The 57,671-nt window shown below is 71.0% G+C and carries 47 protein-coding genes and 2 pseudogenes (2 of these 49 cut by a window edge); 25 read left to right on the top strand and 24 right to left on the bottom strand.

Translation table 11 applies throughout. The annotated features are described in order from the left end of the window. The 5 genes and pseudogenes from GUI43_RS03750 to GUI43_RS03730 form a co-directional block, all read left to right on the top strand. Positions 1-215: the 3' portion of an Asp23/Gls24 family envelope stress response protein gene (locus GUI43_RS03750; protein ID WP_112584058.1), read on the top strand. It extends 205 nt beyond the left edge of the window; the window shows 215 of its 420 coding nt (coding positions 206-420); its start codon lies off the left edge, out of view; it ends in the stop codon at positions 213-215. Positions 216-361: 146 nt separating this feature from the next. Then, a complete protein-coding gene (locus tag GUI43_RS03745; RefSeq protein ID WP_112697987.1) occupies positions 362-769 on the top strand; it encodes an Asp23/Gls24 family envelope stress response protein in 408 nt (135 codons plus the stop codon). Between the two features lie 110 nt (positions 770-879). After that, positions 880-2,568 carry a coenzyme B12-dependent isobutyryl-CoA mutase large subunit gene (gene icmA / locus GUI43_RS03740; RefSeq protein WP_112697986.1) on the top strand — a complete coding sequence of 563 codons (1,689 nt, stop codon included), beginning with the start codon at positions 880-882 and terminating at the stop codon, positions 2,566-2,568. A 174-nt stretch (positions 2,569-2,742) separates the two neighbouring features. Then, positions 2,743-3,666: a tetratricopeptide repeat protein gene (locus GUI43_RS03735; RefSeq protein WP_112697985.1), complete on the top strand. Its 924-nt coding sequence runs from the start codon at positions 2,743-2,745 to the stop codon at positions 3,664-3,666. Positions 3,667-3,732: 66 nt separating this feature from the next. After that, positions 3,733-4,701 (top strand): annotated as a pseudogene (locus GUI43_RS03730) (arginase family protein); the annotation flags it as partial. A gap of 688 nt (positions 4,702-5,389) precedes the next feature. Here GUI43_RS03730 and GUI43_RS03725 read toward each other — a convergent pair. Next, on the bottom strand, positions 5,390-7,354 hold the full coding sequence (locus GUI43_RS03725; RefSeq protein WP_112584049.1) for a penicillin-binding transpeptidase domain-containing protein: 1,965 nt from the start codon (positions 7,352-7,354) through the stop codon (positions 5,390-5,392). A 289-nt stretch (positions 7,355-7,643) separates the two neighbouring features. Here GUI43_RS03725 and GUI43_RS03720 point away from each other — a divergent pair, with 289 nt between their 5' ends. After that, positions 7,644-12,725: an NAD-glutamate dehydrogenase gene (locus GUI43_RS03720; protein ID WP_112584050.1), complete on the top strand. Its 5,082-nt coding sequence runs from the start codon at positions 7,644-7,646 to the stop codon at positions 12,723-12,725. 72 nt (positions 12,726-12,797) lie between these two features. Here GUI43_RS03720 and GUI43_RS03715 read toward each other — a convergent pair whose 3' ends face one another. Then, positions 12,798-13,511, bottom strand: coding sequence for a class F sortase (locus GUI43_RS03715; protein ID WP_502322458.1), 714 nt, complete (start codon positions 13,509-13,511; stop codon positions 12,798-12,800). Then, positions 13,495-14,622, bottom strand: coding sequence for a hypothetical protein (locus GUI43_RS03710; RefSeq protein WP_112698031.1), 1,128 nt, complete (start codon positions 14,620-14,622; stop codon positions 13,495-13,497). Before GUI43_RS03710 ends, GUI43_RS03715 begins: the two co-directional genes overlap by 17 nt. Positions 14,623-15,221: 599 nt before the next feature. Here GUI43_RS03710 and GUI43_RS03705 point away from each other — a divergent pair. Beyond that, on the top strand, positions 15,222-16,997 hold the full coding sequence (locus GUI43_RS03705) for a glycoside hydrolase family 6 protein (RefSeq protein WP_112697982.1): 1,776 nt from the start codon (positions 15,222-15,224) through the stop codon (positions 16,995-16,997). A 124-nt stretch (positions 16,998-17,121) separates the two neighbouring features. Here the strand turns inward: GUI43_RS03705 and GUI43_RS03700 are convergent, their stop codons facing one another. The 5 genes from GUI43_RS03700 to GUI43_RS03680 form a co-directional block, all read right to left on the bottom strand. Beyond that, a complete protein-coding gene (locus tag GUI43_RS03700) occupies positions 17,122-17,508 on the bottom strand; it encodes a hypothetical protein (RefSeq protein WP_091405768.1) in 387 nt (128 codons plus the stop codon). A gap of 119 nt (positions 17,509-17,627) precedes the next feature. Then, positions 17,628-17,936, bottom strand: a complete 309-nt coding sequence (locus GUI43_RS03695; protein ID WP_112584060.1) for a hypothetical protein — start codon at positions 17,934-17,936, stop codon at positions 17,628-17,630. A 16-nt stretch (positions 17,937-17,952) separates the two neighbouring features. After that, positions 17,953-19,611: a sodium:solute symporter family protein gene (locus GUI43_RS03690; RefSeq protein WP_112697981.1), complete on the bottom strand. Its 1,659-nt coding sequence runs from the start codon at positions 19,609-19,611 to the stop codon at positions 17,953-17,955. Between the two features lie 198 nt (positions 19,612-19,809). After that, on the bottom strand, positions 19,810-20,853 hold the full coding sequence (locus GUI43_RS03685) for a hypothetical protein (protein ID WP_112697980.1): 1,044 nt from the start codon (positions 20,851-20,853) through the stop codon (positions 19,810-19,812). An 11-nt stretch (positions 20,854-20,864) separates the two neighbouring features. Then, entirely contained in the window at positions 20,865-21,458 is a 594-nt protein-coding gene (locus GUI43_RS03680; RefSeq protein ID WP_112698030.1) for a hypothetical protein, read from the bottom strand. 298 nt (positions 21,459-21,756) lie between these two features. Here GUI43_RS03680 and GUI43_RS03675 point away from each other — a divergent pair, with 298 nt between their 5' ends. The 7 genes from GUI43_RS03675 to GUI43_RS03645 all read left to right on the top strand — a co-directional run bounded on the left by GUI43_RS03675 (position 21,757) and on the right by GUI43_RS03645 (position 30,335). Further along, a complete protein-coding gene (locus tag GUI43_RS03675) occupies positions 21,757-24,213 on the top strand; it encodes a sensor histidine kinase (protein ID WP_112697979.1) in 2,457 nt (818 codons plus the stop codon). After that, the gene (locus tag GUI43_RS03670) at positions 24,213-24,635 is read left to right on the top strand and encodes a roadblock/LC7 domain-containing protein (protein WP_112584065.1); all 423 of its coding nucleotides are present in this window, start codon (positions 24,213-24,215) and stop codon (positions 24,633-24,635) included. The genes GUI43_RS03675 and GUI43_RS03670 overlap by 1 nt, the downstream gene beginning before the upstream one ends. Then, a complete protein-coding gene (locus tag GUI43_RS03665) occupies positions 24,625-25,014 on the top strand; it encodes a DUF742 domain-containing protein (RefSeq protein ID WP_112698029.1) in 390 nt (129 codons plus the stop codon). Before GUI43_RS03670 ends, GUI43_RS03665 begins: the two co-directional genes overlap by 11 nt. Next, positions 24,995-25,597, top strand: a complete 603-nt coding sequence (locus tag GUI43_RS03660; protein ID WP_091405745.1) for a GTP-binding protein — start codon at positions 24,995-24,997, stop codon at positions 25,595-25,597. The genes GUI43_RS03665 and GUI43_RS03660 overlap by 20 nt, the downstream gene beginning before the upstream one ends. An 87-nt stretch (positions 25,598-25,684) precedes the next feature. Continuing rightward, the gene (locus tag GUI43_RS03655; protein WP_211326637.1) at positions 25,685-26,722 is read left to right on the top strand and encodes a lactonase family protein; all 1,038 of its coding nucleotides are present in this window, start codon (positions 25,685-25,687) and stop codon (positions 26,720-26,722) included. Between the two features lie 157 nt (positions 26,723-26,879). Further along, on the top strand, positions 26,880-28,637 hold the full coding sequence (locus tag GUI43_RS03650; RefSeq protein WP_112584166.1) for a substrate-binding domain-containing protein: 1,758 nt from the start codon (positions 26,880-26,882) through the stop codon (positions 28,635-28,637). Between the two features lie 216 nt (positions 28,638-28,853). Next, positions 28,854-30,335 carry a sugar transferase gene (locus GUI43_RS03645; RefSeq protein ID WP_112601390.1) on the top strand — a complete coding sequence of 494 codons (1,482 nt, stop codon included), beginning with the start codon at positions 28,854-28,856 and terminating at the stop codon, positions 30,333-30,335. Positions 30,336-30,342: 7 nt separating this feature from the next. Here the strand turns inward: GUI43_RS03645 and GUI43_RS03640 are convergent, their stop codons facing one another. Then, entirely contained in the window at positions 30,343-31,473 is a 1,131-nt protein-coding gene (locus GUI43_RS03640) for a PP2C family protein-serine/threonine phosphatase (protein ID WP_112697977.1), read from the bottom strand. A gap of 97 nt (positions 31,474-31,570) precedes the next feature. Here GUI43_RS03640 and GUI43_RS03635 point away from each other — a divergent pair, with 97 nt between their 5' ends. After that, complete coding sequence (locus tag GUI43_RS03635) at positions 31,571-32,197, top strand: MarR family winged helix-turn-helix transcriptional regulator (protein WP_112584069.1); 627 nt, start codon at positions 31,571-31,573, stop codon at positions 32,195-32,197. A 28-nt stretch (positions 32,198-32,225) separates the two neighbouring features. Here GUI43_RS03635 and GUI43_RS03630 read toward each other — a convergent pair whose 3' ends face one another. Beyond that, on the bottom strand, positions 32,226-33,836 hold the full coding sequence (locus tag GUI43_RS03630) for a PP2C family protein-serine/threonine phosphatase (RefSeq protein WP_249037641.1): 1,611 nt from the start codon (positions 33,834-33,836) through the stop codon (positions 32,226-32,228). Positions 33,837-33,962: 126 nt separating this feature from the next. Beyond that, positions 33,963-35,201: an ROK family transcriptional regulator gene (locus GUI43_RS03625; RefSeq protein ID WP_181518417.1), complete on the bottom strand. Its 1,239-nt coding sequence runs from the start codon at positions 35,199-35,201 to the stop codon at positions 33,963-33,965. Between the two features lie 78 nt (positions 35,202-35,279). Here GUI43_RS03625 and xylA point away from each other — a divergent pair, with 78 nt between their 5' ends. From xylA to GUI43_RS03610, 3 genes are all read left to right on the top strand, one after another. Continuing rightward, positions 35,280-36,467, top strand: a complete 1,188-nt coding sequence (gene xylA, locus GUI43_RS03620) for a xylose isomerase (RefSeq protein ID WP_091405721.1) — start codon at positions 35,280-35,282, stop codon at positions 36,465-36,467. 9 nt (positions 36,468-36,476) lie between these two features. Further along, the gene (xylB, locus tag GUI43_RS03615; RefSeq protein WP_112697976.1) at positions 36,477-37,904 is read left to right on the top strand and encodes a xylulokinase; all 1,428 of its coding nucleotides are present in this window, start codon (positions 36,477-36,479) and stop codon (positions 37,902-37,904) included. Between the two features lie 93 nt (positions 37,905-37,997). Next, complete coding sequence (locus tag GUI43_RS03610; protein WP_112698027.1) at positions 37,998-39,431, top strand: MFS transporter; 1,434 nt, start codon at positions 37,998-38,000, stop codon at positions 39,429-39,431. A gap of 245 nt (positions 39,432-39,676) precedes the next feature. Here GUI43_RS03610 and GUI43_RS03605 read toward each other — a convergent pair whose 3' ends face one another. The 5 genes from GUI43_RS03605 to GUI43_RS03585 all read right to left on the bottom strand — a co-directional run bounded on the left by GUI43_RS03605 (position 39,677) and on the right by GUI43_RS03585 (position 45,931). Continuing rightward, positions 39,677-41,350 carry a glycoside hydrolase family 13 protein gene (locus GUI43_RS03605; protein ID WP_112697975.1) on the bottom strand — a complete coding sequence of 558 codons (1,674 nt, stop codon included), beginning with the start codon at positions 41,348-41,350 and terminating at the stop codon, positions 39,677-39,679. A 30-nt stretch (positions 41,351-41,380) separates the two neighbouring features. After that, positions 41,381-42,427 (bottom strand): LacI family DNA-binding transcriptional regulator, encoded by a 1,047-nt coding sequence (locus GUI43_RS03600; RefSeq protein ID WP_112584074.1) that lies wholly within the window; start codon positions 42,425-42,427, stop codon positions 41,381-41,383. A gap of 69 nt (positions 42,428-42,496) precedes the next feature. Continuing rightward, the gene (locus GUI43_RS03595; RefSeq protein ID WP_112584075.1) at positions 42,497-43,465 is read right to left on the bottom strand and encodes a carbohydrate ABC transporter permease; all 969 of its coding nucleotides are present in this window, start codon (positions 43,463-43,465) and stop codon (positions 42,497-42,499) included. Position 43,466: 1 nt separating this feature from the next. Further along, a complete protein-coding gene (locus GUI43_RS03590; RefSeq protein WP_112584076.1) occupies positions 43,467-44,513 on the bottom strand; it encodes a carbohydrate ABC transporter permease in 1,047 nt (348 codons plus the stop codon). A gap of 71 nt (positions 44,514-44,584) precedes the next feature. After that, the gene (locus tag GUI43_RS03585; RefSeq protein WP_112584077.1) at positions 44,585-45,931 is read right to left on the bottom strand and encodes an ABC transporter substrate-binding protein; all 1,347 of its coding nucleotides are present in this window, start codon (positions 45,929-45,931) and stop codon (positions 44,585-44,587) included. 250 nt (positions 45,932-46,181) lie between these two features. Between GUI43_RS03585 and GUI43_RS03580 the strand changes: the two genes are divergently transcribed. Next, entirely contained in the window at positions 46,182-46,955 is a 774-nt protein-coding gene (locus GUI43_RS03580; protein ID WP_112601394.1) for a M23 family metallopeptidase, read from the top strand. Positions 46,956-47,006: 51 nt separating this feature from the next. Here the strand turns inward: GUI43_RS03580 and GUI43_RS03575 are convergent, their stop codons facing one another. The 5 genes and pseudogenes from GUI43_RS03575 to GUI43_RS03560 all read right to left on the bottom strand — a co-directional run. Then, positions 47,007-47,501 (bottom strand): TspO/MBR family protein, encoded by a 495-nt coding sequence (locus tag GUI43_RS03575; protein ID WP_112601395.1) that lies wholly within the window; start codon positions 47,499-47,501, stop codon positions 47,007-47,009. Positions 47,502-47,673: 172 nt separating this feature from the next. Further along, positions 47,674-47,817, bottom strand: a complete 144-nt coding sequence (locus GUI43_RS33720) for a GPGG-motif small membrane protein (protein WP_007464364.1) — start codon at positions 47,815-47,817, stop codon at positions 47,674-47,676. Then, positions 47,808-48,584, bottom strand: coding sequence for a metallophosphoesterase family protein (locus GUI43_RS03570; protein WP_091405690.1), 777 nt, complete (start codon positions 48,582-48,584; stop codon positions 47,808-47,810). Before GUI43_RS03570 ends, GUI43_RS33720 begins: the two co-directional genes overlap by 10 nt. Positions 48,585-48,594: 10 nt before the next feature. After that, positions 48,595-48,870 carry a hypothetical protein gene (locus GUI43_RS03565; protein WP_091405686.1) on the bottom strand — a complete coding sequence of 92 codons (276 nt, stop codon included), beginning with the start codon at positions 48,868-48,870 and terminating at the stop codon, positions 48,595-48,597. After that, positions 48,867-49,454: pseudogene (locus tag GUI43_RS03560) on the bottom strand (nucleotidyltransferase family protein); the annotation flags it as partial. The gene GUI43_RS03565 and the pseudogene GUI43_RS03560, both read right to left, overlap by 4 nt. Positions 49,455-49,633: 179 nt before the next feature. Here GUI43_RS03560 and GUI43_RS03555 point away from each other — a divergent pair. Then, the gene (locus GUI43_RS03555; protein WP_112584081.1) at positions 49,634-50,302 is read left to right on the top strand and encodes a dTMP kinase; all 669 of its coding nucleotides are present in this window, start codon (positions 49,634-49,636) and stop codon (positions 50,300-50,302) included. Here the strand turns inward: GUI43_RS03555 and GUI43_RS03550 are convergent. Then, positions 50,287-50,979: an SDR family NAD(P)-dependent oxidoreductase gene (locus GUI43_RS03550; RefSeq protein WP_112601396.1), complete on the bottom strand. Its 693-nt coding sequence runs from the start codon at positions 50,977-50,979 to the stop codon at positions 50,287-50,289. The genes GUI43_RS03555 and GUI43_RS03550 overlap by 16 nt on opposite strands. 156 nt (positions 50,980-51,135) lie before the next feature. On the opposite strand from GUI43_RS03550, the gene GUI43_RS34880 reads away from it, so the two are divergent. From GUI43_RS34880 to GUI43_RS03530, 4 genes are all read left to right on the top strand, one after another. Further along, positions 51,136-52,152: an NAD-dependent epimerase/dehydratase family protein gene (locus GUI43_RS34880; protein ID WP_112697974.1), complete on the top strand. Its 1,017-nt coding sequence runs from the start codon at positions 51,136-51,138 to the stop codon at positions 52,150-52,152. Between the two features lie 75 nt (positions 52,153-52,227). Beyond that, the gene (locus tag GUI43_RS03540; RefSeq protein ID WP_091405675.1) at positions 52,228-53,142 is read left to right on the top strand and encodes a MurR/RpiR family transcriptional regulator; all 915 of its coding nucleotides are present in this window, start codon (positions 52,228-52,230) and stop codon (positions 53,140-53,142) included. Continuing rightward, positions 53,139-54,080: an N-acetylmuramic acid 6-phosphate etherase gene (gene murQ / locus GUI43_RS03535; RefSeq protein WP_112584084.1), complete on the top strand. Its 942-nt coding sequence runs from the start codon at positions 53,139-53,141 to the stop codon at positions 54,078-54,080. The genes GUI43_RS03540 and murQ overlap by 4 nt, the downstream gene beginning before the upstream one ends. Positions 54,081-54,457: 377 nt before the next feature. Further along, positions 54,458-55,447, top strand: coding sequence for a sigma-70 family RNA polymerase sigma factor (locus tag GUI43_RS03530; protein ID WP_091405669.1), 990 nt, complete (start codon positions 54,458-54,460; stop codon positions 55,445-55,447). A 72-nt stretch (positions 55,448-55,519) separates the two neighbouring features. Here the strand turns inward: GUI43_RS03530 and GUI43_RS03525 are convergent, their stop codons facing one another. Next, positions 55,520-56,497, bottom strand: a complete 978-nt coding sequence (locus GUI43_RS03525; RefSeq protein WP_112584085.1) for a C40 family peptidase — start codon at positions 56,495-56,497, stop codon at positions 55,520-55,522. Between the two features lie 501 nt (positions 56,498-56,998). Between GUI43_RS03525 and GUI43_RS03520 the strand changes: the two genes are divergently transcribed. Next, complete coding sequence (locus GUI43_RS03520; RefSeq protein WP_112584086.1) at positions 56,999-57,520, top strand: DUF6232 family protein; 522 nt, start codon at positions 56,999-57,001, stop codon at positions 57,518-57,520. Positions 57,521-57,571: 51 nt separating this feature from the next. Here the strand turns inward: GUI43_RS03520 and GUI43_RS03515 are convergent, their stop codons facing one another. Then, positions 57,572-57,671, bottom strand: the 3' end of a protein-coding gene (locus GUI43_RS03515; protein WP_091405661.1) for a DUF3817 domain-containing protein. 230 nt of this gene lie beyond the right edge of the window; only the last 100 of its 330 coding nucleotides appear in the window; the start codon falls outside the window, past its right edge — the gene reads right to left on this strand; the stop codon is at positions 57,572-57,574.

Raw genomic sequence — 57,671 nt, 5'->3', positions numbered from 1 at the left:
CTCGGCGGGGCGTGTCGGCCGACGTGAAGGGCAGCTCGGCCGTCATCAACGTGGTCCTGGTGATCGACGCCGGGCACGTCGTGGCCGACGTGACCGAGGCGGTGCGGGCCGCGGTGATCGAAGCGGTGGAGAAGTACGGCCTGACGGTCACCCAGGTCAACGTCACTGTGGACGACATCGAGCTGAACCAGCCGGGGGCGGCAGCCGGAGCCTGAGACGTGGCTGCCCGGCGGTCTGACGGCTGCCGGACCGTCCGCCAGGAACATCCCGGGACGGCATCGTCCCAGTAGGCTCGCACCGCCCCGTCTTCACCGGGGCCGGACGTGCCCAGACGCGGTGGTACGAGGAGCAGGGAGCGACTGTGGACCTGGAAGCAACGCGGGAGCTGACCAGGGCGTCGGTGCCAGCTGGCGGGACGACGCAGGTCGCCGACGAGGTGATCGAGAAGATCGCCGTCGCGGCGGCCCGCGCGGTGCCCGGCGTGGCCGACCTGGGCGGGGACGTCGCCCGGTTCTTCAACGCGGTTCTCGACCGGGTCGGACTGGACCAGGTGGGTGACGCCCGGCGGGGTTGCTCGGCCCACGTCACGGGGGACGCCGCCGTGGTCAACCTGGTGTTGGTGATTGAGGCAGGTTGGCCGGTACCGGAGATCACCAGTCAGGTACGCGCCCAGGTGACGGAGACGATCGAGGCGTTCGGGCTGCGGGTCGACGAGGTCAACATCCGGGTCGACGACGTGGCGATGGTGGACCGACCCCGTAGCGCGTAGCGGGGCGTCCAGATCGCACGTTACTCGCCGGTACGGCCTGACTTAGCGATCGTTCAGGTAGGGGCCTTACACTCGACGTGCAGTCGAGGACCCGAGGAGGAGCCCTGCTCATGGACGCCGACGAGATCGACGCCGGACGGGCGCGCTGGCAGGCCCGGTACGACGCCGCGCGCAAGCGGGACGCGGACTTCACCACGCTCTCCGGCATGCCGGTGGAGCCGGTGTACGGGCCGCCGGAGGGCGCCACCTATCCGGGCTTCGAACGGATTGGTTGGCCGGGCGAGTATCCGTACACCCGGGGTTTGTATCCCACCGGTTACCGCGGTCGGACCTGGACGATCCGGCAGTTCGCCGGCTTCGGCAACGCCCAGCAGACCAACGAGCGCTACAAGATGATCCTCGGCGCCGGCGGCGGCGGCCTCTCGGTGGCGTTCGACATGCCGACGCTGATGGGCCGCGACTCGGACGACCCGCAGGCGCTCGGCGAGGTCGGCCACTGCGGCGTGGCCATCGACACCGCCACCGACATGCAGGCGCTCTTCGACGGCATCGACCTGGCCGGCGTGACCACCTCGATGACCATCTCCGGTCCGGCCGTGCCGGTGTTCTGCATGTACCTGGTCGCCGCCGAGCGGCAGGGCGCCGACCTGTCCAAGCTGGACGGCACCCTGCAGACCGACATCTTCAAGGAGTACATCGCGCAGAAGGAGTGGCTCTTCGACCCGGAGCCGCACCTGCGCCTGATCGGCGACCTGATGGAGTACTGCGCCCGGGAGATCCCGCGCTACAAGCCGCTGTCGGTCTCCGGCTACCACATCCGTGAGGCCGGCTCGACCGCTGCGCAGGAGCTGGCTTACACCCTGGCGGACGGCTTCGGCTACGTCGAGCTGGGCCTCTCGCGTGGGCTGGACGTGAACGTCTTCGCGCCAGGGCTGAGCTTCTTCTTCGACTCGCACCTCGACTTCTTCGAGGAGATCGCCAAGTTCCGCGCCGCCCGCCGGATCTGGGCCCGTTGGCTGCGTGACGTCTACGGCGCGACCAGCGAGAAGGCCCTGTGGCTGCGGTTCCACACCCAGACCGCCGGGGTGTCGCTGACCGCGCAGCAGCCGGTCAACAACGTCGTACGCACCGCCGTCGAGGCTCTCGCGGCGGTGCTCGGCGGCACGAACTCGCTGCACACCAACGCGCTGGACGAGACCCTGGCGCTGCCCACCGACGAGTCGGCCGAGATCGCCCTGCGTACTCAGCAGGTGTTGATGGAGGAGACCGGTGTGGTCAACGTGGCCGACCCGCTCGGCGGCTCCTGGTACGTCGAGGCGCTGACCGACAAGATCGAGGCCGAGGCGGAGGAGATCTTCGCCCGGATCCGGCAGCTCGGCGGAGACGGGCCACACCAGATCGGCCCGATGACCTCGGGCATCCTGCGCGGTATCGAGGACGGCTGGTTCACCGGGCACATCGCCGAGTCGGCCTTCGTCTACCAGCAGGCCCTCGAAAAGGGTGACAAGAAGATCGTCGGGGTCAACTGCCACACCGGCACGGTCGCCAAGGAGCTGGAGATCCTGCGCATCTCGCACGAGGTGGAGCTGGAGCAGCGCCGGGTGCTCGCCGAGCGCAAGAGCGCGCGGAACGAGTCAGCGGTTCGCGCGGCGGTGACCCGGATGATCGAGGCGAGCCGTACCGACGAGAACATGATCCCCGCCATGCTCGACGCGGTCCGCGCCGAGGCGACCCTGGGCGAGATCTGCGACGCCCTGCGCGCCGAGTGGGGCACCTACCGAGAGCCAGCCCGCTTCTAACCCCCCACCACCCCTCCGCGATCTTGCAGTTTGTGCGCCGACATAAGGCATGAATGCGGCGTACCGGCGACAGAATGTGCAAGATCGCGGGGGGTGGCGACGGGGCGTGAGAGTTGCAACGTCGGGGTTGCGGGTGAGCTGAGATCGGGGGCTCACGTGCGAGACTAGGTAACCATGAGCGACCCACGGATCACCTCGTCGATCTTCACCCGCGGCGCGGTCGACCTCAGCACGCTGCGTGGCCCCGCACCAGCAAGTACCCGCCCCGGCACGCCCCCGCAGGGCGGCCCGTCCAACGGCGCCCCCGGCGCGCCCACCGCCGGCGGTGACACCGCCATCGTGGACGTCACCGAGGCGACAATTCAGTCCGACGTGCTCGAACGCTCGATGGCCACGCCCGTCGTCGTGTTCTTCGGTGCGGCCGGCTTCCCGGAGAGCGACGAGTTCGCCCCGGTCCTGGAGCGGCTGAACGCCGAGGGCGGCGGCGCCTGGGTGCTGGCCCGGGTCGACGTGCAGGAAAATCCCCGAATCGCCCAGATGTTCCGGGTGCAGGGCATCCCGATGGTCTACGCGGTCGTCGGCGGCCAGCCGGTCGACGCCTTCTCCGGAGTGGTTCCCGAGGCTCAGCTGCGGCAGTGGCTCCAGGCCGTGCTCAAGGCCGGTGGCGTGACCGTCGCCGAGCCGGAGGACCCCCGCCTCGACGAGGCGGACGACGCGCTGATGAGCGGCGATCTTGACGCCGCCGAGCAGGCGTACCGGAAGATCCTCGCCGACGCCCCGGCGGACGCCGCGGCCACGGCGGGGCTGGCCCAGGTCGGGGTGGCCCGTCGGGTGGCCGGCGCCGACCCGTCCGCCGCGCTGGCCGCCGCCGAGAGCGCCCCCGACGACGTCGCCGCCCAACTGCTGGCCGCCGACATCGAGGTGCTCAGCGGGCTGGCCGAGCAGGCGTACGCCCGGCTCGTCGGTCTGGTCCGGCGCACCGCCGGTGAGGACCGTGAGACGGTTCGCCAGCACCTGGTCTCGCTCTTCTCCATCGCCGGCCCGGACGATCCGGCGGTCGCCTCGGCACGTCGGGCCCTGGCCAGCGCCCTGTTCTGAGTTCGTAGCACGCCAGCGCGGGCCGGCGTTCCGGCCGGCCCGCCCGACCACCGAGGACGGGAGCTCATGATGCGCCGGATCGCCGTCCTCGACGCGCCGACAAATCTCGGTCTACGGCCGCCGACGCCCACGTCGGTCCCGGGTTGCGCCAAGGCGCCCGGGGCGCTGCGCGACCACGACCTGCTGGCCCGGCTCCGCGCCCGCGACGCCGGCTGTGTCACTCCCGCCCGTTACGACCCGGGCGACTGGCGGCCCGGCGACGGGGTGTGCCACGCCCGGGAGATCGCCGACTACTCGTTGGCCCTCGCCGAGCGCATCGGCTCGATCATCGACCGGGGTGAGTTCCCGGTCGTGCTCGGGGGCGACTGCTCCGTGCTCCTCGGCTCGGCCCTGGCCATGCACCGCCTCGGCGAGGCCGTCGGCGGGCGGATCGGGCTGGTCTTCGTCGACGGGCACTCCGACTTCCGGCACCCCGGCAACGCCTCCTACGTCGGCGCCGCCGCCGGTGAGGACCTGGCCCTGGTCACCGGGCGAGGGCAGGCCGACCTGGCCGCGCTGGAGGGCCGTCGGCCCTACTTCCGCGACATCGACGTGGTGGTGCTCGGCATTCGCGCCCAGGACGAATACCGGCTCGACCTCCAGGCCGCCGGGATCACCACCCGACCGGTGCCGGCGCTGCGCGCCGAAGGAGCCGCCCGGACGGCCCAGTGGGCGCACGAGCAACTCGCCGACTGCGCGGGTTACTGGGTGCACATCGACGTGGACGTGCTCGACCCGGCGGTGATGCCCGCCGTGGACGCCCCCGACCCGGGTGGAATCGCCTTCGCCGAGCTGGAGATCCTGCTCGCCGGCCTGGTCGACACCCCGCACTGCCTCGGCGTGGAGCTGACCGTCTTCGACCCCGACTACGACCCGGACGGCTCGTACGCGGCCGAGATCGTCAACACGGTGGTCGCCGGTCTGGCACCGGTGACCGCCCCGGAAGCCGTGCCGCCCCGACTGCTGTCGGCCCGGCCCACGCCCTCCCCGCGGCGCGGCAACGGCCGGGCCGCGACCGCCACCACCGATCGCTCCGACCGCGCCGAGCGGCTCGACCGTGCCGAGCGTCCCAACCGTGCCGAGCGGCTCGACGGGCTGGTCAGGCTTGACGGGCTCGACGGTGCTGAGCGGGTTGCGAGGCTTGAATTCCCCGCTGACACCGACGCCGCTGACATCGACCCCGCCGATGTCGGGCCTGCTGGGCTCGGGCCCGCCGATGTCGGGCCTGCCGACGTTGGTGTCCCCGGCGTCGGTTCGCCGGTGGCCGCGGTGCCGTACGACGTCCCGGCCGAGGGGGAGTCGCCCGGCACGGGCGGACGGGCCCACTCCGAGCCATCGGGCGTCGCGGCCAGTGTCGCGCCCCTGGTCGAGCGCGAACCGGTCGGCCCGCCGGCGTCGGCCGGCCCAGGTCTCCTGCGACGCACCGCCGCCCCGTCGACGCAGAACCCGCCCGAAAGGCACGAAGCCGACACCGCCTGACCCGACCCTCGGCCCCCTAACCTTGATCGACTCGGTTTCAGTGACTCCGGGCTGTCCGAGTGGCTCGGACACCGCAGTTCCAGCGAAACCGAGTGGATCAAGGCCGGGCGCCGCGCGTTGGCCCCGGGGCGTTGGCCGGACGCCCGGTGGTGCCCCGGACAGCCCAGGGCCCCGCGGGCGCCCGGCAGAGCCCCTGGTGGTGGGGTCAGGGGGTTGGGAGGGCTCGGAGGAAGCGCTCGGCGATCGGGACGGCCGAGGCGGTGCTGGCCCCGCCCTTCTCCACGAAGACGGCGAACGCCACGTCGCCCCGCCAGCCGACGAACCAGGCGTGGGTGTGCGCCGGGTTGTCGTCGTACTCGGCGGTGCCGGTCTTGCCGTACACCTCGCCCGGCACATCCTTGAGCGCGCTGCCGGTGCCGGCGGTGACCACCTCGCGCATCATCGTGCGCAGCGCCTTGACGGACTCCGGCTTGAGCTGCTCGCCTGCCGGGGCCGGCTTGGCCGGCGCCGGGTCGATCAGCAGCTTCGGCTGTTCGAAGCGGCCGCGGGCGACGGCGGCGGTGGCGCCGGCCATGGCGAGCGGGCTGACCAGCGTGGTGCCCTGCCCGAACGACGCGGCGGCCTGCTCGGCCAGGCTGCCGCCCGTCGAGACCTTGCCGGTGAAGGCGTCCGTGCCGAGGTCCCACTGACCCTCCAGGCCCAGCGAGCGACCGGCGGCTGCCAGCCCGTCGCCGCCGAGCTTCGGGGCCAGCGCGGCGAACGCCGTGTTGCAGGACTTGGCGAAGTCGGTGCGGAACGGCACCGAGCCGAGCTCGAAGTTGTCGGAGTTCTTGAAGGACCGGCCGTCCACAGTGAAGGTCTTCTTGCAGTCCACCGGCCCGTCCAGCGTCACCGCACCCCGGTCCAGCAGGCCCAGCGTGCTGACCATCTTGAACGTGGAGCCCGGAGGCACCTGGGCGTCGAAGGCCAGATTCTCCCCGGCCGGACCGGGGCCGTTCGCCGCGGCGAGCACGGCGCCGTCGCTGATCCGGATCGCCACCAGGGCGGACCGGCGCGGCTCGGCGCGCAGTGCCCCGTCGGCCGAGTTCTGAACGGCGACGTCCAGCGTCGTCTTCAGCGCCTGCCCGGGCTGCGGCTCCCGGCGGAACAGCTCGGCGCCGGTGGGTTCGAGTTTGCCGCCCTCGGCCGGACGCTCGACCACCACGGTCAGCCCGGGCCCGCCGCGCAGTCGTTCGTCGTAGCGGCCCTGTAGCCCGCCGTGCCCCACCAGATCGCCGACGACGTACCGGTCGGGGTGCGCGGCGAGGTCGTCGGCCTGCGCCTGGTCGACAGTGCCGAGCAGCGCGCGGGCGAACTCGCGGGTGGGCGCCAGGTCGATCTTGTCGGAGATGAACTTGGTGCCGGGCAGGTCGTAGATCCGGGGCTTGATCTGCCGGTACGCCTCCTCGCGGAGCGACACCACCTCGACGAATGCGCCCGGCTCGGCCTTGGCCACCCGGTCGGGCAGGTCGGCCAGGTCGACGCCGGGGACCAGCGCCGGGCGGATGGCCTTGAACGCCGCGTCGAGGTCCTTGACGAGCTTCTTGAGGTCGGTGACCCCATTGGGCTGCACACCCACCCGGACCACCGGGCGCGGGGTCACCAGCGGCTTTCCGGCGTTGTCCAGCACGGCGGCGCGGGCACCGGGGTCGCGCCGCAGCGCCAACCGATCGCCCTTGGTGAGCTGCTCGTGCACCACCTTCGGCTCCCAGATCACCTGCCACTGGTCGTCGTCGCCGTGGGCGAGCCGCACCTCCCGGTCGTACGCCCAACGGGTCTGACCGGGCAGGGCCCACTCCACCTGGACGGTCGTGGTGGCGATGTCCTTCGTGATCTTCGGCTCGCCGCGACGCGTCAGCTTGGGCGGGGTGGACGCCAGCTCACCGGAGAGGTCCTTGATCTCGCGCGCCACGTCGGCCGACGGCAGTTTCGAGCCGAGCGGGTCGATCAGACCGACCGCCTGGAGGTCACCGCTGCGCCAGCCCGCGAGGAAGGCGTCGACGGTGCGCTGCGGCCCGTCGTCACCGGAACAACCGACCAGGACACCCGCCGCGAGCAGCGCCGTGGTGACGGCGGCGGCGAGCCGGCGGGCGGGGTTCGGCCGGTGGGGCCGGGGGTACGACAAGGGCATGAAGCTGGTCCTTCCGATCTCGGACTGCCCTCGCACGGTAGTACGGGAACGCCGTCCCCAACGTCCCCCAGGCGCTCGGCCGCGCTCAAAGACGGGCCGCGCCCGTGTGATGAACATCGCGTGGCGGGGTATCCCGCAGCCGGCCAACCTCGGACCCGCAACGGGTGAAAGGACAAAGTCCCGATCCGGACGTCTGGCCAGTGGTCCGCCGACGAAGGCGCAGAGCGGCAGGGCCTAGGCTGGGCGGCAGAGTGACCCACAACGCGGTGGGTCGAGGGGAGTGGCACCGATGGACCGGCGTCCGGCGATCAAACCGGAACCCGACCTCCGGCAGGATGACTCCGGCCGGGACGATGACAGCTTCGATTCGGCGACCGACGGGGACGGCTACGGCCGACTCGACACGGGAGTCACCGGGCTGACCGGGTCGAGCATCGACACCATCTACGATCTGGGTCTGCCAGCCGAGGCGCTGGCCGACGACGTGGAGGACGCCGAGCTCGACGAACCCGTCCCCAACGCGGAGCGCCTGGTGGCCCAGGCCGTCGCGCTCGCGGGGGACGACCACGACGCGGCGACACTTGTCGGCCGTTTCTGGCGGTTCGCACCGGACGAGGAGCTGGTCGGCTTCACGGCGGAAGAGATGCTCGACGCGGCCCGGGCACACCGGGATCTCGCCCAGCAGCGGGTGCCGGGCGAGTTGAAGCTGCGAATCCACGAACCGCACGCGGACCAGCACCACACGGTCGTCGAGATCGTCACGGACGACATGCCGTTCCTGGTCGACTCGGTGACGGCGCTGCTCAACTCGTACCACCTCGACGTGCACCTGCTGGTGCACCCGCTGGTGGTGGTGCGGCGGGAGCCGCTGGGTCGGCTCACCGAGGTCTCCGCGGATGTGGAACCGGACGACGCGATCGCCGGCGACATCATCGAGAGCTGGATGCGGATCGAGATCGACCCGGTCCGGGACGCGGCCGAACGGGACCGGTTGCGCCGTGAGTTGCAGCGGGTGCTCACCGACGTGCGGGAGGCGGTGGAGGACTGGCCGAAGATGCGTCAGCGTGCCCTCGCGCTCGCCGACGAGCTGGCGTCCGCCCGTACCTCCGACAACCGCCCACCGGTGCCGGAAAAGGACATCACCGACTCGGTGGAGCTGCTGCGGTGGCTCGCCCAGGACCACTTCACCTTCCTCGGTTACCGCGAGTACCGGTTGGTGGACGCCGACGGCGGCGACGCCGCCGACCCGGTCGACGGCAAGGCGTTGGAGGCGGTGCTCGGCACCGGTCTGGGCATTCTGCGCTCCGATTCGCCGGACGCGCGGTCGCTGGCCTCGATGACGCCAGAGGCGCACGAGAAGGTGCTGGAGAAGCGCCTGTTGATCATCACCAAGGCCAACTCGCGTGCCACCGTGCACCGCTCGGCGTACCTGGACTACATCGGCTTCAAGATCTTCAACTCCGACGGTGACGTGATTGGTGAGCGTCGCTTCCTCGGCCTGTTCTCGACCGCCGCCTACCGGACCAGCGTCCGCGAGCTGCCGGTGGTACGCCGCAAGGTGGCCGAGGTGCTGGACCGCTCCGGCCTGAGCCAGCGCAGCCACTCGGGCAAGGATCTGATCCAGATCCTGGAGACCTACCCGCGCGACGAGCTGTTCCAGATCAAGACCGACGACCTGTACCACGCGGTGGTCGGCGTGCTGCGGATGGCCGGCCGCCGGCAGCTGCGGGTCTTCCTGCGGCGGGACGCGTACGGGCGGTTCATCTCCTGCCTGATCTACCTGCCCCGGGACCGGTTCACCACCCAGAACCGGCTGCGCATGCAGGACATCCTGCTGCGTGAGCTGAACGGTGTCGGGGTGGACTACACCACCCGGGTCACCGAGTCGATGCTGGCTCGGGTGCACTTCATCGTCCGTACCGACCCGACGCGGCCACCCGGCGACATCGACGCCGACCTGCTCGCCGAGGAGTTGGCCGACGCCACCCGGCTCTGGGACGACGACTACCGGTTGGTGCTGGAGCGCAAGCTCGGCGACGAGCAGGCCAAGCACCTGTTCACCCGGTACGCCGACGCGTTCCCGGAGGGCTACAAGGACGGGCACACGCCGTACGAGGCGATGAAGGACCTGGCGAAGCTGGAGCTGCTGGAGGAGCCCGGCCAGCTGGAGATGCACCTGTTCCGCAAGCAGTTGGCGCCCCGGCCGGGCACCCGGGTACCGGGAGCCGACCTGGCCGAGGCGATGGACGTCCGGTTCAAGGTCTACCGGTACGGCGAACCGATGATGCTCTCCGCCGTGCTGCCGGTGCTGCACTCGCTCGGCGTACGGGTGGTCGACGAGCACCCGTACGAGGTGGACCGGATCGACGGTCGGGTCTACCTGTACGACTTCGGCCTCATGCTGCCCGAGGGGCATCACGAGCTGGCCGAGGTGCGCCCGCACGTGGAGAACGCCTTCGCGGCTGCCTGGCGCGGCGAGGCCGAGGTGGACCGGTTCAACGAGCTGGTGCTGCGCGGCGGGCTGACCTGGCGGCAGGTGGTGGTGCTGCGGGCGTACGCGAAGTACCTGCGGCAGGCCGGCACGGTCTTCTCGCAGGACTACATGGAGCAGACCTTCATCGCGTACCCGAAGCTCGCCGCGTTGCTGGTGGAGCTCTTCGAGACCCGGTTCGCGCCGGGCGAGTTGAGCACCGAGCAGCGGCAGCAGCGCAGCGGTGAGCTGGTGGAGACGATCCGGGGCGCGCTGGACGACGTGGCGAGCCTCGACCAGGACCGGATCCTGCGCTCGTACCTGACGCTGATCGAGGCGACCCTGCGGACCAGCTTCTACCAGAAGCGCGCCGACGGGCGGCCGAAGGCGTACGTGGCGTTCAAGCTCGACCCGCAGGCCATCCCGGACCTGCCCGCGCCGCGACCGAAGTTCGAGATCTTCGTCTACTCGCCGCGCTTCGAGGGTGTGCACCTGCGGTTCGGGCCGGTGGCCCGGGGCGGGTTGCGGTGGTCCGACCGTCGGGAGGACTTCCGTACCGAGGTGCTGGGCCTGGTCAAGGCGCAGATGGTGAAGAACACCGTGATCGTGCCGGTCGGCGCCAAGGGCGGCTTCGTGTTGAAGCAGAAGCCGGGTGACCGGGACGAGGCGGTCGCCTGCTACCAGGAGTTCGTCGGCGCGATGCTGGACGTCACCGACAACATTGTCAGCGGGCAGATCGTGCCGCCCGAGGACGTGGTCCGGCACGACGGCGACGATCCGTACCTGGTCGTGGCGGCCGACAAGGGCACCGCGACGTTCTCCGACATCGCCAACGAGATCTCCAAGAACCACAACTTCTGGATGGGCGACGCGTTCGCGTCCGGCGGATCCGCCGGCTACGACCACAAGAAGATGGGCATCACCGCCCGGGGCGCCTGGGAGTCGGTCAAGCGGCACTTCCGTGAGTTGGGCCTGGACACCCAGACCCAGGACTTCACAGTGGTCGGCGTCGGCGACATGTCCGGCGACGTGTTCGGCAACGGAATGCTGCTCTCCGAGCACATCCGGCTGGTGGCCGCCTTCGACCACCGGCACATCTTCCTCGACCCGGAGCCGGACGCCGCCACCTCGTACACGGAGCGTCGACGGCTGTTCGACCTGCCCCGTTCCTCCTGGGAGGACTACAACCCGGAGCTGATCTCGGCAGGTGGCGGCATCTTCCCGCGTACCGCGAAGTCCATCCCGATCACGCCGCAGGTCCGGGCGGCGATCGGCCTGGACGACGACGTCACGCAGTTGTCGCCGCAGGACCTGATGAAGGCGATCGTCACCGCCCCGGTTGACCTGTTCTGGAACGGTGGCATCGGCACCTACGTCAAGGCCTCCACCCAGACCAACGCCGAGGTGGGCGACAAGTCCAACGACGCGATCCGGGTGGACGGGCGCAACCTGCGCTGCCGGGTGGCGGGCGAGGGCGGCAACCTCGGCTGGACCCAGCTCGGCCGGATCGAGTACGCGTTGACCGGTGGCCGGATCTACACGGACTTCATCGACAACGCGGCCGGGGTGGACACCTCCGACCACGAGGTGAACATCAAGATCCTGCTCAACACGGCGGTGGCCGACGGCGAGTTGACCACGGCCGAGCGGGACGAGCTGCTGGCCGGGATGACCGACGAGGTCGCGGAGCTGGTGCTGCGGGACAACTACGACCAGGCTCGGGCGATCAACAACGCCCAGGCCCAGGCCGCCTCGCTGCTGCCGGTGCACCGCCGGATGATCAACGAGTTGGAGCGGTCGGGCGGGTTGGACCGGGCGTTGGAGGCGCTGCCTCCGGACGAGGAGTTGGCGGTCCGCAGCGAGTCCGGGCTGACCGCACCGGAGTTCGCCGTGCTGCTCGCGTACGTGAAGATCGTCCTGGAGCGGGAGATCCTCACCGAGGGGTTGGCCGACGAGGAGTGGACGACCGACGTCCTGGTCAACTACTTCCCGACGCCGATGCGCGAGCGGTTCGCCGACCGGATGGGTCGGCACCGGCTGCGCCGGGACATCGTCACCACCGTGCTGGTCAACGAGGCGATCAACCGGGGCGGCATCTCGTTCATCTTCCGGGTGGTCGAGGAGACGGCGGCCAGCGCGGCCGACGTGATCCGGGCGTACGTGGTGGTCAGCGAGGTGTTCGGCCTGCGTGACCTGTGGGACGCGGTCGAGGCGCTGGACAACAAGGTCGCGCCGGAGCTGCAGACCAGCGTCTACCTGGACACCCGCCGGCTGCTCGACCGGGCCGTGCGGTGGCTGGTCTCCAACCGGCGTTCGCCGATCGACGTGCCGGCCGAGATCGCCCGGCTGCGCGACGGGGTCACCCGGCTGCTGCCGGGGCTTGAAGAGCTGTTCTACGGCAACGAGCGCCAGGGCCTCGCCGCGCACATGGACTCGATGACCGAGCGTGGGCTACCCCGCGAGCTTGCGGAGCGGGCCACCCGGCTGATGTACAGCTTCGGTCTGATGGACGTGGTGGAGACCGCGAACGCCAGTGGGCGGGACGTCAGCGAGGTGGCCTCGGTCTACTTCGTGCTGTCGGACCTGTTCCGGGTGGACTCGCTGCTGTCGAAGATCTCCCTGCTGCCGCGGGAGGACCGCTGGCAGACGTTGGCCCGGATGGCGCTGCGTTACGACCTGTACGCCGCGCTGGCCGCGCTCACCGCGGAGGTACTCGACTCCACCCCGGGCGACCTGCCGCCGCACGAGCGGGTGCAGCAGTGGGAGCAGTCGAACGCCACCTCGATCCACCGGGCCCGGCGGGCGATGGGTGAGTTCGACGAGTCGCGGGCGGACCTCGCCGCCCTGTCGGTGCTGCTGCGCCAGATCCGCACCCTGGTACGGACCTCCGCGGCCGCCTGAGTCAGGTCACCGGACGCGGTCCGGCCGGTCGGGGTGACCCGACCGGCCGGACCGCGTTTCGTTCGTCGTAGGTCACGCCGCCAGGGTGGCGAAGACGACGATGTTGTCCGGGTAGCTCTTCGCGGCCTGGTCGAACTGACCACCGCAGGTGACCACCCGCAGGCTGGGCCGGTCACTCGGTCCGTACACCAACTCGGTGGGGAAGGCCGTCTTCGGGTACGACTTCACCGAGTCGACAGTGAAGGTGGCCGGCACTCCGTCGGCGCGGCGCACGGTGACGGTGTCGCCGGGGGTGAGAGCGCCGAGGTCGAAGAAGACGGCCGGACCGAGCACCGCCGAGTCCACGTGCCCGACGATGACCGCGTTACCCGTCTCGCCGGGGCTCGCACCAGGCTCGTACCACCCGGCCTGGTCGGCCTTGTCCAGCGGAGGGACCTGGACGGTGCCGTCCGGGTTGGTGCCCAACGACATGATCGTCGCGTCGACGCCGATCCGGGGGATGTCGATGCTGGTCGGTGCTGAACGGGCCAACCCGGCCGCCCCCTGACCGACCGCCTGTCCGTCGAGCGAGGCATCGTCGGCGGTGCTCGCGGGCCCGGTCGCCTCGGGGCCGGCCTGGGCCAGCGGCTGCGGCGGTCGCGGAGTGGGCGTGGTCTTCAGGGAAGCGCCGATCATGCCGGCACCGATCATGGCCATGGTAACGACGACGGCCGTGCCGGCGGCACGCCACGGTTTCCCGTGGCGGCCGCCGGCCGGTGTCGCCGTCACGTCAGACGAGCGAACCATCGGTCCGCCGACGACGCATCAGCACGATCCCGCCCAGCGCGGCAGCGCCGAGCAGGCCCGCCCCGCCGGTGGCCAGACCCCGGTCGGTACCGGTGCTGACCCCGCCGTCACCGCCGTCGACACCGCCGTGCGGCAGCACGACGAGCTCGCCCTCGCCGCAGGAGCCCTTGAGCTCGTAGCGACCCGGCTTGGCGTCCTTGTCGACCTTGGCTTCGCCGTAGTAGACAAACTCGCGCTCCTCGTGCCGGCCACGCTCGTCCGAGCCACGCTCGTCCCGGTCACGCTCGTCCGAGCCGCGCTCGTCCTTGCCGTAACCGTCACGCTCGTCCGAGCCGCGCTCGTCCTTGCCGTAACCGTCACGCTCGTCCGAGCCGCGCTCGTCCTTGCCGTAGCCGCCGCGCTCGTCCGAGCCGTACTCGGAGCCGTGCTCGTCCTTGGACTCCCAGCCCTTGTCCGAGCCGTACTCGGAGTCGTGCTCGTCCTTGCCGTAGCTGCCGCGCTCGTCCGAGCCGTACTCGGAGCCGTGCTCGTCCTTGGACTCCCAGTCCTTCTTGTCTTCGTCCTTGGAGTCCCAGTCCTTCTTGTCACGGCCCTCTTCGGCGTCCTGGCCGTGCTCCTCGCCCTTCCAGTCCTTGCTGCCCTCGTCGCCATAGGCGTCGGCGGCAGCGCCGCCACCCTGGCCACCCTTGCCGTTCTCGTCCTTGCCCTCGTGGTCCTTGCCGTTGTCGTCCTTGCCGTGCTCGTCCTTGCCGTTCTCGTCCTTGCCCTCGTGGTCCTTGCCGTTGTCGTCCTTGCCGTGCTCGTCCTTGCCCTTGTCGTGGTCGGAGGAGTTCTCCTCCTCGCGCCACTCGCGGTCCTCGCCCCGGTCTTCATGCGCCGGCTTGAGCTTGACCTTGCCGGTGACCTTGGACCACACGTACGCGTGCTCCTGCCGATCCGGGCAGATCTCGAGGAGCTTGACCTCGTCGCCAGCCTTGACGACATGCGGCTTGGCGTAGACCTTGCCGTCGTCGTGGCCGTCGGCGAACGCGATCCCCGGTGCGAACACCAGGAGCGACGCGCCGCCGAGCGCGGCGCCCGCAACGACCTTCCCGAGCATCTTCTTAGCCATGACCTGCGTCACTCCATCCCTGTTGTCCTGAGCTCGGCGACAACCGAGCTAAGACCGACGTTAGACCGTTTCACGACTTATGAAGTGAAAGATTCGCGTTTTACCTTTGATCCAAGTAAGAGGCGAAGGGGTGCTACGCGGCTTTCGCCGCGCCCAGCGTCGTCTCGGGCGTCACGGGACCTTCTGGGTCCCGCACGGTGTTCCGCGCCCCCTGCGCCCGACCTGCCCGACCATCGGGTTGCGGCGGGTCCGGACCACCCGTGTCAGTCGGGCGCGCTCGGAGGTATCGTCCGAAACGGCCCCGCCAACGCATCGAGCCATTGCCATGGAAGCGCTCCCATGCAAGAATCGGCGAACGCGGTTCAAGAGAGCCATACCGTGCAGGCAGGGGAGTCGAGGGCACCCGGGTCACCGGGCGACGTACCCGCCGCCGATCGACCGGCCGACGCATCGGTCGGGCACCACCACCACCATCGCCCGTCCGGGTCGGGCGCCCCCCAAAGAATCCCGTGGCGCCGACGGCCGTCCGTGCAGGACGCCCATCGGGCCGTCCCGCCGGGCCGTACGCGGGCCCGGTCTCGCCCAAGGAGATCAGTGGCATGAATGTGTGGAGAAGGCTATCCGGCCCACGCCGGGCCCTCGCGCTCGCCGGCGCGGGTGCCCTGGTCGCCGGTGGGCTCGTAACGATTCCGGTTACCGCGGCGCAGGCCGCGACGCAGTGCGACATCGCGTACACGAGCAACGAATGGCCCGGTGGTTTCACCGCGAGCGTCACCATCAAGAACGTCGGCGACCCGCTGAACGGCTGGACGCTGGGCTGGACCTTCCCCAACTCCGGCCAGCGGGTGCAGCAGGGCTGGTCGGCCACGTTCACCCAGTCCGGCAGCCAGGTCACGGCCCGGAGCCTGTCCTACAACGGCACCCTGGCCACCGGCGCGTCGACGAGCATCGGCTTCAACGGCGCGTGGAGCGGCAGCAACCCGAAGCCGACCTCGTTCACACTGAACGGTGTCGTCTGCAACGGTGGCACCACCCCGCCGACCACGCCCCCGCCGACCGACCCGCCGCCCACCACGCCTCCGCCCACCGACCCGCCGCCCACCACGCCGCCGCCCGGCACCAAGGTCGACAACCCGTACGTCGGGGTGCGCGGCTACGTGAACCCGGAGTGGAAGGCCAAGGCGGACGCCGAGGCCGGCGGAAGCCGGGTCTCCAACAACCCCACCGCCGTCTGGCTGGACCGGATCGCCGCGATCAACGGTACGCCGGACAGCAGCTCCAACGGGGCCTTCGGGGTGCGGCAGCACCTGGACGAGGCGCTGCGCCAGGGCGCCGGCTACATCCAGTTCGTGATCTACAACCTGCCCGGCCGGGACTGCTCCGCGCTCGCCTCCAACGGTGAGCTGGGCCCGGACGAGCTGCCGAAGTACAAGGCCCAGTACATCGACCCGATCGCCGCGATCCAGGGTGAGTCGAAGTACAGCAGCCTGCGGATCATCAACATCATCGAGATCGACTCGCTGCCGAACCTGGTCACCAACACGTCCGATCAGGCCGGCGGCACTGTCATGTGCGACACGGTCAAGGCCAACGGCGCCTACGTCAACGGTGTTGGCTACGCCCTCGCCAAGCTGGGCGCGATCGGCAACGTCTACAACTACATCGACGCCGGCCACCACGGCTGGCTCGGCTGGGACTCCAACTTCGTCCCGACCTCCAACATCCTGAAGACCGCCGCGGTCGCCTCCGGCAGCACCGTCAACAACGTGCACGGGTTCATCACCAACACCGCGAACTACTCGGCGCTGCAGGAGCCGTACTTCAAGGTCACCGACAACGTCAACGGTCAGTCGGTGCGGCAGTCCAAGTGGGTCGACTGGAACTTCTACGTCGACGAGTTGTCCTTCGCCCAGGCGTTCCGCAACCAGCTGGTCTCGGTCGGCTTCAACTCCAACATCGGCATGCTGATTGACACCTCCCGTAACGGCTGGGGCGGCTCCGCCCGGCCCACCGGTCCGGGCGCGACGACCAGCGTCGACACGTACGTCAACGGCGGCCGCATCGACCGCCGGGCCCACCTCGGCAACTGGTGCAACCAGGCCGGCGCCGGCCTCGGCGAGCGGCCGCGGGCCAACCCGGCGACGGGCATCGACGCCTACGTCTGGGTGAAGCCGCCGGGTGAGTCGGACGGCTCCAGCAAGGAGATCCCGAACAACGAGGGCAAGGGCTTCGACCGCATGTGCGACCCGACGTACGGCGGCAACGCCCGCAACGGCAACAACCCGTCCGGGGCGCTGGCCAACGCACCGATCTCCGGTGCCTGGTTCTCCGCCCAGTTCCAGGAGCTCATGCGCAACGCCTACCCGGCGCTCTGATCGGGTAGCTCACGCACCAACCCGCTGCCGGTGGTTGGTGAGGCACTGTTGGCAGCAGGTTCCCCCCGGGTCCCCGGCTCGACCGTCACAGGTCGGGCCGGGGACCCCCCCTTTCCGGCCCCGATCAGGGCACTGTGCGTTCGATCGCCGCCCGGCCCTGCTCGGCCAGGTCACGGCGGGCCTTCTCCAGGTTCTCCGGTGTCAGATCCTGCCCCCGGGCCATCACCAGGTCCTCCGGCTCCCAGGGCTGTTCGCCCCCGGTGCGGATGTTGTCCCCGCCAGCGCCGGTGCCCGTCCCGGTCGCCCCGGTGCCGGCGGCGTAGGGGTCACCGATCAGCTCGTCGGTGTCCGGTGCGAGGTCGTCCGGTCGACTGCGAGGCTCGGCGAAGCCCGGTGTGTCCCGGTCCGGGCCACCTCCGGTCCGCAACTGCGGCACGGTGGCGTCATCGTCCACCGCCGAGGCCACCTCGGGGCTGTCCTCCAGCGGCGGTTGGCGATCGCGATCGGTCATGGTGCTGCCTCCTGTGTCCGACACGGTGCCTGATTTCCCCCACGTACCCCTTCGTGCCGCGCTCATGCCGCACGGCCCGGCGGTCCGGCCGGGCCGTGCTCACGCCGTGCGTCAGGTGGTCAGGCGTCGGGCTGCTGCTCGTTCGGGGCCGGCGCTTCCGCTGGGCGCCACCACTGCCAGAGCAGCATGAGCAGACCGAACACGAGCATCGTCAGCCCGGCCCACAGGTTGATCCGTACGCCTTCGGCCTTGTCGATCTCGGCCCGGCTGTCGAAGACGCCGATCAGCGTCACGATGACCCCGTACGCGACGAAGAGGCCACCGATCACCCGGCGGATGTCGAACAGCCGGGCCGCGGCGGAGCGCCGCTGCTCCGCCTGCGCCTCGTCGATCAGCGGGTCCTGTGCCGGCTGGCCATCGTTGCTCATCTGCCGACCCCTTTCCTTAGAAGACCGGGATGTAGAAGAGGGCGGCCAGCGCGACCGCGATCAGACCGAGCAGCACCGGGGAGCGGTACCAGGCGGCGTCCCCGGCGAGCACGTCGCCCTTCAGGTCGACACCGCCCATGCCGTACACCAACCCGCGCAGTTCCTCGTCCCGCTTGGGTGAGGTGAGCGGAGTGACGATCGCGGCGACCACCACCGCCGTGACGAACGCCAGACCGGCACCCCAGAAGCTCTCCTCCAGGTCGGAGTTGAAATCGATCACCCCGCCCTTGTAGAGCAGGTAGAGGCTCAGCGACACCAGGGTGCCCAGCAGCAGCGACCAGAAGCCGGCCAGCGCGGTCATCCGCTTCCAGAACATGCCGATGATGAAGGTGGCGAACAGCGGCGCGTTGAAGACGGAGAAGAGCGCCTGGATGTAGTTCATGATGTTGCTGAACCCGGCCGCGATGAACGCGGTGCCGATCCCGATCACCACGGCGGCGACCGTCGCCCACCGGCCGACCCGCAGGTAGTACTCGTCCGACCGGTCGCGGCGGATGTACGCCTGCCAGATGTCGTAGGTGAAGACGGTGTTGAAGCCGCTCACGTTGGCCGCCATGCCGGCCATGAACGAGGCGAGCAGGCCGGTGACCGCCACCCCGAGGACGCCGTTGGGGAGCAGGTCGCGCATCAGCAGCGGGATGGCGTTGTTGTACTGCAGGTCGCCGCTCTCCGCGCCGAGGCCCTTCACAGTGACCAGGGCCACCAGGCCGGGGATGACAGTGACCAGGGGGATGAACAGCTTCGGGTACGCGGCGATGATCGGCGTACGCCGGGCGGCGCTCATGTTCTTCGCCGAGAGGGCACGCTGCACCTCGGCGAAGTTCGTCGTCCAGTAGCCGAACGACAGCACGAAGCCGAGGCCGAAGACGATGCCGATCCAGTGCGCGCCCAGCGGGTTGGCCGTGCTGCCGGTGTCCTGCCACGCGTGCAGGCCGGCCTCGCCGAGTTTGGTGTCGCCGACCGCGTCCATCAGGCCGTTCCACCCGCCGACCTTGACCAGGCCGATCACGGTGACCGGGATGAGGCCGGCCAGGATGACGAAGAACTGCAGCACCTCGTTGTAGATCGCCCCGGACAGGCCGCCGATGGTGATGTACGCCAGCACGATCGCCGCGCCGACCACGATCGCCGTCCAGAGCGGCCAGCCGAGCAGCGCCTGCATGACGAGGGCCAGCGCGTACAGGTTCACGCCGGCGATCAGCACCTGGGCGACGGCGAAGCTGATCGCGTTGAGCAGGTGGGTGGGGCGGTTGAACCGCAGCCGCAGGTATTCGGGCACGCTGCGGACCTTGGAGCCGTAGTAGAAGGGCATCATCACGATGCCCAGGAAGACCATCGCCGGGACCGCGCCGATCCAGTAGTAGTGGACCGTCATCACGCCGTACTGGGCCCCGTTGGCGGCCATTCCGATGATCTCCAACGCGCCCAGGTTCGCCGAGACGAAGGCGAGACCGGTCACCCAGGCCGGCAGGGAGCGGCCGGAGAGGAAGAAGTCGACGCTGGTCCGGATGGCCCGGCGCGCGGCGAAGCCGACCCCGAGGACGGTGACGAAGTACAGCGCCAGGATCAGGTAGTCCAGGCCGTTCATGTTGAGCCGAAGACCGTCGCCGTCCATCCCGTCCACCCCTCGCTCCCGACGTCCGCGCTCGTTGGTGCGCGGGCGCCCTATTACCCCGTCCGCGCAGTTTCACTCCCGGAGGTCGGAACCCGCCGTGTTCGGGCCCTTCGGGCGATCTGGTGTGCTCCGCGGCGATCGGACGCAAGAGGGCGCCCCGGCCGTTTCCGGCCGGGGCGCCAGTGTGCGTCGGGTGACTCAGCGACCGAGTACGCGGTCCAGGAAGTCCCGGTAGTTGCGGACCGCCATCCGCAGTTGCTCGGTGTCGGCCGAGCCGGCGTCCTGCCAACCGCCCAACGTGTTCTTCTGGGCGGCCAGCGCCGAGGAGAGGGCCTGGATGGCCTCCTCCACCAGCGACTGCGCCTCGCTGGCAGCCGCCTGCGGGTCGTCGACGAAACGCAGCTGCACGTCCCGCCAGCGGTCCCGGAAGCCCTGCGCGGTGTCCGTGTCGAGGAGCGTGGCCGGCTCGGCCGCGACCGTCGACCCGGCGGGTCGGGATGTTCCGGCGGACTCCAGCGTGGGGCTGGTGTCGTCGCCGGGGACCGGTTCGCCATCCGCGTCCGGGTCGACCATCTCCGGCGTCGCGCTGCCGTAGCCGGCCGCGCCAGCTGCCGCGGCATCCCGGTCGCCGGTCAGATCGCCGCGCCGCTCCGGGTCACCGTTCGTGCTCCCCGGCGGGACGACGGTCCGCGCGGAGGTGTCCGCGTCGGCGCGGTCGTCCAGGTCGGTGGGGTCGTCGACGTCCGCGCTGTCGTCGACGTACGCGTCGCGGCGGTGCAGCTCCGCGGTGGGGTCGGCGCGCAGACCCTCCCGCTCACCGTCCTCGGCACCGTCGCCCGGCTGGGCGGTCCGCTCGGCCCTCGGGTCCGGCTGATCCTGTGGGTGCGGGCTGGCCAGCGCGGAGGCGGCCACCGCGTCGGCCACCGTGGTGGCGCCGAATGTCGTCGGCAGCGGCCCCGGCTCGTGGAAACCGCCCTCATCGGTGGACCGGTCGTCGCGCCGGTGGCGCGGGTCGGAGTCGTCGGTCAGCTCGTCGTCGGCCGGGTCGTACGCGGCGTCCCGATCGGTGTCGTCGGCCCGCTCATGGACGGCGGCCTGGTCGTCGAAGGTGCCCCGGTCGTCGAGGGCGTCCTCCGGGACGTCGGAGCGACCGGCCCGGTCGCCGGCCGGGGGTACCGGCACGGGCGCGGACCGGACGGCCTCCGGGTGGTCGTTGCTCACCTGCTGCTCTTCCTGGCGCATCGGTGGCCTCCTCAGCGGCTCGTGGAGTCGTGGTCCGGGTGGTGGCGCTGTTCGGGCGTGTGGTGGCCGACCGGCTCCTCGCCCAGCAGGTCGGCGAAGAGTGCGCGGTAGTGCACGACCGCCTGCCGCAGCTCCTCGGTGCTGGCCTCGCCCCGGGAGTTGCGCAGGTGGATCTCGTGCGCGTCCCGGTAGTTGGTCAGCGTGCGGGCGTGCTCGACGGAAAGGTGGGCGATCTGGTCGGAGAAGTCACCGGTCGGATAGCCCTGCTCCTCGATGAGGCGGGTGACCAGAACGTCCGCGTCGCCCACGGTCTCGCCCGGGAAGTCGATGAAGCGGACCTGGAGTTCCTCCCAGGCGGCGGCGTACCGGGCCCGGGATTCCGGGGTGAGTGGGGTGAGCGTGAGCTCGGCATGCCGGCGTTCCCGGTCGCGCAGTTCGCGCTCCGCGGCGGACCGACTGTCCTGTTCCGCCACCACCCGGTCGTACTCCGGTCCGAACCGGTTGCGCAGGGCCCGGCGGTTGTTGAGCGAGCGGGCGGCCACGGCCAGCACCGCGACGATCACCAGCACGACGAGCACGATGACGACTATCTGCGTGGGCGACATGGGCTCCTCCTTCGTCATCTGCTATTCCCTCCGCGCAGTGATCGCCAATCCCGATCCGAGGTACTTTCCTGACGAGGGGCCCAACTACTCACCGGCCAGAACCTGATTCATCCCAGAAGAGGCGCTTGGGCGGTGAAGACACGGTGAAGACACGGGCGGTAGTGAAACAGCCTCCGATTACGTATCCTGCCCAAGGCGCCCGCGCCGGTGCCCGGCGACGCGGCCGGGCGCGCAGCCGGCAGGCGCGGTGCCCGGCGGTGCCGGCACCCCTCCTGCCACCCTGTACGGGCGAGGTCTGATGAAAACCCGCGACTGGCCGATCCGCTCGAAGCTGACCGCGTTGGTCGTCGCGCCGGTGACCGCGCTCCTGGCGCTGTGGATCTTCGCGACCACGCTGACCTTCGGTCCCGCCCTGAACCTGCTCTCCGCCCGCACCCTGTTGTACGACCTGGGTCGCCCCGGCGAGACAGTGGTCACCGAGCTGCAACGGGAACGCCGACTCTCGGCGGTGCAGCTCGCCGGCAGTACCGAGCTGCCCGCACTCGCCGAGCAGCGCGGGCGCACCGATCGGGCGGTCGCCGAGCTGCGCCGCCGGGTGGACGGCGAACCGCTGCGCGACGCCGCGGACGACCTGCTGGAAACCCGGGTCGACCAGCTGGTCAACGCACTGGCGGCGCTACCCGACGGGCGGAAGTTCATCGACGAGCGCAAGGTGGACCGGGCCGGCGCGATCGGCCTCTACAGCGGCATGGTCTCCGCGGCCTTCCAGGCGTTCGCCGGCATGGCGACCCTGACCGACCCCGACATCAACCGGCAGGCCTTGGCGCTCACCGCGCTGGGTCGCTCCCGGGAACTGCTCGGCCAGAGCGACGCGCTGCTGGCCGGCGCACTGACCGCCGGACGGTTCGCCGAGGGGGAGCACACCCAGCTCGTACAGGCCATCGGCAACCAACGGTGGCTCACCGAGAGCGCCGTGGCCGACCTGCCCGAGAGCAGCCGGGTCGCGTACCAACGGTTGACCGAGAGTGAGGCGTTCACCCGGCTGCGCAGCATGCAGGACGCGCTGGTCGTACCCAACCGGTCCGGCCGGCCGACTGTCGACGCGGCGTCCTGGCAGGCCAGCCAGGACGCGGTGCAGCAGCAGTTGCGGGACTTCGAACTGTCCGAGGCCGACGCTCTCACCGACCGTTCGGTGCCGATGGCGGTCCGCATCCTGGTGCGGCTGGCCGCCGCCGGCGTACTCGGGCTCGTCGCGGTGGTCGTCTCGGTGCTGGTGGCGCTGCGGGTCGGCCGCACCCTGGTCCGTCGGCTCAGCGGCGTCCGCACCGCCGCGCTGGAGCTGGCCGAGCACCGGCTGCCCGACGTGGTGGCCCGGCTGCGCCGGGGCGAGCAGGTCGACGTCGCCCGGGAGGCGCCGCCGCTGGAGTACGGCCACGACGAGATCGGCGAGGTCGGGCGCGCCTTCACCGAGGTGCAGCGCACCGCCGTCCAGGCCGCGGTGGACGAGGTCACCCTGCGTCGCGGGCTCAACGAGGTCTTCCTCAACATCGCCCGACGGAGCCAGAGCCTGGTGCACCGCCAGCTGCATCTGCTGGACCGGATGGAGCGGCGTACCGAGGACCCGGACGAGCTGGCCGAGCTGTTCCAGGTCGACCACCTGGCCACCCGGCTGCGCCGGCACGCCGAGGATCTGGTCATCCTCGCCGGCTCCGCGCCTGGCCGGGGTTGGCGGAACCCGGTCGCGATGGTCGACCTGATCCGCGGCGCGATCTCCGAGGTCGAGGCGTACGAACGGGTGGACGTCAAGGCCGTGCAGCCGGCCGGCGTGCTGGGGCGGGCGGTCGGCGACATCATCCACCTGCTCGCCGAGCTGGTCGAGAATGCCACCGCCTTCTCCCCGCCGGACACCCGGGTCACCGTCACCGGGGCGCAGGTGGCCAACGGGTACGCCCTGGAGATCACCGATCAGGGGCTGGGCATGTCCGACGCGGCACTGGAGACCGCCAACACCCGGCTGGCCAGCTCGCCCGAGTTCGACCCGGCGCAGAGCGCCCGACTCGGTCTGTTCGTGGTGGCCCGGCTGGCGGCCCGGCACGGCGTACGGGTGCGGTTGCGCCCATCCGGGGAGGGTGGCGTGACAGCCGTGGTGCTGGTCCCCGGCGACCTGGTCACCACCGAGCCGCCGGCCGGCCCCGACCCCGCCACGCTCGGCACCGCATCGGCCGACCCGAGCCGGCGGCTGGCTCGGACGGCGCGCCGGGGCGCCGTGACCCGTCCCCGTACCCGCCCGCCGACGGCCCCGTCCGCCAGCACCGCCCCGCCCGCCCCACCCACCGGAGCGCCGACCTCGGCCATCCCGCCCGCCAATGGGCGCGACGAGGGCTCGGCGACCCCTGACGAGCCAGACGACGAGCTGGATGGCCTGCCCCGCCGGGTGCGACGTCGTACCCCCGCCGTCCAGCCTCGGTCCACCGTCACCGACACGCCGTCGCCCCGCTCGCCCGAGGAGGTCCGCCAGGTGATGGCGGCGCTCCAGGCCGGCACGGCGCGCGGACGCGCCACCGCCATCACCCCGACGGCGCCAACCGGTCCGACGGCGCCAACCGGTCCGACGGCGCCAACCGGTCCGACGGCGCCAACCGGTCCGGCGGCGCCAACCGGTCCGGCGGCGCCAACCGGTCCGACGGTCCCGGCGGCACCCACCGACCCGCCGACGACCCCCGAACCCCCGACCGTGACTGAGAGGGACGCCTAGTGCGGCATTCGACGAAGCAGAGCGCCGGCCTGGACTGGTTGCTCGACGAACTGGTGCAACGGGTACCAGCCGCCCGCGAGGCGGTGGTGCTCTCCGCCGACGGCCTGCTGCTCGGCTGCTCGGCCGAGCTGGAGCGCTCCGACGCCGAACACCTCTGTGCGCTCGCCGCCGGCTTCTCCAGCCTCGCCCGAGGCGCCAGCCGGCACGTGGACGGTGGCCCGGTCCGGCAGACAGTGGTGGAGATGGAGGCGGCGTACCTCTTCGTCACGGCCGCCGGGCAGGGTGCCTGCCTGGCCGTGGTGAGCGACGCCGACGCGGACATCGGGCTGGTCGCGTACGAGATGGCGATGCTGGTGATCCGGGTGGGAGAGAGCCTCGCCGCGCCGGCCCGATCGGCAGCGGGTGCCGGAGATGCGGACTGAGCCGCCAGGGCCGCAGCACGAGTGGCTGGACGGTGACGCCGGCCCGGTGATGCGCCCGTACACGCTCACCGGAGGCCGGGTACGCTCCGCCGTCGACGATTTCAACCTGGTCGCGTTCGTGTTGGCCGGTTCGGACGTCGACGCGACAAGCCATTCGCATCTGCTGCCTGAGCATCGACGGCTGGTCACGTTGGCCCACCGGCCGGTGTCGGTGGCCGAACTGGCAGCCGAACTGGACCTCGCGGTCGGCGTGGTCCGGGTACTGCTCGGTGATCTCCTCGCCGAGGGCCTGGTCGCGGTGCACGAGCCGCCGGCCGCCGGCATCCTTCCCGACGACGACATCCTCAAGGCGGTGGTCAGTGGACTCCGTGCGCTATGACCAGGTGGGCACCAGCACCACCATCCCGCTGGCACTGAAGATCCTCATCGCGGGAGGCTTCGGGGCTGGCAAGACGACCTTGGTGAGTGCCCTGAGCGAGGTCCGTCCGTTGCAGACCGAAGAGGTGCTCACCGGTGCCGGGATCGGCACCGACGACATCTCCGGCGTGGAGGGCAAGTCCACCACCACCGTGGCGATGGACTTCGGCCGAATCACCATCAACGACGACCTTCAGGTCTACCTGTTCGGCACGCCGGGCCAGGACCGGTTCTGGTTCCTCTGGGACGAGCTGGCCTTCGGCGCGCTCGGCGCGGTGGTGCTCGCCGACACCCGGCGGTTGGCCGACTGCTTCCCCTCCATCGACTACTTCGAACAGCGGGGAATCCCGTTCGTGGTGGGCGTGAACTGTTTCGACGACTCCCGCCGGTTCAACCTGGAGACCGTACGCCGAGCGCTCGACCTGGACCCGGACGTGCCGATGGTGCTCTGCGACGCCCGGGACCGGCAGTCCGGAAAGATGGTTTTGATCTCTCTGGTGGAGCACGTCGCGCGACAGCGCGGCGAGCCGGTGCCGGCGGCCTGAGATCCGGGCCGGAAAGCCGGTTAACGGGCGGGCAACGCGGGCAGCCTCTGGTTGGATCAACCAAGGATGCCGGCGGAGGAGTTGGGCGTGAGCGGTCAGGGTGAGGTCGTCCACATCGGGGGTTACACCGCGCAGAGCGGCGGGCGGGGCAGCGGCATCGTCGCCGCTCGCCGCGACCCGAGGACCGGGGCGCTGACCCCGCTCGGCACGGTGGCAGCCACCCCGTCCCCCTCCTTCCTGGTGCGGCACCCCAGCCAGCCGGTGCTCTACGCGGTCAACGAGCTGACGGACGGCGAGATCAGCGCCTGGCAGGTCGGGGCGGACGGCGCGCTGGACCCGCTCGGCAGTCGGTCGACCGGCGGCGCCGAGCCCTGCCACCTGGCGGTGCTGCCCGGCGGGGGTCACCTGCTGGCGGCCAACTACGGCAGCGGCAGCATCGCGGTCTTCCCACTCGATCCGCAGGGCGTGCCCGGCGAGCGCACCGACCTGGTGGTGCACGAGGGGCACGGCCCCGACCCGGAGCGCCAGGACCACGCCCACGCCCACATGGTCTCGCCCGGGGTGGGCCAGGGGCCGATCTTCGGCGTGGATCTCGGCACCGACTCGGTCTACCGGTACGACCTGGACGAGGCGACCGGACGACTGGTGCCGCGTGCGCCCCGGTTGCGTACGAAGCCCGGCACCGGCCCCCGGCACCTGGCCCGGCACCCCGATGGACGGCGCTGCTACCTCGTCGGGGAGCTGGACGCCTCGATCACCGCCTACGAGCTGACCGACGACGGCGCGTTGCACCAGCGCGGGCGGGTCGAGGCGAGCGAGCGCGCCGGTCACGTCCAGCCGTCGGAGGTCGCGGTCACCCCGGACGGCCGGTTCCTCTACGTCGCCAATCGTGGGGTGGGGACCGTGGCCGTCTTCACAGTGGCCGGGGAGCTGCCCGAGCTGGTGGCCGAAGTGGACACCGGCGGGGAGTGGCCTCGGCACTTCGCCCTCATCGGGGAGCACCTCTACGTCGCCGACGAGCGGGCGGACATGGTGCGGGTGTTCCGGCGCGACACCGACACCGGCGTCCCGGAGGCGGTCGGCGAGCCGGTGCCGGTGCCGAGCCCGACGTGCGTACTGCCCTGAACGATGGTTTAGAGACGTGAGCGCTGCACTGATTTAGCAACGCCACGGGGCTGCCACGTCACTCTGTGTTGCAAAAAGGTGGTCAACTGTTTCTCCTCCGTAACTTTAGTCCGAACGGATGTGGCAGAGACGGCACCTAGTACGCAAGATGGTCACCGTGTCAGCAGGCCGCCATCGCATGCGTTCGAAACTCCACCTAGCCGCCGCCGCCGCAACGGCGGGGGTGCTCGTCGTGACGACGGGCGCGTGGTTCGGCTATCAGGAGTTGATTCAGCCCAGCTGCTCGGGAGAGATCCGACTCGCCGTGGCGGTCGCCTCCGAACTCGCGCCAGCGGTGGACGCCGCCGCGTCCCAGTGGGTCAAGGATGGCGCCGCGGTGGGCCCGACCTGCATCCGCGTCGACGTGTCCGCGTCCGACCCGGTCGACGTGGCGGCAGTGGTGGCGGCCAAGCACGGCGCTGTGCTGGCCGGTGTGGGGCAGGCCAGTGGCACCGCCGTCAGCCCGGACGTCTGGGTGCCCGACTCCTCCACCTGGCTGCTGCGGTTGAAGAAGGACGCGACAGCGTTCGCTCCGACCAACGGCGCCTCCATCGCGCGCAGCCCGATCGTCGTCGCGATGCCCGAGCCGATCGCCACCCGGCTGGGCTGGCCGGACAAGAAGTTCACCTGGACCGACCTGCTCAAGCAGGTCACCAACACCGGCGCGCCACTGCGGACCGGGATCGTCGAGCCGACCCGCGACGCCGCGGGCCTGTCCGGTCTGCTCTCGCTGACCGCCGCTGCCAACGGCGCCGGCGGCGACGCCCAGCGCAACACCGTCGGCGCGCTCCGCGCACTGGCCACCGGGCGCTCCTCGCTCCGCAACGACCTGCTGGCCCGCTTCCCGACGGCCAACGACGCGACGTCCATCGCCAGTGGTCTCGGCGCGGCGGCGCTGTCCGAAGAAGACGTGATGGCGTACAACAGCAAGAAGCCGCCGGTGCCGCTCGCCGCGCTCTACATGGAGCCGGCGCCGATGCCGCTGGACTACCCGTACGCGGTGCTGCCCGGCATCGAGCCGAGCAAGGCGTCGGCCGCCAAGGTGCTGTTCGAGCTGCTCACCAGCCCGACCTTCCGTGACCGGCTCGCTGCGCAGTCGCTGCGCGCGCCGGACGGCAACTGGGGCGAGGGTTTCAAGGCGCCGCAGGGTGCTCCGAGCCCGTCCGGCGGCGCGCCGACCGCACCGGCGAACGGCGGCACCGCGGCGGGTGGCCTCGACCCGGCCGCCATCCAGCGGGTCGTCTCCAGTTGGTCGATCGCCACCCAGTCCGGACGGATGCTCGCCGTCATCGACGTCTCCGGCTCGATGAAGGACCCGGTGCCCAGCGCCAACAACCGCAGCCGGGAGGAGGTCACAGTCGACGCGGCCCGCCGCGGCCTCGGCCTCTTCGACGACTCCTGGTCGATCGGTCTGTGGACCTTCTCCACCCAGCTCGTCGGCAACCGGGACTACCGGGAGCTGGTCCCGATCGGGCCGCTCTCCGGCCAGCGGGCCCAGTTGGAGGGGGCGCTCGCCACCGTCAAGCCTTCCAGCGGCGACACCGGCCTCTACGACACGATGCTGGCCGCGTACCAGGCGGTCCAGGAGAACTGGCAGCCCGGCCGGGTCAACTCGATCGTGCTGTTCACCGACGGCAAGAACGAGGACAACAACGGCCTCAACCAGCAGCAGCTGCTCGCCAAGCTCAAGCAGCTCGCCGACCCGGAGCGGCCGGTCCAGGTCATCATGATCGGTATCGGCGAGGGCGTCAGCAAGGCAGAGCTGGAGTCGATCACCAAGGTCACCGGTGGCGACGTCTTCGTCACCAAGGACCCGAGCGAGATCGGCAGCATCTTCCTCAGCGCCATCGCACGGCGTCCGCCAGCGCCGCGCTGAGCTGACACTCAGACGTCCAGGGGCCTGCCGTACCGTCGATTCGGTGTGGCAGGCCCCTTTTCGGCCATCAGGTTGTTGAAGAAAAGTGACGGCAATACGTCGGAAGCAATCGGCAGTCATAGTTGTCAAGGCAGGATGTCGACTGTTCCGGCATAGTCGGTCCGCCTTCGGTCCGACACGTCGGCCGGGGCCATCCTGTACAGAGTGGGAGGGCCGGTGAGCGTGGCGACACTGTTGACCCCCGCCACGTCGGCGGAGCCGGACGGTCGACGCGCCGGGTTGGTGGCGCGCGCCGACGAACGATCCTACGTCCGGGTCCTGGTGGTGCTGGACACCACAATCCTCATCATCGCGTTGCTGATCGGGTACGTCGCCCGTTTCGGTGACGACGAGCCGACCGGCTCGGAGATTCCGTACGTGCTGGTCGCCCCCGGGTTGGTGCTGGCCTGGCTGATCTCGCTCAAGGCGCTCGGCTGCTACGACGACCGGGTGATCGGCTACGGGGCGGACGAGTACCGGCGGGTCAGCTCAGCCAGCCTGCGCCTGGCCGGGGCGATCGCCATCATCGGCTACATCGCCGACGTCGGCGTCTCCCGGGGCTTCCTGGGCATCTCCTTCGCGGTGGGCACCGTCGGGCTGGAGGTGGCGCGGTTCGCCGCCCGCAAGCGACTGCACCGGGCCCGCTCGCTGGGCGCCGGCTGGTCCCGCAAGGTGCTGGTGGTCGGCGACACCGCCCACGTGTTGGAGCTGGTCCACACGCTGCGCCGTGAGCCGTACGCCGGTTACCAGGTGGTGGGTGCCTGCATCCCGGACGCGCTGCTCGCGCCGGTGGCGCAGCGGCTGGGTGACGTGCCGGTGGTGGGGTCGTTCCGGGGCATCCCGGAGGCCGCCACCGCGATCGGCGCGGACACGGTCGCGGTGACCGCATCCGGTGAGCTGACCGCGACCCGGCTGCGCCGCCTCGGCTGGCAGTTGGAGGGGACCGGCATCGACCTGGTCGTGGCACCCGCGCTGACCGACGTCGCCGGCCCGCGCATCCACACCCGCCCGGTCGCCGGCCTGCCGCTGATCCACGTCGAGGCGCCCGAGTTCCGCGGGGTCCGCAAGCTGGTGAAAGGTTTCGTCGACCGGTCCGTCTCGTCGCTGGCGCTGGCGGTGCTACTGCCGCTGATCGCGTTCATCGCCCTGGCCATCAAAGTGGACAGCCGGGGCCCGGTGCTGTTCCGGCAGGTCCGGGTCGGCCGGGGCGGGCAGGAGTTCGGCGTGTTCAAGTTCCGCACCATGGTGGTGAACGCGGATGCGCTGCTCGCCGAGTTGACCGCGCGCAACGAGACCGACGGCCTGATGTTCAAGATGCGCCACGACCCCCGGGTGACCCGTGTTGGCCGGCTGCTGCGCAAATGGTCACTGGACGAGCTGCCGCAACTGGTCAACGTGCTGCTGGGGCAGATGAGCCTCGTCGGGCCCCGCCCGCCGCTGCCCTCGGAGGTGGCCCGCTACGACGGCGACGTGGCCCGGCGGCTGCTGGTCAAGCCCGGCATGACCGGCCTGTGGCAGGTCAGTGGCCGCTCCGACCTGAGCTGGGAGGACGGCATCCGGCTCGACCTCTACTACGTGGAGAACTGGTCCCTCGCCGCCGACCTCACCATCCTCTGGAAGACCTTCGGCGCGGTGCTGAACGGCCGCGGCGCGTACTGACCACCGCTCACGGCTGCGGGCCGGTCCAGTCCAGGCAGACGACCACCGCGTCGTCGACCAGGTCACCGGCCACGAACGCGCGCAGATCACCGATCAGCGACCGGACGGCGTCCAGGGGGGCCATCGGCCCGGTCCGCCGCAGGAACCGGTCCAGTGCCGTCTCGCCGTAGCGCACGTCCTGACCGGTGGCCTCCACAACCCCGTCGCTGACCACGAACACCCGGTCGCCGCGCTCCAGCGGGAACTTCTGCTCGTGGTAGTCGGTCGCCTCGAACATGCCCAGCGGGAACTGAGCCTCCAGCGGCTGCTCGGTGACGTCCCCGTCGCGGAGCAGGACCAGTCGGGGTGACCCGGCGTCCACCACTGTCATCATCCCGGAGCGCAGGTCCAACTCCATCAGCAACGCGGAGAGGTGCTGCTCGCCCCGGTACAGGTCGTAGATGGCCTGATCGGCGAGGGCGGCCTGGTCGGCCAGGCTCAGCCCGGCCCGACGCGCGTTGCGCAGCGCGTGGGTGGCCAGCGAGGTGAGCAGGGAGGCGGCCACCCCCTCACCGGTGCCGTTGATGGTGGACAACCAGACCCGTTCGCCGTCGTCGGACCAGTCGAAGCTGTCGCCGCGCACCGCGTACGCCGGCTCCAACTGCCCGGCCAGGCTGAACGAGGGACGGATCCGGCTGCGGCCGGGGAGCAGGTCCCACTGCATCTCGGCGGCCAGGGTGAGGCGTTGGGTGCGCCGGGCCGCCAGATAGACGTCGGTGCCGGCGGAGACCGCCGCCACCTCGTGGGCGAGCGCGGTGGCGATGTCGGCCAGGTCGGCGACGACGTCCCGGTCGTCCGGAACGGGCGACAGGCACAGCACCCCTCGACGCTCGCCACGCATGGTGACCGGGAACCAGGCGGTGCCGTCGGTCAGTATCGGCGACTGGTGGTCGAAGGCGCGCCAGGCCGGGTGCCCGGGGTTCGTGATCGAGTGACCGTCGGTGAGAGGCAGTAGCTCCGCGAGTCGGTAGTCGACCTGATAGAGCTCGACGTCGGTGATCCCGTACGACTGGGCGAGCACGTCCCCGATCCCACCGACGAGCCGGTCAGCTGGTGTCTCGTTCAGGGCACGCCGTGCCCGATTGACCGGTTCGCTCATCGTCAGTCCTTCACTGAAAGCTCGACCACCAGGAGGTTCGGAGTACTCTCGGGCCACCATGGCCGAACTGAACCGTCCGACGGACCCTGAGACGAGTATGGCTGCCGCGCTGGATGCAGCAGCCGCTGCCCTGCTGGGCATCTGGGAGTCTGCCCGGGAGGGGACCGCCAACCGCGTGTCCGGTGCCCAGTTGCGGGCGGTGATGGTGGTGGAGCAGTACGACGGGATCAACCTGCGTCGGCTCGCCACCCGACTCGACATGCTGCTCAGCTCCGCCAGCCGCCTCTGCGATCGGCTGGTCGCCGCCGGCATGCTGGAGCGCGAGCCGGGCCGCTTCGACCGGCGGGAGATCTCGCTGCACCTCACCCCGGAGGCCCGCCGGCTCCTCGCCCAGCTGCGGACCGACCGCCAGGCCCAACTCGCCGCCGTGTTGGCCGGGATGAGCCGGGAGGGCCGCGACGCGCTGCTGAGCGGGATGCGGGAGTTCGACGAGACCGCCCGCCGTCAGCAGACGCAGAACGCGCCGACGTCGGATGAGTCGACGGGCCAGGGGGACTGGCCGAACGACCCGGACCGGCCCGGTGGGCGGTCGGCGGACTGGTCGGACGATGCGGGTCGGCAGACCCGAACGGGGTGGACGGGTTCGTCGGGCGGTCCGGAACGATCGGTCGGCACCACCCGGGAATGGCCGGCCGGCGACCCACCGGTGGCCCGTACCGCCTGATCAAGCCGGCGGGGCCGGCACCCGCCGGTCATGCCGACGCCGACGCGCCCACGGCCAGCATCGCGATGTCGTCGTGGGCCTGCCCGCCCAGCCAGTCGTCGACCGCGCGGAGCACCCGGTCGATCAGCGCCGCGGGCGGTTGCCCGGCCGCCGACGCGAGCGTGGCCCGCAGCCGGGCCTCGCCGAACATCGCCGCGTCGCGCGGGCCGCGAGCCTCGGTCACCCCATCGGTGTACGCGAGCAGCAGATCGCCCGGATCGAGGTGCACCCGGGTCTCGGCGAACCGTGCGGCCGTCAGCGCCCCCACCGGCATGCCCCCGACCGGGACCGGGGTGACAGTGCCGTCGGCGGTGACCAGCAGTGGCGCCGGGTGACCCCCGCCGGCGATGCGGACGTCCAGCCCGGCCGGCCCCCGGTCCAGGGAACCGAGCAGCAGGGTGGTGAACTGGTTGCGCCGCGCCGCGTCCGGCGCGTCGAACAGCGCCTGGTTGAGCAGCTGGATCAGCTCCAGCGGGCGTTGCTCGACGAGCCTCAGCGTCTGCAACGACTGGCGGACCCGGCCGGTCAGCACCGCCGCGCCCACGCCCTTGCCGCACACGTCGCCGAGCGCGAACAGGGCGCCGCGCGGGTGCGGGAACACCTCGTAGAAGTCGCCGCCGATGCGCAGGCTGTCGCCCGCTGCCCGGTAACCGCCGGCCATGCTCACGCCGGGCACGACGGGCAGCTCGGGCGGGAGCAGACTGGTTTGCAGGACCCGGGCCAGGTGGGCCTGCTCACCGTGCAGGTCGGCCGTGGCCAGCGCCGCGCCCGCGCGGGCGGCGAACTCCCGGGCCAGCTCCACGTCGCGCGGGTCGAAGCCGGCCCGCCCGGACCGACGGATGAGCAGCAGCGCACCGGCCGACCCGCTGGCGCTGAGCAGCGGGCTGACCAGCACCATGCCCGGGGGGCCGAACTCGGGCGGCAGCAGGTCGGCCAGGTCGGTGAGCGGGGCGTCCGGCCAGGGGCCCGGCTCGGCCCGGTCGCCGGCCAGCGCTTCGGCCAGCCCGGGCACGGAGCTGGTCAGCGCGGGGCTGGCCAGACCGGTGATCGGGGCGGGTTCGCCGTCGGCGTACCGGATCCATCGGGGGTGCGGCTCGGCCGGCACGGTCGGCCGGGGCAGTGCCACGGCGACGTCGGCCAGGTAGGGAACGGCGAGCGTGGTGGTGGCCAGGAGGACCTGGTCCCGGTGCAGGGCCAGCGCCAGCCGACTGCCGGCCTGGGCGAGGAACGCGGTGCGGGAGCGTTCGGCGAGCAGGGCGTCGGCGCGGGCGTGCTCCTCGGTGACGTCGCGGACATACCACGCCCACCGGGAGCCGGCGAGTTGCCGTCGGACGCCGCGCAGTCGCCGGCCGTGGTGGTCGGCGTCGAAGCGGTCAGCGCCGCCGGCGACCGCCCGGGCCAGGGCCGGCACCGAGCAACCGGCCAGCTCGGTGCCGGCGTCGATCTCCGGGATCAACTCGGCCGCCATGGCGTTGACCAGGGTGACCCGACCGGTCCCGTCCGTTGTCAGCACTGCCTCGGCGAGCCCGTCGAGCAGCTCCCGGGCCAACCGTTCGTCGGCCGGCAACGGGGTGCCGCCGGGTTGCTGGGTCGTGGTCACCGCCGGACGCCGGCTCGCGTCTGACGACGTGTGCGCATGCTGCTTCTCGACTCCTCACCGGGGATCGTTGCCTGAGAGCAAGGATACCGATTCTCTCCGACAGTGGCGCACGGTGCGGGATGGCGATCAGCCGGCGCGGGCCAGCCAGCCGGCGGGCTGGGCGACGATCCTGCGTACCACCGAGCCGGCGGCGCCTACCGCGGCGGCCTCCGCGCCGAGCGTCGACGGGCGGACCGTGACCGGTGACCAGGCCGCGGTGAGCACCCGGGCACCGATCTCGGCGAGGACCGGGGGGCACAGCCAGGGCGCGAGCGCCGCGTAACCGCCACCGAGCACCACGGTGTCCAGGTCGAGCAGGTTGACGACGCCGGCCACCGCGACGCCGAGCGCCGTTCCGGCGTCGTGCAGCGCCCGCAGCGCGTCGGCGTCGCCGGCCTCGGCCAACTCGGCCAACCGGGCCGTCGCGGTGTCCGCGGGAAGCTCCGCCCGGGCCAGCCCGGCGGCGGTCACGATCGCCTCCTGGCCGGCGTACTGCTCCAGGCAGCCCTGCCCGCCGCAGCGGCACGGACGGCCCTCGGGGTGCACCGGAAGGTGCCCGATCTCGCCGCTCCACCCGCGTACGCCGCGAAACAGCGCGCCGTCCAGCACGATGCCGGCGCCGATGCCCACCTCTCCGGAGATGTGCAGGAAGCTGGACGGGCCGGGTGGCTGCGAGTGCAGCTCGCCGAGCGCGGCGAGGTTGGCCTCGTTGTCCACGACCAGTGCGGGGACGCCGGGCACCTGCTCGATCAGCGGAGGGTGCTCGGCGAGCAGCGCGGGCACCGGCACGTCACGCCAGCCGAGGTTCGGCGCGAGCCGGACCAGCCCGGCGTCGTCCACCAGGCCGGGCACCGCGAGCGCGGCCCCGACCAGGGTGAGGCCGTGCCGGGCAGCGTCCTCGCGGGCTGCCCCGGCCATCTCGACCAGGCGGGCCAGGGCGTCGGCGGGGGCCACCGGGCGCAGGTCGGCCCGGTGCACCGTGCGGTGCCGGACCTGGCCGGCGAGGTCCACCACGCAGACCGCCAGGTAGTCCACGTTGACCTCCAGGCCGAGCCCGGCCGGCCCCTGATCGGCCAGGACCAGCCCGCGCGCCGGTCGGCCGGCGCCCGAGCGGGGCGCGGGGTCGGACTCGCTGACCAGCCGGCCGGCGAGCAGGTCCTCGACCACCGCGGACACGGTGGCTCTGGTCAGGCCGGTCGCGGTCGCCAGGTCGGCGCGGGAGGGAGGTCGGTCGGCCGTGGCGATCCGGCCGAGGACCAGGGCGAGGTTGAGCTCGCGCAGGCTGCCCTGACGGACTGCGCCGGCCGGGGCGTGGGTGAGGCTCACCCCTTGACAGTGCCATAGGGTGGGCAAATAATTCAATCGCTGAACAAATAGCGGACAACACCACCCCGGAGGTTGCTCATGGCACCCCGTCCCACCCCCGCCGACAAGTTCTCCTTCGGGCTCTGGACCGTGGGCTGGCAGGCCCGCGACCCGTTCGGTGACGCCACCCGTCCCGAGCTCGACGCGGTCGAGGCAGTGCACCGGCTCGCCGAGCTGGGCGCGTACGGCATCACCTTCCACGACGACGACCTGATCCCGTTCGGCGTCGACGCGGCCACCCGTGACCAGCACATCGCCCGGTTCCGCAAGGCCCTCGACGAGACCGGCCTGGTGGTGCCGATGGTCACCACCAACCTCTTCACCCACCCGATCTTCAAGGACGGCGGCTTCACCAGCAACGACCGCGACGTCCGCCGCTACGCGCTGCGCAAGGTGCTTCGTCAGGTCGACCTGGCCGCCGAGCTGGGTGCCAGCACCTTCGTCATGTGGGGTGGTCGCGAGGGCTCCGAGTACGACCTTGCCAAGGACGTCCGGGCCGCCCTGGACCGCTACCGCGAGGCCGTGGACCTGCTCACCCAGTACTCGATCGACAAGGGCTACAACCTGCGGTTCGCCCTGGAGCCCAAGCCCAACGAGCCGCGCGGCGACATCCTGCTGCCGACCATCGGGCACGCGCTCGGTTTCATCTCCCAGCTGGCCCACCCGGAGCTGGTCGGCCTCAACCCGGAGGTCGGCCACGAGCAGATGGCCGGGCTCAACTACGCCCACGGCATCGCCCAGGCGCTCTGGCAGGGCAAGCTGTTCCACCTGGACCTCAACGGCCAGCGCGGCATCAAGTACGACCAGGACCTGGTCTTCGGCCACGGTGACCTGATGAACGCGTTCGCCCTGGTGGACCTCCTGGAGAACGGCGGCCCCAACGGCGGGCCGGCCTACGACGGCCCCCGGCACTTCGACTACAAGCCGTCCCGCACCGAGGACATGGAGGGGGTGTGGGCCTCCGCGGCGGCCAACATGAGCACCTACCTGCTGCTCAAGGAGCGGGCAGCGGCGTTCCGTGCCGACCCCGAGGTGGTCGAGGCGCTCGCCGCCAGCAAGGTCGGCGAGCTGAGCACGCCGACGCTCGGCGACGGCGAGGGCTACGAGGAGCTCCTGGCCGACCGCTCCGCGTTCGAGGACGTCGACGTGGACGCGGTGGCCGCCCGGGGCTTCGCCTTCGTCCGGCTCAACCAGCTCGCCGTCGAGCACCTGCTCGGCGCCCGCTGAGGCCCCGCCATGCCGTTGGTCGCAGGCGTTGACTCGTCCACCCAGTCCTGCAAGGTGGTGATCCGGGACGCGGAGACCGGCGCCCTGCTCCGGCAGGGCCGGGCACCGCACCCGGACGGCACGGAGGTTGACCCGGAAGCCTGGTGGCAGGCGCTACGTAGCGCCGCCGACCAGGCCGGCGGGTTGGCCGACGTGGCGGCGATCTCCGTCGCCGGCCAGCAGCACGGCATGGTGTGTCTCGACGAGGACGGCCGGGTGGTCCGCCCGGCGCTGCTGTGGAACGACACCCGATCCGCCGACGCCGCCGCCGACCTCATCGAGGAGGCCGGCGGCGGCTCGGCCGGGAGTCGGTTCTGGGCCGGGGCCACCGGCAGCGTGCCGGTGGCCAGCTTCACCATCACCAAACTGCGATGGCTGGCCAGGCACGAACCGGAGCTGGCTGCCCGGGTGGCCGCCGTCTGCCTGCCACACGACTGGCTGACCTGGCGGCTGGCCGGCGCACCGGGGTTGGGCGCGCTGCGCACCGACCGGGGCGACGCCAGCGGCACCGGCTACTGGTCGCCGGCTACCGGCGACTACCGACTGGACCTGCTGGAGCGCGGCTTCGGTCGGCGGTTGGTGGTGCCCGAGGTGCTCGGTCCGGCCGAGTCGGCGGGCAAGCTCGCCGACGGCCTCGGCGGGCCGGGCGGAGCGCTGCTCGGCGCGGGCACCGGGGACAACGCCGCCGCCGCGCTGGGCGTCGGCGCCGGCCCGGGTGACGTGGTCGTCTCGATCGGCACCTCCGGCACCGTGTTCAGCGTCGCCGACGTGCCGGCCGCCGACGAGAGCGGCACCGTCGCGGGCTTCGCCGACGCGTCCGGCCGTTTCCTGCCCCTGGTCTGCACGCTCAACGCGGCCCGGGTGCTGGACGCCGCCGCCGCGATGCTCGGCGTCAACCTGGACGAGCTGGCCGAGCTGGCGCTCTCCGCGCCAGCCGGGGCGGACGGGCTGGTCATGGTGCCCTATCTGGAGGGTGAGCGGACGCCGAACCGACCGCTCGCCACCGGCGCGGTGCACGGCCTTACTCTGCGCACGTCGACCCCCGCGCACCTGGCGCGGGCCGCCGTGGAGGGCATGCTCTGCGCGCTCGCCGACGGGCTGGACGCGTTGACCGCGCAGGGTGCCACCGCCCGCCGGGTCATCCTGGTCGGCGGAGGGGCACGGTCGGCCGCGGTGCGTCAGATCGCGCCGCAGGTCTTCGGCTGCCCGGTCGTTGTCCCGCCAGCCGGGGAGTACGTCGCCGACGGCGCCGCCCGGCAGGCCGCCTGGGTAGCCCTGGGCGGCGCCGAGCCGCCGCTCTGGGCGGTCGAGGGCACCGAGGAGTACGCGACGGCGGCCGTCCCCGCCGTGCGCGACCAGTACGCCGCGGCGCGCGGGTTGGTGCTCGACCGGCGCTGACCGTCGGGATCGACGCGGGTGGGTGCCGGTCGACGGTGACCAGCACCCACCCGCGTGACGACCTCCTTCACGCGGTCTGGTTGGCTGCCGGTCATGACGGTGACCAGTGGCGGGCCCGGCCTGCGCCCGCACGGTCGGGGCGGTGGGCCGGCCCACCGGTTGTACAGCGTCGTGGTGTTCGTGCTGCTCGCCTCGCTGGACAACGTGGCGATCGGGCTGGTCCCCCCGCTGTACGGCCCGATCTCCGACGCCTTCGACGTGTCCGGGCGGCTGCTCGGCGTGGTCACCGCGGTCAGTTTCCTGGTCAGCGCGGTAGCGGCGGTCGGCTGGGCGTACGTCGGGGACCGCACCAACCGCAAACCGCTGCTCATGGTGGGCACACTGCTCTGGGCGGCGGGCACCGGCGGTAGCGCGCTCGCCGGCGGCTACCTGACGTTCCTGGCCGCGCAACTGGTCGCGGCGGTCGGCCTCGGCGCGGTCGGCTCGGTGGGCTTCTCCGTGGTCACCGACCTGATCTCACCGACCCGGCGCGGGCTGGTGATGAGTTTCTGGGGGCTCTCCCAGGGGGTCGGCACCCTCGCGGGCACGCTCGTCGGCGGGCTGCTCGGGGCGGCCGACTGGCGGCGGCCGTTCCTGCTGTTGACCGGCGTCGGCCTGGTCGCCACGCTGGCCTACCTGTTCACGTACGACATCCGGCGTGGCCAGAGCGAGCCGGAACTGGCCGGCAGGTTGGACGCCGGCGCCGAGTACGACTACCGGATCAGCCGCGCCGACCTGCCGCGCATCCTGGCCCGGCGGACCAACCGGTGGCTGATCCTGCAGGGTCTGACCGCGCAGGCCGCGTTCGGCTCGCTGGTCTGGCTGCCGGTGCTCTTCGCCGAACGGGCCGAGGCTCAGGGCTACTCCACGTCGACCGCTGTGGTGGTGGGCAGCGTCTTCGCCACCCTGTTCCAGCTCGGTGGGGTGCTGTCCATCGTGGGTGGGCTGATCGGTGACGCCGTGCAACGCCGTACCCCGCGAGGGCGGGCGCTCGTCGCCTCGATCGGCATCCTCGCGGCGCTGCCGTTCTATCTGGTGTTGTTCTTCGTTCCGGTGACCATCGACGTGCCGGACGGCGCGAGTGGCGGCGCGGTGGTGGGTGCGGTACTGGCCAGTGTGTTCACCGAGCCGTCGGTCGGGCTGAGCCTGCTCACCGCGATCGTGGCGCTCGCGTTGACCTCGGCAAACTCGCCGAACTGGTTCGCGTTGATCGCCGACGTCAACCCACCGGAGCATCGGGGCACTGTCTACAGCCTGGGCAACCTGGTCAACGGGGTCGGTCGCGCGGCCGGCAACGGGCTGGTCGGGGTGGCCTTCCAGGCGCTGCGAGCGGCATTCCCGCCCCCGCTGAACTTCGCCGTCGGGCTGGCCGCGTTCCAGCTCTTCTTCATCCCGACCGGCGTCATGTACTGGCTCGCCTCGCGAACCTCACCGGCGGACATCGACAACGTGCACGACCTGCTGCACACCCGAGCCGACCGCCTCTGACGCGGCCGCGCCCCTCGCGCCTCTCAAGATCGCGCTACTTCCTGGTTCTAGTTGCCTTCCGGTGGGCCGAGGCCACTACATCCTGGAAATAGCGCGATTTTGAGGGTGCGGGCGGTGCGGGCACCGCCTGTGGGCGCGGGCGCGGGGCGTGAATCGTTTACGGCATCAGCTCCACAGCGGGCTGGTCCGCCCCAACCGGCCCGCCCGCGAGTACCGCTCGGCGGGACGGGCCGGTCGGCGCGAGATCAGCCTCGCAGCCAGACGGTCACGTCGGCCGGGACCGCGCCGTCGTCGTCCAGGGGCGCGCTGGCGGCGAGCACCTCGGCGCCGGCCGGCAGCGGCACCGGGGCGGCACCGAAGTTGGTCAGCACGGTCAGCTCACCATTGCGGAAGCTCAGCACCTCGTCGCCGGAGGACAACCACTCCAGGGTGCCGCGACCCAGCCCGTGGGCACGCCGCAACCGCAACGCCGCGCGGTACAGCTCGTACGTCGAACCGGGCACGTCGCGTTGGCGGTCCAGCGCGTACTCCGCCCAGAGCGCGGGCTGGGGCAACCAGCTCGCGTCGGTGGGCCCGAAGCCGTACGACGGGGCGTCGGCCTCCCACGGGATCGGCACCCGGCAGCCGTCCCGGCCGCGCTGGGTGTGCCCGCTGCGGACCCAGGTCGGGTCCTGCCGGGCCTCGTCGGGCAGGGTGGTGTGCTCGGGCAGCCCCAGTTCCTCACCCTGGTAGAGGTAGGCCGAGCCGGGCAGCGCCAGCATCAGCAGGGTGGCCGCCCGGGCCCGGCGCAGACCGAGTGCGGCGTCCGGCTGCGGGTCGCCGATGCCGATGCCGTTGGGGCGTACGGTGCCGACCGGCAGGCCGAGCCGGGAGGCGTGCCGCACCACGTCGTGGTTGGACAGCACCCAGGTGGTCGGCGCGCCGACCGAGTCGGTCGCCTCCAACGAACGGGTGATCACCGCGTACTGGGCCGGTGCGCTCCACGCGGCGAGCAGGTACTCGAAGTTGAACGCCTGGTGCATCTCGTCCGGGCGGACGTAGCGGGCCAGCCGCTCGGCCGGTTCCACCCAGGCCTCGGCGACCAGCACCCGCTCGCCGGGGTAGCTGTCCAGGACCTGCCGCCACTGCCGGTAGATCTCGTGCACGCCGTCCTGGTCCCACATCGGCGGGCGGGGCTTGTCGATCTCGTTGCCGGAGAGGATCTCCTGCGGCTCCTGCCAGTCGGCCAGGTCGGCCTGCTTGATGAGGCCGTGCGCCACGTCGACCCGGAAGCCGTCCACGCCGCGGTCCAGCCAGAAGCGCAGCACGTCCAGGAACTCCGCGTGCACCTCCGGGTTGTCCCAGTTGAGGTCGGGCTGCCCGGTGTCGAACAGGTGCAGGTACCACTGGCCGGGCTGCCCGTCGGCGTCGACCGTCCGGGTCCAGGCCGGACCACCGAAGACGCTCTGCCAGTCGTTCGGCGGCTGGTCGCCGGCCGGGCCGCGGCCGTCCCGGAAGATGTAGCGCGACCGTTCCGCGCTGCCCGGCGCGGCCGGCAGCGCGGCCCGGAACCAGCGATGCGCCGAGGAGGTGTGGTTCGGGACCAGGTCGACGATCACCCGCAGGTTGCGGGACCGGGCCTCGGCGATCAGCTTGTCCGCGTCGGCGAGGGTGCCGAACAGTGGGTCGATGTCGCGGTAGTCGGCCACGTCGTAGCCCGCGTCGGCCTGCGGCGAGGGGTAGAACGGGGAGAGCCACACCGCGTCCACGCCCAGCTCGACCAGGTGGTCGAGGCGGGCGGTGATGCCGGGCAGGTCACCGATTCCGTCCCCGTCCGAGTCGGCGAACGAGCGGGGGTAGATCTGATAGATGGCGGCCTCGGTCCACCAGCCGGTGGCCGGTTGACCGGAGGGGGTCTGCTGCGTCGGGTCGGTGTTCAGGGTCGTCTCCCGTGTTGCGGTGTTTGGATTTCAGTGTGCCCGGGGCGGTGCGGTCGAATCCCGGACCACCAACCGAGTGGGCAGGACCACCGGAGTGTCGCAACCGGCACCCCGTTGACTGACGATGGGGGCCGGCGGTCGGGCCCCGAGCGGGTCGAGCAGCATCTGGGCGGCCAGCCGGCCCTGCTCGGCGGCGGGCTGGGCGACGGTGCTGAGCCCGAGCACACCGGCCAGGTCGTGGTCGTCGATGCCGACCACGCTGACGTCCTGCGGTACCCGCAGTCCGACGTCGCGCAGGGCGGTCATCGCGCCCATCGCCATCTCGTCGCAGGCGGCGACGATCGCGGTCGGTGGCTCGCCGCGGGCCAGCAGTTCGGCGGTGGCCCGGTTGCCGCCGTCGATGGTGAAGGTGGACTCGATGTCCAGGGTGGGGTCGGGTCGCAGGCCGGCGGAGCGTAACGCCGCCTGGTAACCCCGGCGCCGGTCCAGGTGGGTGGTGAACGCCAACTCGTCGTCCGGGTCGCCGGAGATGTGGGCGATCCGGTGATGGCCGAGGTCGATCAGATGCTTGGTCGCGACCCGCGCGGCCGCCACGTCGTCGATCCGTACGCACGGCCAGTTGGGCACCCTGCTGCCCGAGCTGATGGTGACTCCGGGCAGTTCCAGGGTGGCCAGCGCGGTCAGGTCGGCCGGGCGCAGGGGCGTGGCGACCAGCATCATGGCGTCCACCCGCTTGTGCAGGTTGGCCGTACGCAGAACGCGCTGGCGGACCTGCTCCCGGCCGCCCAGGTTGTAGAGCAGCAGGTCGTAGCCGGACTGGTGGAGGTACTCCTCGACCGCCTCGACGACGGTGCTGAAGAACCAGCGGGTGATCCGGGGGACCACCACCGCAACCGTGCCGGTCCGGCCGCCGGCGAGCCGGGACGCGCTCGGCGAGACCTCGTAGTCGAGTTGCTCGGCGGCGGCGAGTACCCGGCGCCGGGTGGCGGCCGAGACCGTCGGCAGTCCGCGCAGCGCCCGCGAGACGGTGGCCGTGGACACTCCGGCCAGCCGGGCCACATCATCGATCCTCGTCACGGTTTCCCCCGCTCGGTGCCCGGAGCGCCCGCCGCCGCCCGAGGGGCCAGGCGGCGGCGGACGCGGGGGTCAGCCCTTGACGCTGCCGGCGAGCAGACCTCGCACGAAGAAGCGCTGCAGGGACAGGAACACGATGAGCGGTATGACGATGCTGACGAACGCACCGGCCGTCAGGCGCTGCCACTCGTTGCCCCGGGTGCCGGCCATCTCGGCGAGCCGGACGGTGAGCGGAGCGGTCTCGTCGCTGCCGCCCGCGAAGATCAGCGCGACCAGCAGGTCGTTCCAGACCCAGAGGAACTGGAAGATGCCGAACGCCGCCAGCGCCGGGGTGATCAGCGGCAGCACGATGGTGCGGAAGATCTTCGGGTGGGTGGCCCCGTCGACCCGGGCCGCCTCCATCAGGTCCCCCGGCAGTTGCGAGATGAAGTTGTGCAGCAGGAAGACGGCGAACGGAAGCGCGAAGCAGGTGTGGGCGAACCACACCTGGGCGAACTTCTGCTCGTCGACCAGGTCCCAGGCCGGCATCAGCGTGACGCCGCCGAGGGTGACCCCGGTGGAGAAGAACCTCAGCAGCGGCACCAGGGCCATCTGCAACGGCACGATCTGCAACGCGAAGATCGCGATGTAGACCCAGTCCCGGCCGCGGAAGTTGATCCACGCGAGCGCGTACGCGGCGAGGCACGCGAAGGCGAGCGGGAAGAGCACCGACGGGATGGTGATCGCCAGGGAGTTGATGAAGGAACCGGCGAGCTGCCCGGAGGAAGCCGACCGCCCGAACAGGACCTGCTCGTAGTTCTCGAAGGTGAACTGCGGGTTGGTGAACGAGGTCCACCAGCCGGTGGTCTTGATCTCGTCCTCCGGGCGGAGGGAGGAGACGAGCAGGCCGAAGGTCGGGATGGTCCAGACCACCGCGATGACGATCGAGACGAGCGTCGCGGTGCGGCTGTTCAACCGCTTGCGGACCCGGCCGGCCGTGGTGGTCGGGGTGCCGTCGGTCTTCTGGGTGCCGGCGGCGACGGTGGGCGTTGCGGTGGTCATCTCAGCCCTCCCGCTGTTGACGGAGGTTACGGATCTGGTAGATCACGACCGGGATGACCAGGATGAAGAGGAAGACCGCGAGCGCGGAACCCCGCCCGTTCTCGCTGTACCGGAACGCCTGGTTGTACATCTCGTTGGCGATCACGCTGGTGTCGTAGTTGCCGTTCGTCGAGGTCCGGACGATGTCGAAGACCTTGAGCGTGGCGATCGTGAGGGTCACCATCACGACGATCAACGCCGGTCGGATGCTCGGCATGGTGATCTGCCAGAACATCTGCCACGGGCTGACCCCGTCGAGCCGGGCGGCCTCGACGATGTCACCGGGGATCGCCTTGATCGCGGCGGAGAGCACCACCATGGCGAAGCCGGCCTGGATCCAGACCATGATGACGATCAGCAGCAGCGTGTTCAGTGGCGATTCGAGCAGCCACTGCTTGGGCTCACCGCCCAGGCTGACCACGATCTGGTTGAGCAGACCGATCTGGTCGCCCTCACCCCGGTAGGCGTAGACGAACTTCCAGATGATGCTGGCGCCGACGAAGGAGATGGCCATCGGCAGGAAGATCAGTGACTTGGCCACGGCCTCGAACCGGGCCTTGTCCACCAGTACGGCGTAGATCAGGCCGAAGCCGGTCGCCACCAGCGGGACCAGGAGCACCCAGACCAGGGTGTTGACCAGGACCCGGACGATCGCGTCGTCAGAGAACATCCAGCCGAAGTTGTCCAACCCGACCCACTCCGTGCTGGTCCTGTTCATCAGGGAGAGCAGCACGGTGCGGATGGCCGGCACGACCAGACCGATGGTGAGCAGCAACAGCGTCGGCAGCAGGAAGAAGAGCGCGAAAATCCCCTCCCGCTGCTTGGGCCGACGGGGAAGTGGAGCACCGCCCACCGAGGCGGCGACGAGCTGCGCCTCCCGTCGCCGGGCGAACCAGGCCGGCACCACGTCGAGCAGCAGTAGGAGACCACCCACCACCAGCACGAAGGCGACCAGTCCGTACATCAGCATGAGGAGCTTCGGCTGCTGATCGGCGAAGTCGAACTCCATCAACCCTCCCTTCCGGGTCCACCTCGGCCGGTGGCCCGGCCCGCGTCAACGGACCGGGCCACCGCCGGGGATCACTTAGGCCAGCTGCTCTCGATGCCCTGGAGCACCGGGGCGGTCGCCTTGCCGTTCAGCCACTCGACCATGCCCTTCCAGAACGTTCCCGCGCCGACGCCGGCCGGCATCAGGTCGGATCCGTCGAAGCGGAAGGTGCCCGTCTTGTCCTGAAGGATCTGGACGGAGAGCTTGTCGATCGGGCTGGCGACGTTGGCGATGTCCAGCTTGTTGTTCGCCGTGACCCAGTTGCCGAGCTTCGCGCGGCTGTTCACGTACTCCGCCGAGACGAGGTAGGTCTGCACGGCCTGGACCTCGGGACGGTCGGCGTAGCCGACGACGAACTCGCCTGCGCCCAGCACCGGCTTGCCCTTGGACGGGTCGATGGTCGGGAAGTAGAAGGCGAACGCGTCGCCGTCCTCGGCCACCTTGGTGCCCTCGGGGAACTGGTTGGCGTAGAACGACGCCTGTCGGTGCATCGCGCACTTGCCGGTGGTCACCGGCAGGCCCGCCTCCTGGAAGGCGGTGGTGGTGATGCTCTTGACGCCGCCGAAGCCGCCGTTGACGTACTTCTCGTTCTTGAGGATGCTGCCGGCGCGGTCGACCGCGTCGACGATCTTCGGGTCGTTGAACGGGATGGTGTGGGTGGTCCACTGGTCGTAGACCTCGGGACCCTGCGTACGCAGGACCACGTCCTCGATCCAGTCGGTGGCCGGCCAGCCGGTGGCGTCACCGGACTCGACGCCCGCGCACCACGGCTTGATGCCGCTGGCGGCGATCTTGTCGCTCAGGGCGATGAGCTGGTCCCAGGTGGTCGGGACCTCCCAGCCCTTCTCCTTGAACGTCTTCGGCGAGTACCAGACGAAGGACTTCACGTTGGCGCCGAGGGGCACGCCGTAGAGCGTCCCGTTCACGGTGCCGTACTTCAGCCAGTCGGCCGGCATGTTCTGCTCGGCGAGGGCCTTGGTGTCGGCGCCGAGGGACTTCAGCTTGCCGGCGTCCGCGAAACGCTTCACCAGGCCCGGCTGCGGCACGAAGGCGATGTCGGGGGCGTTGCCACCGTCGACCCGAACGGGGAGCTGCGCCTCGAACTCGCCGCTGCCCTCGTAGTCGATCTCGATGCCGGTGCAGTCGGTGAACTGCGACCACGACCGCTCCAGCAGGTCGGCCTCGGCGTCACGGATGGACGCGTAGATGGAGACCTTCTTGCCGTCGTGACCCTGGTACTTCTCGTATGCGGCGCACTCCGCGGAGCCCGCTTTGCTGCTCTTCTTGTCGTCGCCGGTACCGCAGGCGGTGGCGCTGAGCGCCAGCCCGAGTACACCGGCGATCACGAAGGCCTGGCGTGGTCTGGTAAAGACCGCCATGCCGTCCTCCTTCCTAGCCGGCGCGGTCGTGCTGGTGACCTGTCGCCGGTCCGATTGGGCGTGCACACATGTAAGCGCTTGCATCCGGCCCGGTCCACCCCCTGTCAGACACGAGCGAGTAACAATCCGGAAACCTGCGGTCTGCCTGGTAGGCGCGCTCCCGGGACAAGCTGGGGACTCTTTCGAAGATTGACGATATCTGTCAGGCTAGCCCCCTCGGATCGAAGGTTTTCGACATAGGAGGAGCTGTATGCGAAAGCGGTGGATCAGCCTGCTGGTGACGGGTCTCTTCGTCGGGGGAGCGTTGGTGCCGGCGACCCCGGCCCTGGCCGCGCCGACCTTCAAGGTGCCGTTCCCGTGCGGCCAGTCCTGGTCCGGGCAGACCCGGTCGGACCACAGCCCGGCGTACGCGGTCGACTTCAACCGCACCGACGACCTCGGCGACCCGGTGGTCGCCAGCGCCCCCGGCACTGTCGACCGGGTTACCGACCTCGGTGGCACCAGCTACGGCAAATACGTCCGGATCAACCACGGCGGCGGTTACAGCACCTACTACGCGCACCTCAACGGCTTCAACGTCTCGGTCGGGCAGACGGTCGGGTACGGCAAGGTGCTCGGTTGGGTCGGCAGCACCGGCGGCTCGACCGGCCCCCACCTGCACTACGAGCAGCGCCTCAACGGCGCCGACATCCAGGTGCGCTTCAACGGCACCCTCGCGCTGTACTGGGGCACCAAGAGCTACACCAGTAACAACGGGTGCGCTTCGGGCAGCGGCAACGGCACTGTCGACACCAGTGGCACGCCGCTGACCGTCCGCTCCGGCCCCGGCACCGGGTACGCCTCGGTGGGCACCGTCGCCGACGGCACCCGGGTGACCATCGCCTGCCAGACCAGCGGCACCACGGTCACCGGCACGTACGGCACCAGCTCGATCTGGGACCGGATCGGCTCCGGCCGCTACATCGCGGACGCGTACGTGTACACCGGCTCCGACGGGTACATCCCCGGCGTGCCTCGCTGCTGACCTGGTGACGGCCACGGTCCCCGGCGGACGCCGCCGCCGGGGACCGTGCGGTCAGTTGTTCAGCTGCCAGATCGACAGGTTCAACGCGGCGGCGAAGGTGACCCAGGCCCAGTACGGCAGCATGAGTGCCGTCGCCACCCGGGACACCCGGGCGAACAGCATCACCGTCAGGCCGATCGCCAGCCACATCAGCACGATCTCGGCGAACGCCAGCCCGTACTGCCCGGCGCCGAAGAACAGCGGGGTCCAGATCGCGTTGAGCACCAGTTGGGCGGTCCACGCCCAGAGGGCGGGGGAGAAGCCGACCCGGCGCCAGACCAGCCAGCCGGCCACCGCGATCAGCGCGTAGAGCAGCGACCAGACCGGGCCGAACAGCCACGAGGGCGGGGCCCAGCTCGGCTGCCGCAGGCCCGCGTACTCCGCGGTGGTGCCCTGCACGCCCAGCCCGCCGATCGCGGCGGCGACGAAGACCGCGGCCGCGAAACCGGCGAGGGCCCACCACGCTCGCCGCCCGGAGGTCGCCGGCGCGTCCTGAGATATCTCCATCGTCGAGATATTTCCCCTCGGGGTCGGCTCAAACCGCCGAGCGGGAGGGCGGTTCACGAGGCCGGCCAGCCACGACAAAGCGCCGGGATCGCCACGGCCGATGCTTCTGTCGGGAGGACGAAGCTTCGGTCGCGGCGACCCCGGCGGGTCCCGGTTTTAAGGCGTATGAGCGCTAATTGAAGATGCTGACACCACCCGGGCCGACCAACAGCCCGACGACGATGAGGACGATGCCCCACAGGATCTGCCGGCGGAACAGCGCGAGGATGCCGGCGACCACGAGTACGACTGCGAGAATCCAGAGAATCAGCTCCATGACCTCTGACTACCCGACTGGCCGATCGGGGAAACCTGGTCGGTGTCGAGTTGATCGCCAACGTGAAAGACGCTGTACGCCTGCTTGATCACCGGGTGCGCGACGTTGCGGACGCGTACCCCGCCGGGGGTCGTGCCGCGCTCGGTGCCGGCGTGCGCGTGCCCGTGCACGGCGAGCGCCGTGGGCGCCGAGTCGATCGCCTGCCCCAACTGGTACGACCCCAGGAACGGGTAGATCTCCAACGGCTCGCCGGCCAGCGTGTCCGGCACCGGCGAGTAGTGGGTGAGCGCGACCAGCATGTCGCAGTCCAGTGAGCGCAGCGCCGCACCGAGACGGTCCGCGCTGTCGGTGGTGGTCCGCACGAAGGCCTTCATCTCCGGCTCGCCGAAGTCACTGGCGCACCGCCCGGCGAACCCGCCGCCGAAGCCCTTGACGCCGGCGATGCCGAGCCGGCCACCCGCGCAGTCCAGCACGACGCCGTTGCCCTCCAGCACTGTGATGCCTGCGTCCTCCAGCACCTTGACCACCTGTGGCACCTGGTCACACTGGTGGTCGTGGTTGCCCAGCACTGTCACCACCGGTACGGCCAACCCACCGAACTCCTCTGCCACGCAGCGCGCCTCGGCCTCGGTGCCGTGCCGGGTCAGGTCCCCGGCCAGCAGCAGCACATCGGCGCACTCCGGCAGCTCCTCCAGTGCCGGTCGGAACCGGCCCACCACGTCCTCGTCCAGATGCACGTCGCCCACAGCGGCAATCCGGATCACCATGGAACCTCCCTCAGGGCAGTTGCTCGATCTCCGTGGGCGCCTGGGCGCGGATCACCCCGATGTCGCTGGTGATCGGCACGTCCGGGAAGCGCTCGGACACCCGACGCAGGATCTCCTCCCGCCGGTGCGGACTCTCCACCTCGCCGTAGAGCACGAGGGCGCGTTCCCGTCGAACCACTGTGATCCCCTGTTCGGCGACGGCGGGGTCCTCGACGAGCAACCGTTGGATCTCCGCCTCGACGTACTCGTCCGGTGGCCCGGCGCCGATGTCGCGATGGTGGGTCACGATGTCCCCTCTCCTGGCTGGGTGCCGGCGGCCGGCACCACCTCCAGCCGGTCCAGCAGCACCAGGAACGCCTCGGCGTACGGCGAGTGCTGCGTCTCCTTGCGTACCCGTTCCCAGTCGATCTGCTCCCGCAGCGAGCGGGCCAGCGGCAGACCGCGGGCGAAGTCGCAGTAGTGCTGGGAGAAGCTGAGCAGTTTGTGCACCATCAGCTGGGTCGCGGACAGCACCGGCATGTGAATCGCGTCCACCGGTCGGATGACCGTGTCGGCGAACGTCTCCTCGGTCACCGGAGTCTCGATCGGCCGGTGGATGAGGTCCACCATCCGGCCGTCGTCGAAGACCTTCACCAGCCAGTCCTCCGGTGGACGCTCGGCGATGAAGCCGGCGGCCACCAGGGCCTCCAGTGCCTCTTCCACGTCGGCCTCCCGGATCAGGAAGTCGACGTCGTGATCACTGGAGTGGCCCCCGTGGGCGTAGACCGCGAAGCTGCCGCCCAGGGCGAACGGAATCTCGGACTGCTTGAGCACGGCGGCGACCTTCTTGAGGGTGTGCACAAGACTCTCGTCTCCGCGCTCAGCCATCTGGTTCCTCCGTCGTCGTGTTGGTGGACCGGCGGTTGGATTTCAAACTCCGGTACCCGGCATTCCGGTCGTCCACACCTGGTGGTGTCTCGGTCGGGCGTCAACAGGGATGAACCACCACAAACCGCGCGGACCAGGTGCGTGGGTCGGATAACCTGTGGAGAGTGGCCAGATCATCGGGGATGCGACGACGCAAGGCCCGATTGCGCACCGTCGCCCTGATCGGGATCGACGGTTCGGGCAAGACCACGCAGGCACACCGGCTGGCCGACGCGCTGACCGCCGCCGGACGCCCCGCCACCTACCGCCGCAACGCCAGTGGCCGCCGCTGGCTCGGCCGGCTCGCCCAACGCCTCGGTCGGCCGGACGCCCAACGGCTCGTCGGTCGCGACGGCGTGCTGGCCGTGGAGTCGGTGCTGCGCTGGCTGGCCATCGCCATCGCCCTGCTCAGCTGTCTGCTCACCGGCCGGACGGCGGTGATGGACCGCTACTCGGCCTGCCAGTACGCGAGCATCCGGGCGCACGGGGGGCAGCGCTGGGAGCGGCTCGCCCGGGCCGGCTACCGGCTGTTCCCGACGCCGCAGGTGACCTTCCTGCTCGCCGTCGACCCGGCGGAGGCGTACCGGCGCATCGAGGAACGCGGCACCGACCACGAGACGATGGGGTGGCTGACGGCCGCCGACACCGCCTACCGGGCACTGCCCGAGTACCCCAGCTTCGTGCTGGTGGACGCGGGCCGCCCGGCCGAGGAGGTGACCGAGCAGATTCAGGCGCACCTGGAGACCTGGCTACCGTCGTCCGCCTCGGGCGGAGAGGACGTCGGCCCGGTGGTGGTTCAGGCCCGCCCGTAGACCGGCACTGTGGCGCCACTGGTCGGGGCGGAATCGGCCGACGCGAGGAACCGGATCACCGGCGCGATCTCGGCCGGGGTAACCCAGCGGGAATGGTCGGCGTCGGGCTGGGCCGCCCGGTTCGCCGGGGTGTCGATGACGCTGGGCAGCACGGTGTTGCAGCGCACGTTCTGCGACCGGTACTCCACCGCGACCGCGTTGGCGAAGGCCAGAACCGCCGCCTTGGCCGTCGAGTAGCCGGCCGCGCCGCGGAACGGGGTGACCGCCGCGCGGGCCGAGACGCAGACCACCGCGCCGCCGCCGGACGCCACCAGGTGCGGGAGCGCGGCCTGGGTGACCAGGTAGGTCGGCCGCAGGTTGACGGTGAGCATCCGCTCGAACTCCTCGACCGGGGTCTCGTGCACCAACCCGCCGCTGGCGTACCCCCCGACGAGGTTTACCACCGCGCGCAGTGGCGCCGCCGGTTCGCCGGCCGCGGCCTCGACCGCCTGCGCCGCACCCGCCGGCTCGCCCAGGTCCGCGACCACCCGGACCAGTCCGGCCGCCGCCGGCTCCGACCCGGGCCGGGCTTTCCGCTCCGGTACGACCACCCGCCAGCCCGCCTCGACGAACGCGGTCACGACCGCCCCGCCGAGCCCGCCGGAACCCCCGGTAACCAACACGCTGCCCTGTCCCATACGCCCCACGCTAGTGCCCCGCCCCTTCGAGCCCTTCCGTCGATCATGAAGTTGTTGCCGTGACACGCCGAGCTGAGTGGCAACAACTTCATGATCGAGGTCTGCCGTCGGCAGATTGGTTGGGATGTTCGGACCTTGGGGGCGCAGGATCGGCGGATGCGGATCCTCATTCTCGGTGGCACCCGGTTCCTCGGTCGGGCGACGGCACGGCTCGCCGTCGAACAGGGGCACGAGGTGACCTGCGCGGCCCGGGGCGTGTCCGGGGCGGCGCCGGCCGGGGCGCGGTTCGTGGCGGCCGACCGCGATGATCCCGAGTCGCTCGTCCCGCTCGCCGCCGCGGGCTTCGATGCCGTGGTCGACGTGACCCGCCAGATCAGCCACGCCCGGCACGCGCTGTCCGCGCTCGCCGACCACGTCGGCCACTGGTCGTTCGTGTCGACGATCTCGGTGTACGCGGACTACACCACCCCGGGCCAGACCGCTGCGGACGCGCCGATCCTGGCGCCGGCCCCGCCGGACGTGGACGGTCCGGTCGGCCCGGACCACCGCTGGTACGGCGAGTGCAAGGTGAGCATCGAGGAGCTGGTCCGGGAGCGGATGGGCGTGGACGGTTCGTTCATCTGCCGGGCGGGGCTGATCGTCGGGGCGGAGGATCCGAGCGATCGTTTCCCGTACTGGGTGCGGCGGCTGTCGGCCGGTGGCGAGGTGCTGGCCCCCGGGCACCCGACCGATCGGGTGCAGTTCGTGGACGTCGCCGATCTGGCCGGTTGGCTGTTGCACGCCGCCGGCACCCGCCTCGGCGGCACGTACGACGGCAGCGGTCCGGCGATGTCCCGGGCCGAGTTGTTGGCCGGGGTGGCCGCCGGGCTGGGCATCGCCGAGCCGGCCTTCACCTGGGTCGACCAGGAGTTCCTGCTGTCCAACGACGTACGCGAGTGGTCGGGGGAGCGGGCGCTGCCACTCTGGGTTCGGCTGCCGGAGACCGCCGGCCTGATGGACCGGGACGTCCGGCCGGCCCTGGACGCCGGTCTGACGGTCCGTCCGCTGGCCGATACCGTTCGGGCGACAGCGTCCTGGATGGCCGCGCACCCGGCGGCCGTCCGGCAGGGTGGACTGGACCCGGCGGATGAGGCGGCGATCCTGGGGAAGTGGCAGGCTGTGCGGGACCGGTGATCCCGGCGATCGAAGTTTCCCCCACCTCGGACAGTCATAGTTGACGCTCACGCCTGGTGAAAGTAAGTTTCATCCGTGGCGAAGAGTGCGAAGATTTCTGCGAGTCACGAGCCCGGTGGGCTGATCGTCCACATCAGTGGGCTGTTGCCATCGCTGTCGCCCGCCGAGCAGCGGGTCGCCCGGTTGGTGGTCTCCGACCCGGCGGCCGCCGCCCGTCGGACAATCACCGACCTCGCCACCGCAGCCGAGACATCCGAGGCGACCGTCATCCGGTTCTGCCGTTCGGTCGGCATGGACGGTTACCCCCAACTGCGCATCCGCCTCGCCGCCGAGGCCGCCCGCCGGATCGAGCCACCGGACGCCCGAGTGGTCGGCGGTGACATCCCGCCCGGCGCCGACCTCGCCCAGATCATCGCCACCATCGCGTTCAACGACGCCCGCGCCGTCGAGGAGACCGCCGAGCAACTCGACCCCGCCGTCTGCGAGCAGGTGGTCGAGGCGATCAGCGGTGCCGGTCGGATCGACATCTACGGTGCCGGCGCCAGTGGGTTCGTCGCCTCGGACTTCCAGCAGAAGCTGCACCGCATCGGCCGGATCGCCTTCTACTTCCCGGACGTGCACACCGCGCTGACCTCGGCCGCTCTCCTGGGCCGGGGAGACGTGGCGATCGGCATCTCGCACACCGGCACCACCTCGGACGTGATCGAGGTGCTGGAGCAGGCCCGTACCCGCGGTGCCGCGACAGTGGCGCTGACCAACTTCCCGCGCTCGCCGATCACCGACGTGGCGGACTTCGTGTTGACCACGGCGGCCCGGGAGACCACCTACCGCTCCGGCGCGACGGCCAGCCGGCTGGCCCAGCTCACCGTGGTCGACTGCCTTTTCGTCGGGGTGGCCGCCCGCAACCGGGCCCGGGCCCGCAAGGCCCTGGAGGCGACCGCCGAGGCGGTCCAGTCGCACCGGGTGGGTGCCAACCGGAGGCGGGCATGACGGCCGGTGCGGAGATGCCCGCACGACCCGCTCGCCCCACGGTCCGGGTGGGTGCCCCCACCGAACGGCGTAACCCGCTCAGCGTCGACCTGGACCTGATGTCGACCCGGGACGTGCTCACCGTGATCAACGAGGCGGACCGGCGGGTGCCCGCGGCGGTCGCCGCGGTGCTCGACGAGATCGCCACCACCGTCGACCTGGCGGTCGCGGCGCTTCGCGGCGGCCACCGGGTGCACTACTTCGGGGCCGGCACCTCCGGCCGACTGGGTGTGCTCGACGCGGCCGAACTGGCCCCCACCTTCAACTCGCCCCGACACTGGTTCTGCGCGCACCTCGCGGGAGGCCCGGACGCCATGTGGCGGGCCGTCGAGGACGCCGAGGACGACGACCGGGGCGGCGCGGTCGAAGCGGCCAGTTGTGTACGGGCCGGGGACCTGGTGGTTGGTCTGGCGGCCAGCGGACGCACCCCGTACGTCCTCGGGGCGCTTGCCTCGGCCCGCGCCAAGGGCGCCTCTACGGTGCTGCTCTGCGCCAATCCGGAGGCGGAGGCCGCCCGGTCGGTCGACGTGTTCATCGGGGTGGACACCGGACCCGAGGTGGTCACGGGGTCGACCCGGATGAAGGCGGGCACAGCGCAGAAGTTGGTGCTCAACACGTTCTCGACCGCCGTCATGGTGCGCCTGGGGCGGGTCTACTCGAACCTCATGATCGATATGGTGGCCACCAACGCGAAACTCCGCGGACGAATGATCTCGATTCTGGTCGAGGCCACCGGTTGCTCGGAGGAACTCTGCCGGCAGGCCCTCACCGAGGCCGACGGTGACCTGAAGACGGCGCTCGTCGCCCTCGTCTCGGGCGCCGAGATCGACGCCGCCCGGGCCGCGCTGGCCCGCTCGGCCGACCAGGTGCGCGGCGCCCTCGCCCTGCTCGCCTCCTAGCGCCACCCGGGTAGGGAAGCGAACCGGCCCTCGGATTGTTCATCTGGCCGGGGGGTAATAACACCCCCGTGAATGAACCAACCGGTCCACGGGTGCGTATCTGGCAGTGACCAGGATCGCATCGCGGTGGTGACCCGGGTCGCTGTGCCCCCACGGCGGGCGGTGTTGCCATGGTGCGGTAACCCGTACGTGGTGCCCAGTGGCGAGCCACCCGATGGGGTGCTGACAGCAAACATGGACCGTGCTCTCAGCTACTACTCAGGCATTCGTGACACTTTCGACTCACGACGAGGAATCCCCGACACGTCTCATCTGTTGTGTAGGTGTCAGCACCGATCGGCACAGCAGAAGTTACCAGGGGCTGACAGGTGTGGGGAATGGCAAGGAACCGGGCAACCGGCGCGAGCGAGGGGACCGTGGGCAACGTGGACAAGAACATCGGCATGCGAACCGACGAGGTTGCCGAGGAGCGCGACCTGGTCGGCGTCTACCTGCACGAGATCTCCCGGACGCCACTGCTGGACGCCGCCAAGGAGGTCGATCTCTCCAAGGCGATCGAGGCCGGCCTCTACGCCGAGCACCTGCTCGGTGAGGAAGCCGTTCCCGCCGGTGTCGACCGGGCCGACCTGGAGTGGCTGGTCGTCGAGGGGGAGCGGGCGAAGGACCTCTTCATCCGCGCCAACCTCCGACTGGTCGTGTCGATCGCCCGGCGCTACGTGCGCTCGGGGATGCCCATGCTGGACCTGATCCAGGAGGGCAACACCGGCCTCGTCCGGGCGGTCGAGAAGTTCGACTACGAGCGTGGCTACAAGTTCTCCACCTACGCCACCTGGTGGATTCGGCAGGCGATCAGCCGGGCGATCGCCCAGCAGGAGCGCACCGTCCGTCTACCGGTGCACCTGGTGGAGGACGTCAACCGGATGCGCAACGTGGCCCGGCAGTTGACCCGTGAGCTGGGCAGCGACCCGGAGCCGGAGCAGATCGCCAACGCCCTCGGCGTCACCGTCGAGCGGGTGAACGAGCTGCGCCGCTGGTCGCAGGACACCGTTTCGCTGGACACCCCGGTGGGCGACGACGGCGACACGAACCTCGGTGACCTGGTCGCCGACAGTGACGCGCCGTCGCCGGAGGACATCGTCCTCAGCGGCCTGGAGCGGCAGCGCATCGAGGGGCTGCTCAACCACCTCGACGACCGGTCCGCCGGCATCATGCGGGCCCGCTACGGGCTGGAGGACGGCCGGGAGCACTCGCTCACCGAGGTCGCGTCCCGGTTCTCGCTGTCCCGCGAGCGGATCCGGCAGCTGGAGATCCAGGCCCTCGGCCGGCTCCGCGAGCTGGCTCGGGCGGAGGGGCTGCAAGCAGCCTGACCTGGTAGTAATGACGGCGAACGGCCGGCGTCCGATAGGGGGACGCCGGCCGTTCGCCGTTTCCGATCGTGGTTAGCGGACCCGGCCGTAACCCTGGATGGACATCATGTTCATGCCACGCTTGAGTACGTTGCGACCGGCGCTGGGCGCATCGATCACCTGACCGTCGCCCACGTAGAGGGCGACGTGCCCGAGCCCGCTGTAGAAGACCAGGTCGCCCGGGCGTAGTTCGCCCCGCCCGATGTGGGCGACCGCGCTCCACTGCATCCGGGTGTTGTGCGGAAGGGACTTCCCGGCCGCCCGCCAGGCCGCCGAGGTCAGGCCGGAACAGTCGTAGCCGTTCGGCCCGTCGGCCGCCCAGACGTACGGCTTGCCGATCGCGCCGAAGGCGTAACGCACCGCGGTGCCGGCAGCGCCGGACACGGCGGGCACGTTCTTTGCCTCGGTCGTCGCCGCCTTGGGCTCGGGTCGCTCGGTGGCGGCCCCGTACGCCTGCCGGCGCAGCTCGTACAGCTTGGCCAGGTCCTGCTCGATCTGCTTCTTACCCGTGGCGAGCTGACGCGCCTGTGCGGCCTGCCGGGTCAGGGTCGCGCCCAGGCGGGCCTTCTCGTCGAGCAGCCGCTGCTGGTCGGCAGTGAAACCGGAGATGCGCTCCTGCCGCTGGCGGGTCAACTGCTCGATCGTGCCGAGCCGATCCAGCAGCGCGGCCGAGCCGCCCGGGCGCAGCAGGGCGTCCGCGGTGCGCAGGCCGCCACTCTTGTACGCGGTGGAGGCGAGCTCCGCCACGTCGGCCCGGCTCTGCTCGACCTGCTGTTCGAGCGGGCCGATGCGGGTCTGTAATCGGGCCACGGCGGCCTCGTTTGTCTTGATCTCCTCACGCAGTTTGTTGTACGACTCGACGACCCGCTCCAACTCGGCCGAGGACGTCTCGATCCGGCGGGTCAGGTCGGCGGGGGACGGCTCGGCCTGGGCCACCGCCGTCGGGGCGATCAGCGCGGCCGACATGCCGACCAGCGCCACGGTGCGCAGCAGATTTCTCAGGGATGACAAGAGCGGAAGGCCCCTCTCCCACGGCCGCCGGGGCTGCTGACGCCCTCGACGACACCGGCCGGGGCCATCCGGGCGGACGGCACTGGGCCGGACCGGCTCGCCCAACCTAACCCGGGACGGATGTCGCTCGCAGTTGAAGCAGGGGCGAAAGTTGGGAGAGTTACTGCTCGGACCCCTGGGCTGGGTGGCGCCATCGTGGCTGATGACACCTGTGAACGAGGGAACATCGCCCTTTTAGCGGCCTACTGACTGATATACGACTTTCGTCGTTCCCGGCGTATGCCGCCGGATTCCTGGGGGCCATAACCGATAAAACCTGAAATGGATGCTGTTTCTCGGCGATGTCACCCGGTCGTGACGAGCTGTCGGGACCCGGTAAATGCCCAGGTCGACTGGCGGTGCCGCAACACAATGAAGTCCGGAGCCGGGAATCCCGTCGACAGGCAGCGATGACTGTCGCCAGCAGGTCCACTCGGCCAACCGTCCCCTTCGGGAGGAACCGTGAATCGTGAAGGCGCAAAGACGCGACCGCCGCGAACGGTGCCGGGCGCCCGGTCGACCCTGCTGTACGCGCGGCCCGGCATCATCGTGACCGTCGACCGGTTCACGGTCGGTCGGAACAGTTACCGGGTCGCCGACCTGACCCATCTGCGTACCACCCGGGGTCCGCACGACCGGATCGCCGTCCGGGCCGTGGTCATCACCGCCAGCATGCTCAGCGGTGTGGGGGTGCTCCTCGGCTTCACCGGCGGTCTGCAACGCCTCACCGCCGAGGCGTACCTGATCCTCGGCGCGGTGTTCCTGCTCCCGGCCGCTCTCGCCCTGGTCGGCGATCGTTGGCGCCCACCGCCGCACGAACTGTGGGGGTGGTACCAAGGCTCGGAGGTGCTGCTCTTCAGCGCCGACGACGAACGGCAGTTCGGCCAGGTCACCCGGTCGCTGCTGCGGGCCCGGGAGGTCAACCGCTACGGCAGTTGGGTCGACCCGCTCGCGGAAGCGGACCCGTGGCGGCCCAACCGTTGACCCGGCGCCGGTGGGCCGGAGCCGCGTCGGCCCACCGGCCGCTCAGCAAGCTCAGCGGGCGACCGGCTCCGGAGCCCGTTCCTGCTGCGGTGCGGCCACCCAGGCGCTGACCCGGCGCTCGGCGTAGAACGAGACGAACGGCACCGTGCCG

Source organism: Micromonospora noduli (assembly GCF_003264365.1).
GTDB lineage: Bacteria > Actinomycetota > Actinomycetes > Mycobacteriales > Micromonosporaceae > Micromonospora > Micromonospora noduli.
This window is presented reverse-complemented; position numbering and strand designations above follow the sequence as displayed.

Excerpts from the sequence above, each read along its gene's own strand:
- GUI43_RS03680 (WP_112698030.1), bottom strand. The coding sequence starts at position 21,458 with ATGTCGCCCACGCAGATAGTCGTCATCGTGCTCGTCGTGCTGGTGATC.
- GUI43_RS03720 (WP_112584050.1), top strand. The coding sequence starts at position 7,644 with ATGGACCGGCGTCCGGCGATCAAACCGGAACCCGACCTCCGGCAGGAT.
- xylB (WP_112697976.1), top strand. The coding sequence starts at position 36,477 with ATGCCGTTGGTCGCAGGCGTTGACTCGTCCACCCAGTCCTGCAAGGTG.
- GUI43_RS03665 (WP_112698029.1), top strand. The coding sequence starts at position 24,625 with ATGCGGACTGAGCCGCCAGGGCCGCAGCACGAGTGGCTGGACGGTGAC.
- GUI43_RS03610 (WP_112698027.1), top strand. The coding sequence starts at position 37,998 with ATGACGGTGACCAGTGGCGGGCCCGGCCTGCGCCCGCACGGTCGGGGC.
- GUI43_RS03595 (WP_112584075.1), bottom strand. The coding sequence starts at position 43,465 with ATGACCACCGCAACGCCCACCGTCGCCGCCGGCACCCAGAAGACCGAC.
- GUI43_RS03580 (WP_112601394.1), top strand. The coding sequence starts at position 46,182 with ATGCGAAAGCGGTGGATCAGCCTGCTGGTGACGGGTCTCTTCGTCGGG.
- GUI43_RS03700 (WP_091405768.1), bottom strand. The coding sequence starts at position 17,508 with ATGACCGATCGCGATCGCCAACCGCCGCTGGAGGACAGCCCCGAGGTG.
- GUI43_RS03695 (WP_112584060.1), bottom strand. The coding sequence starts at position 17,936 with ATGAGCAACGATGGCCAGCCGGCACAGGACCCGCTGATCGACGAGGCG.
- GUI43_RS03725 (WP_112584049.1), bottom strand. The coding sequence starts at position 7,354 with ATGCCCTTGTCGTACCCCCGGCCCCACCGGCCGAACCCCGCCCGCCGG.
- GUI43_RS03735 (WP_112697985.1), top strand. The coding sequence starts at position 2,743 with ATGAGCGACCCACGGATCACCTCGTCGATCTTCACCCGCGGCGCGGTC.
- GUI43_RS03675 (WP_112697979.1), top strand. The coding sequence starts at position 21,757 with ATGAAAACCCGCGACTGGCCGATCCGCTCGAAGCTGACCGCGTTGGTC.
- icmA (WP_112697986.1), top strand. The coding sequence starts at position 880 with ATGGACGCCGACGAGATCGACGCCGGACGGGCGCGCTGGCAGGCCCGG.
- GUI43_RS03590 (WP_112584076.1), bottom strand. The coding sequence starts at position 44,513 with ATGGAGTTCGACTTCGCCGATCAGCAGCCGAAGCTCCTCATGCTGATG.
- GUI43_RS34880 (WP_112697974.1), top strand. The coding sequence starts at position 51,136 with ATGCGGATCCTCATTCTCGGTGGCACCCGGTTCCTCGGTCGGGCGACG.
- GUI43_RS03555 (WP_112584081.1), top strand. The coding sequence starts at position 49,634 with ATGCGACGACGCAAGGCCCGATTGCGCACCGTCGCCCTGATCGGGATC.
- GUI43_RS03705 (WP_112697982.1), top strand. The coding sequence starts at position 15,222 with ATGAATGTGTGGAGAAGGCTATCCGGCCCACGCCGGGCCCTCGCGCTC.
- GUI43_RS33720 (WP_007464364.1), bottom strand. The coding sequence starts at position 47,817 with ATGGAGCTGATTCTCTGGATTCTCGCAGTCGTACTCGTGGTCGCCGGC.
- GUI43_RS03640 (WP_112697977.1), bottom strand. The coding sequence starts at position 31,473 with ATGAGCGAACCGGTCAATCGGGCACGGCGTGCCCTGAACGAGACACCA.
- murQ (WP_112584084.1), top strand. The coding sequence starts at position 53,139 with ATGACGGCCGGTGCGGAGATGCCCGCACGACCCGCTCGCCCCACGGTC.
- GUI43_RS03570 (WP_091405690.1), bottom strand. The coding sequence starts at position 48,584 with ATGGTGATCCGGATTGCCGCTGTGGGCGACGTGCATCTGGACGAGGAC.
- GUI43_RS03550 (WP_112601396.1), bottom strand. The coding sequence starts at position 50,979 with ATGGGACAGGGCAGCGTGTTGGTTACCGGGGGTTCCGGCGGGCTCGGC.
- xylA (WP_091405721.1), top strand. The coding sequence starts at position 35,280 with ATGGCACCCCGTCCCACCCCCGCCGACAAGTTCTCCTTCGGGCTCTGG.
- GUI43_RS03635 (WP_112584069.1), top strand. The coding sequence starts at position 31,571 with ATGGCTGCCGCGCTGGATGCAGCAGCCGCTGCCCTGCTGGGCATCTGG.
- GUI43_RS03715 (WP_502322458.1), bottom strand. The coding sequence starts at position 13,511 with ATGGTTCGCTCGTCTGACGTGACGGCGACACCGGCCGGCGGCCGCCAC.
- GUI43_RS03685 (WP_112697980.1), bottom strand. The coding sequence starts at position 20,853 with ATGCGCCAGGAAGAGCAGCAGGTGAGCAACGACCACCCGGAGGCCGTC.
- GUI43_RS03585 (WP_112584077.1), bottom strand. The coding sequence starts at position 45,931 with ATGGCGGTCTTTACCAGACCACGCCAGGCCTTCGTGATCGCCGGTGTA.
- GUI43_RS03530 (WP_091405669.1), top strand. The coding sequence starts at position 54,458 with ATGGCAAGGAACCGGGCAACCGGCGCGAGCGAGGGGACCGTGGGCAAC.
- GUI43_RS03710 (WP_112698031.1), bottom strand. The coding sequence starts at position 14,622 with ATGGCTAAGAAGATGCTCGGGAAGGTCGTTGCGGGCGCCGCGCTCGGC.
- GUI43_RS03575 (WP_112601395.1), bottom strand. The coding sequence starts at position 47,501 with ATGGAGATATCTCAGGACGCGCCGGCGACCTCCGGGCGGCGAGCGTGG.
- GUI43_RS03690 (WP_112697981.1), bottom strand. The coding sequence starts at position 19,611 with ATGGACGGCGACGGTCTTCGGCTCAACATGAACGGCCTGGACTACCTG.